This window comes from Amycolatopsis speibonae, from assembly GCF_042647925.1.
GTDB lineage: Bacteria > Actinomycetota > Actinomycetes > Mycobacteriales > Pseudonocardiaceae > Amycolatopsis > Amycolatopsis speibonae.
The window spans coordinates 1-54877 of record NZ_JBHRWK010000034.1 but is presented as its reverse complement, the minus strand read 5'-3'; the positions used below and the strand labels follow the sequence as shown (position 1 = coordinate 54877).

Below are 54877 nucleotides of genomic sequence, written 5' to 3'. Positions count from 1 at the left end.
GGCTGCGGGCGTTCCACTCCGAAGGCAAACTCGACATCAGTCAGCTCTAACGGGTTAATCTCCCGCGCGCCTGCCCTTCCGTGAAGGCCATCTTGAGGGACCCTGTCCCCGGAGATGGCCTTCACGGCGTTCGGCGAAGGGTTTTGTCGGTGCGGAAGACAAGCAGGCGCGCGTTTTTGGCGCTGGCGGGGACGACCGTCCTCTCCGCCTGCGGGTCGAACAGTGTCCAAACAGGAAGCCCGCCACCGTCGACGGCGTACTCCGCCGGGATGACCAGGCCGAAACCGAAACCGGTGGACCTCGCGCAGTGGTACCACCCGTATCCCGAACCCGGTGTCCAGGAAGCCGTCGCGCGCTACGCGGCCGCGTACCAGAAGTCCAAGGTCGCGGTGCAGTGGAATCCCGACGACTACGAGACAAAACTGAACGCCGCACTGCAGGCGGGCCCCGTCCCGGACGTCTTCGAAGGCCAGGTCACCGTCGACCGCGTCCGGCAGAACCTCCTCGTCCCGCTCGACGACGTCATCGGGCCCGTGCGCGGCGATTTCAACCAGTCCGTGCTCGCGGCGCAGACCGTCGACGGCAAGCTCTACGGCATCCCGCAGGCGCTCGACACCCAGGTCCTCTTCTACCGCAAGAGTTTCCTGCAGGAGGCCAAGGTACAGCCGCCGCAGACGCTCGACGAGCTAGTCGACGCGGCGAAGAAACTCTCCAGGGACGGCGTCAAAGGGCTGTTCGCCGGCAACGACGCGGGCGCGTCGGCACTCGCCGGGCCGCTGCTCTGGGCGGCCGGGCTCGACTACGTCAAGGACGGCAAAGCCGTCGGCTTCGACGATCCGCGTGCCGCCACGGCGTTCGCGAAACTCCACGAGCTCAACGGTTCGCTGCTGCTGGGCGCCTCGACGGACTGGGCGGACCCGATCCCGTTCATCGACGGGCTCGCCGCCATGCAGTGGACCTGGCTGTGGAACCTGCCGAAGATCCAGGACACCATGAAGGACGACTTCGGCGTCCTGGCCTTCCCCCGCCTCGACGCGGCGGGCGCGCCGTCCGTCCCGGTCAGCGGACTGAGCGCGATGGTGCGCTCCAAGAGCTTGAACCCCAGCGCCGCCAAGGACTTCGTCAAATGGCTGTGGCTGGAGCGCACCGACTTCCAGCAGGAGTTCGCCACCAAGTTCGGTTTCCACCTGCCCGCGCGGCTGAGCGTGCTCGACAAGGTCGACGCGGCGGGCGACGCCGCGAAGCTGGTCAAGGAGAACGGCCGCGCCGCCGGTCCACTGTGGACTCCGACGGCGAACGCCGCGCTCGTCGACGCGCTGGGCCGCATCGCCCGTGACGGCGCCGACCCGGTCGCCGAGACGAAGAAGGCTGTCGAGGCCGTCAAAGCCGAACTGGGTCGCCTGTCCGCGTGAGCCGCCGCGAGCGGACGTAAGCGACGACCAGCACGATCGACAGGATCACCGCGCCGCCGTCGGTGACCACCGAGGGCAGCACCCCCGGCCAGCCGTGTTCGGCGATCGCGGCCCGGTGCACTTCGAACGGCACGACGTAGACGCCGAACGCCTGGCCGACGTTGACCGCGAGCACCGGCCAGAAGAGCCGGCGCCAGCGGAACCAGACGAGCAGCCCGAGCGCGTTGCCGACGATGAAGACGTTCCCCACCAGCCGCAACGCGCCGAGATAGCCCGGCGCGCCGCCGGTGTCCGCCCCCTTGAGCCACATGCTCCGCTCGATCAGGTCCAGGTCGATGATCACGTAGTTCTGCAGCGTCGTCCCGATCACGAAGACGATCGAGCACAGCACCGTGACCAGGCGGATCTTCGGTGTCCAGAGCATCACTTCCCCCGTTCCCTATCAGTGATAGAGAGAAATCTATCACTGATAGAGTCGCCGGGTGGCACGCAAAGGCTCGCTGGACCTCGCCAAGATCACCGGGGCCGCCGTCGAACTGCTCGACGAAGCCGGTCTCGCCGAACTGAGCACCCGGCGCCTGGCGGCGAAGCTCGGCGTCAGCTCGCCGACGCTGTACTGGCACGTGAAGGACAAGGCGGAACTGCTCGATCTGGTCGCCGAAGCGATCTGCGCGGACGCGTTCGAGATCGACAGCGCCCTGCCGTGGCGCGAACAACTCGCGAGCGGACTCCGCCAGTTCAGGGCCTTGCTGCTGAGCCATCGGGACGCGGCCGCCCTGCTGCGCGAACGGCCGCCGACCGGGCCGCACCGGCTGGGCCACATCGAAACGACCGCGCGGATCCTGCTGGAGGCGGGCTTCTCCGAAGAGGACACCGCGGGTATCTCGCGACTGCTCACGGCGCACGTCCTCGCCTCGGTCGAGACTCTTCCCGCGCGGAAGCCGGACGAAGGGTTCCTCGAACGACTCGCGGCTTACCCCCACGTGAGCAGGCTCGGCCCGGCTTTCGCGGCGCAGAGCAGCGGTGACCTTTTCGAACTGGGCGTCGACGTGATCCTGGACGGGCTCGAAGCCCGCCTCCAGTCGCTGACCTGTCCGTGAAGGCCTCCTTGCCTACCCTGAAGGTAGGGAAGGAGGCCTTCACGACGTCGAGTCACCCACGGCACCGACGCCTCAAGGGAGCTCTACTCCCCGGAAACGCCCCAGATCGCCAGTTCGATGGCGACGTCGTCCTCGTAGAGCAGCGCGCAGTTCGCGCTCCAGCGCGGACGGCGTTCGTACGGCAACTGTCCCGCCTTGTCGAGTTCGTCGAAACCGGCGACGGACGGCTCCTCGGTGCCGAAAGCGGTGAGAAGCTCCTCGTCGGTCAAGGGCCGGATCGTGCCGAAGTCGTCCTCGCCCGTGGCGCTGATGAACTCGTGGACGTCGAGCACCGAATGGGTCCCCGACTCCTGGACGCTCTCCACTTCGTACAGCTCGTCGACCGAATCCGGGCGGCCGAGCTCGTCCTCTTCCCAGAGGTAGTCACCCTCCGCGAAGACGCGCGCCTTGATCGCGTCCAGCGCGGCTTCCGGGTCGCCGGCGAACCGGCCGCGGACAGACCAAGCCGAAGCACCCACCGGGGCCACCTCCTCGTTCGCCGAGCGACCAGCTTAACCAACGCGGCCGGTCGAGCATTCGGCCGAACGTGACAAATTTTCGCATTACCCTTTTCTGGTGTTCACCCCACGGCTAACGTCGTCCGGCATCGTCCTTCCGCGACACCCATCCGCGACGAGTAGGGGCACCGCCATGTCCGACATCTCCAGGCGCACCTTCGCCACGGCGGGCGCCGCCGGCGTCGGCCTGCTGCTGTGCACGCCGACCGCCAACGCGCTCGACCGGGCGCTCGCACTCACCACGGCCCGCGCGACGCGGACCGCGGGCACCACACTGGAATCCGCGGCCGCCCCGCTGAAGAGCGGTCCGGGCTACACGCGGCTGACCGCGGGCCCCGGCTGGCCGCTGGTGGTCCGGGGGGACCTCGCCGCGCCGAAGTCCGGCCGCGACGACCGGCGCCGCGCGATGGCCTCGTTCGCGCAGTTCACCGACCTGCACTTCACCGACGCCGAGAGCCCGGCGCGGTTCGAGTACCTGCACCCGTTGATCGGCTCGGCGCACCGGCCACAGGAGACGCTCGGCCCGGTCGCGACGACGGCGCTGGTGGAGCGGGTGAACAGCCTGAAGGCGGGCCCGTTCACCGGACGGGCGATCGACTTCATGGTCACCACCGGCGACAACACCGACAACCACGAGCTGATCGAGCTCGAGTGGTTCCTCAAGGTGCTCAACGGCGGCACGGTGAACCCGACCTCGGGCGACCCGGACGTGCACGAAGGCGTCCAGACGTCCGGGTCCCCGCACTACTGGAACCCCGGCAAGACGCTGGACGACGCGTACACGAAGAAGGGCTTCCCGCAGCTGCCCGGCCTGCTCGGCGCCGCGTCGAGCACGTTCACCTCACCCGGTCTCGACGTCCCGTGGTTCTGCACCTTCGGCAACCATGACGACAGCATCGTCGGCACGGTGCCGGATCTGCCGGGGATGGACGCCTGGTACACCGGCCGCTTCAAGGTGATCGGCAAGGACGAGACGACGTCGCGGAAACTCGCCAAGGCGATCGGCTCCGGCTCCGGTGTCCCCGTCACGGAGCTGTTCGGCGGCTCGGGCACGATCCGCGAGATCACCCCGGACGAGCGACGGCGGCCGTTCAGCACCGCGGAGTTCGTCCGGCACCACCTCGACACCGCCAACACCGGCCCCGGCCCGGTCGGCCACGGGTTCAGCGGGAACAACGCCGACGGGCGGAACGTGTACTACACCTTCCGGATCGCGCCGGGCGTCGTCGGCATCAGCCTCGACACCACCACGATGGCCGGGCTGGCCGACGGGTCGATCGGGCTCGGGCAGTTCACCTGGGTGGAGAACACGCTCAAGCGGAACAGTTCGGTGTACTACGACTTCTTCGGGCGCAAGGTCACGCAGAACGTGACGGACGAGCTGTTCGTCCTGTTCAGCCACCACACCAGCGACACCATGGGCAACCTCCTCCCGGACGCGCGGCACCCGCTGGAGCCGCGGCTCAACGGCGACACGTTCGTCTCGCTGCTGAACCGGTTCCCGAACGTGCTGGCGTGGGTCAACGGGCACACACACCACAACAAGATCACCCCGCACCCCGGCAAGACGGCGAAGCAGGGCTTCTGGGAGATCAACACCGCGTCGCACATCGACTTCCCGCAGCACGCGCGGATCATCGAGGTCGCCGACAACTCCGACGGAACGCTTTCGCTGTTCACGACCCTGATCGAGGCCGAAGCGCCGTACGAAGCGGCGTACTCGGACACCTCGACGCAAGCGCTTGCGTCGCTGTACCGGGAGTTCTCGTACAACGACATCCACGCTTCGCTGGGCGCCGTCGGCACCGCTCAAGACCAGAACACGGAACTGCTGCTGACCCATCCACTCACCTGACGGACCCGCGTTACCTCAGGGGTAATCGACACGGGGCGCGGCGCCCGGCACGCTCGGTGCCATGACCGACGCAGCAGGCACCGCGCTCTTCCACCAGACCATGCCGTTCACCGAGCGGCTCGGCATCGAGGTCCTGGAGCATTCCGCCGCCGTCGTGCGCGCCCGGATCGCGTGGGACGAGACGCTCCGCACGCTCGGCGGAGCGCTGCACGGCGGCCTGCTGATGGCGCTGGCCGATTCCGCGGGCGCGGTCTGCGCGTTCCTCAACCTGCCCGAGGGCGGACAGGGCACGACGACCGTCGAATCGAAGACGAACTTCCTGCGCGCGGTCCGGTCGGGCCACGCGACGGCCACCTCGAAGCCGCTGCACGCCGGCCGCAAGATCATCGTGGTGGAAACGGAAATCCACGACGACGACGCCAAGCTGGTCGCGAAAGTGACACAGACTCAGGCCGTCTTGTAGACAACTGTTTACATACCTCGCGCGACCGGCGAAAATCCCTTCCCTCTGGGTGGATTCGAGCTGAGTGGATTCGAGGGATGGAGCCGGGATGCGCATACGAGGGCTGGTCACGCTGCTGACGATCGCGACTCTGACCGCCGTGACGGCACAGACGGCGGAAGCGGGCCCCGGCCGTGGAGACGACGAATCGATCGACTACCACGAATGGTCCGGTCACCACGGTTTCCGCGACGGCAGGCTGGAGGGGCTCGGCCTCGACCACGGCGCGCTGCGCATCGACCGCCCGATCGGCACCGTCGAACACACCGAACCCGTGCTCGGCACCACGAAGACCTACGAATACGGCCAATGGACGTCGAGGAGCCGCACGCAGGGCTTCGACGCCTCCCAGCTGGTCGCGTCGTGGAACGCCAAGACGCCCGCGAAGACCTGGATCAAGGTGGAGGCGAAGGGCCGCACCTCGTCGGGCACCGACACCGCCTGGTACGTCATGGGCCGGTGGGCCAGTGGGGACGCCGACATCAAACGCACCAGCGTCGACGGCCAGAGCGACGCCAACGCCGCTGTCGACGTCGACACGCTGGTCATGAAGGCGGGCGTCGCGCTCCGGTCGTACCAGCTGCGGGTCAGCCTGTACCGCGAGGCCGGTTCGCGTGCCACGCCGTCGGTGACGTCGGTCGGCGCGATGACGTCGCTGGTCCCGGACCGGTTCGAGGTCAAGGCGACGAAACCGGGCCACGCCACCGGGATAGAGCTCAAGGTGCCCGCCTACGCCCAGAACCTCCACAAAGGACACTTCCCGGAGTACGGGGGCGGCGGCGAGAACTGGTGCAGCCCGACGTCCACCGAAATGGTGGCCGAGTACTGGGGCAAACGGCCCAAGCCCGAGGACATGGCGTGGATCCCGGAGGGTTACGTCGATCCGACCGTCGCGTACGCCGCCCGATACACGTTCGACTACGCCTACGACGGGACAGGCAACTGGCCGTTCAACACCGCATACGCCGCTTCACTCGGACTGCGTGGGCACATCACCCGATTGCACTCCTTGAACGAAATCGAAAACTACATCGCGCGCGGTATCCCGGTGATCACGTCGCAGTCGTTCAAAGCCGAGGAACTCGACGGCGCGGGCTACGGCACCTCCGGGCACATCATGGTCGTCGTCGGCTTCACGAAGGACGGTGACGTGATCGCGAACGACCCGGCCGCCGGCAGCAACGACCGTGTCCGAAACGTCTACAAGCGACACCAGTTCGAGACGATCTGGCAGCGCACCAAGCGGTACAACACCACGGGCGGGGTCTCCAGCGGCCCGGGTGGGGTCGCGTACATCATCACGCCGCACTGAAACGATTCCGCACCCTAGCGGATCTCGCGGCCGGTATGGATTTCGTGGCAAGCTCGGAGTTTCGTCGACTCGGAGGTGGGCATGCCGTACGAGGTCCAGGGCGTCGTTTCCCGCGCCAAGGGTGAACCGGTCTCGCTGGAGTCAGTGACAGTGCCCGATCCCGGGCCCGGCGAGGCCGTCGTCTCGGTCAAGGCGTGCGGCGTCCGCCACACCGACCCGCACTACCGCGAGGGCGGGATCAACGACGGGTTCCCGTTCCTGCTCGGCCACGAGGCCACGGGTTTCGTGGAGGCCGTCGGCGACGGCGTCACGGACCTCGATCCGGGCGACTACGTGATCTTGAACTGGCCCGCACTCGACGCCGGGGCGTTCCCGGAAAAGAAGCTCGTCCACAGTGGACAGTGTACGAAGGTCGACCCGGCCGCCGAACCCGCCGTCGCCGGGCTGCTCGGCTGCGGGGTGATGGCCGGGCTCGGCGCGGCGCTGAACACCGGCGCGGTGAGCAGCGGCGATTCCGTCGCGGTCATCGGCTGTGGCGGTGTCGGCGACGCGGCCATCGCCGGGGCGAGCCTCGCCTGCGCGAAGACCATCGTCGCCATCGACACCGACGACCGGAAGCTGGCCTGGGCCAAGGACTTCGGCGCCACCCACACGCTGAACAGCAAGGGGTTGAGCGAAGACCAGGTCGTCGAGGCGATCCAGGAGTTCACCGATTCGTTCGGCGCGGACGTCGTGATCGACGCGGTCGGCAGGCCCCAAACATGGCGGCAGGCGTTCCTGCCCTCACGCGATTTCCCGATGCTGATCGACCTCTATCCGCAGGGCAGGCTCCCGCTCGACAAGTCCGTCACCGAGCGGATCGCCCTCGACGGCGTCGAGCAGGGCTTCGAGCGCATGCACCACGGGGACGTCCTCCGTAGCGTGGTGACATGGTGAAACTCTTCGCCGACGCCGATTTCCCCGCCGACCCGTATCCGGGAGCGCGGCCAGGTCACTCCTTCGTCCACTTCGACGGCGCCGGGCACAGCCTCGACACCGCGCCGGAAGGCTGGCGCGAACGCCAGGCCGTGCTCGCCTACGGCTCGAACGCGTGCCCGTCGAAGATCACCTGGCTACGCGACAACATGGGCCTGACGGGCCCTGTCGTCGTCTGCCACGCGCGCTGCACCGACCTCGCCGCGGTCTGGGCGTCCGGCCTGCGGTTCCGAGACGGGCAGCGGCCCGCCACGCTCGCCGCCGCCCCGGGTGTCGTCGAGGAGCACGCCGTCTGGTTCGCGACCCCCGCCCAGCTCGCCGTGCTCAACACCTGTGAGGGCAACGGGCAGCGCTACCGCCTGGTGCGGCTGACCGCCCCGGCCATCACCCTCGACGACGGCACCGTCCTCGACGACGTGGTGGCGTACGTCGGCGCCGCGGACATCCGCCTGCCGATCCTCGTGGACGGCAGGCACATCCGCGTCGCCGACCTCGAACAGCGCCGGGCCGCGGCACTGGAAGGGATCCCCGCCGAGACGCACGGCCTGGACTGCACGCTGGTCGACGCCGGGACGCTGGTCAAAGAAGCTTCCCTGGATTGAGGATCCCGGCCGGGTCGACGGCCTTTTTCGCCGCTCGCAACACTTCGACGCCGATCTCGCCGATCTCCGATGCCAGGTAGCGGGCGTGGTCGACGCCGACGGCGTGGTGATGCGAAATGGTGCCGATCCCGGTGATCGCCTCCGACGCCGCCGCCTTCGCCCGCTGCCACTGGCCGATCGGGTCGGCCTCGTCGCGGGCGGTGAGCACGGTGAAGTACAGCGACGCGCCCGTTTCGTAGGCATGGGAGACGTGACACATGATGATGGCCCGGCCGAGCGTGGCGGTGAGCGCGGCGCGGACGGCGTCTCGAAGATCGCTCAGTTCCGCCCAGTACGCGGCGGTCTCCAGGGTTTCGACGCAGACGCCGTTGTCCAGCAAGGCGTCCCGCTGCCGGGGCCCGGAGAACCGGCCGCGGCGCCAGGATTCGCCGAGCATGGCGCCGATGCGGACGGCGCCGAACGGCTCCAGCACCCGGGTGGTCTCCTGGCGGCGCCGGGCGACCTCGCGTTTCGACGCGCCTTCCCAGCCGACGATCAGCAGGCAAGGCGCGTGGATCCCGCGTGCCTTGAGATACCGGCGCAGTGCCTTGGTCTTCCAGCTGTCGTTGAGCGCCAGCGAAACCTCGCTCTCGTCTACATCGGACAGTCGCGTGACGTCGGCGAGCACGTGCCGCTGGGCGAGTTCGCGCACAGCCGCGGTGCCGTCCTCCCAGCCGTCGAGGACGTAGCCCTCGTAGCGGCGTACTTCCGGCACCGGGCGGACGCGGAGGGCGACCTCGGTGATCACGCCGAGCGCGCCCTCACTGCCGATGGCGAGGTGCCGCAGGTCCGGTCCGGCGGCCGACGCCGGTGCGACGCCGAGCTTCCACTCACCGCGCGGGGTCGCGAGCCGGACGCCCGAAACCATGTCCTCGAACCGGCCGTAGCCCGACGAGGCCTGCCCGGCGGACCGCGTCGCGGCGTACCCGCCGATCGTGGCGCGCTCGTAGGACTGGGGCACATGACCGAGGGTGAAGCCGTGCGCGGCGAGCAGCCGGTCGGCCTCCGGGCCGGTGACCCCCGCCTGCAGGACCGCGATCCGGGAGACGGGGTCGACGGAGACCAGGCCGTCGAGCCGGGTGAGGTCGAGCGCGATCACCGCGCTCTTGTCCCCGCGCAGCGCCGTGACCCCGCCGACCACCGACGTCCCGCCGCCGAACGGGACGACGCCGACGTCGTGCCGTGCGCAGATTTCCAGCACCGACTGGACTTCGTCGGGATTCTCCGGCAGGACGACGGCGTCCGGCACCGGAAAATCACCGAATCCCCGTCGCCGTACCAAGTCCAGATAGGACAGCCCGCTCGCCCTGGCGAGCCGTTCCCCCGGCGTCACCAGAACGTGCTCGGCGCCGACGAGCTCCTCCAGGTCTCGCTTCGGCTGCTCGCCCAGCACCGGTTCGGGCACGGACAGCGCCGAATCGGGTGCGAAAGGAGCCGCGGAGGCCAACGGGCCGATACGCTGGACGAGCCACCGCAGTGCCTTCGCCGGAAGGTGGGCCGCGTCACCGGCTTCAGGCGTCCAGGATCGTCTTAACCGGTGGTCAATAAGCTCCGTCACGACTACAGTGTTACACATGGACGTAAAACGTCACTCACCTGCGGAAACAGGCGTCTCGGCACTGGCGGATACCCGATCCCGCCAGGCCTCGACACGCGTGTCCGACGACGTTCTGCTGGACGCGGCGAAGAAGTGCGTGCTCGCCGTCGGCGTGAGGCGGACCACGCTCGCCGAGATAGCGCGGACGGCGAAGGTCAGCCGGATGACCGTCTATCGCCGGTTCCCGGACGTGCGCAGCGTGCTCGCGACCCTCATGACCCGCGAGTTCGGCGGACTGCTGCAAGGCGCCGCCGAACCGGACGTCGAACCGGCCCACTTCCGCGAGAAGCTCGTGCGGAGTTCGACGGCCGCGGTCGCCGCGCTCTCGGGTGACCCGCTGTTCCGCACGCTGCTGGACCTCGACCCCGAACTGGTCCTGCCCTACATCGTCGAGCGGCTCGGAAAGACCCAGCGCTTCGCCGAGGGCGTGATCCTGCACCTGCTGCAGGCGGGCCACGAGGACGGCTCGATCCGCAAGGGCGACCTGCCCTCGCAGGCGCGCACCCTGTTGCTGCTCATCCAGTCCTTCACCTTCTCCTACCGCCCCGCCACCGCGGACGTGAACGAGAAGAACCTGATGACGGAGTTCGCCCACGTGCTCGACGCGGCGTTGAGGCCGTGACGCCGGGCTCACTCAACGCTCTGCGGCGTGAGCGCGAGCTCGCGGCGCTGGCCGGCGGTGAGCGGGTCGACCTGCTGGTGGTCGGCGGCGGTGTCACCGGCGCGGGGATCGCGCTGGACGCGGCCGCGCGCGGGCTCTCGGTGGCCCTGATCGAGGCGTACGACCTGGCGTACGGGACGTCGCGCTGGTCCAGCAAACTCGTCCACGGCGGGCTCCGCTACCTGGCCAAGGGCGATCTGGCGCTGGCGCACGAGAGCGCCGTCGAACGCGGGATCCTGATGACCCGCACCGCCCCGCATCTCACCAGGGCGATCCCGCAGCTGTTCCCCCTGTACCGCGAGACCTCCCGCGGCCAGCAGGCGTTCATCATGACCGGCCTCGTCGCCGGTGACGGCCTCCGCCGCGCGGCCCGGACCCCGGCGTCGGTGCTGCCCCGGCCGAGGTCGATCCCGGCCGCGGAGGCGCTGGCGCTCGCTCCCGGCCTGTCCCCCCAAGGCCTGCGCGGCGCGCTGCTGGCCTACGACGGCGCGCTGACCGACGACGCGCGGCTCGTGGTGAACCTGGCGCGCACGGCGGCGTCACGCGGCGCGAAGATCCTGACGAGGGTCGAAGCGCTCCGGCTCGACACGGATTCGGTGCGGGCCAGGGACCGGCTCACCGGGCAGGAGATCGAAATCCGCGCCGGTCAGGTGATCAACGCGACGGGCGTCTGGGCGGGCGAGCTGGCGGAGGCGGTGCGGCTGCGGCCGTCCCGCGGTTCCCATCTGATCCTGGCCGCGGGCGCGGCGCCGATCGGCGCGACGTCGGTCAACGTGCCCGTCCCCGGCGAGAACAACCGGTTCGTCTTCCTGCTGCCGCAACCCGATGGCCGCGTGTTCGTCGGGGTCACCGACGAACCGACCGACGGCCCGGTCCCGCGCGTGCCGTCGGTGCCGGAGTCCGATGTGGACTTCCTGCTCGAAGTCGCGTCGAAGGCGTTCACCCGCCCGCTGACCCGCACCGACGTCGCGGGCTCGTTCGCCGGGCTGCGACCGCTGGTCGAGGGCGGCGGCGGGCGCAGCGCCGATCTTTCGCGCAAGCACGCGGTGGTGACCGGCGCCGACGGCGTGCTCACCGTCGTCGGCGGCAAGCTGACGACGTACCGGAAGATGGCCGAGGACGCCGTCGACGCGGCGCTGAAGCGGTCCGGGCTCCACGCCGGGCCGTCGACCACGTCCCGGCTCCCTTTGCTCGGCGCGACTCCGCGGCATCGTCTGTCCACTGTGGATGCTCCGGCCCGGCTGGTCGCCAAGTACGGCACCGAAGCGCCACGGGTCGCCGCACTCGGCGAAGTCGATCCGGAACTGGGCCTGCCGCTGTTCGCCCGCACCGAGATCAGCGCGGCCGAGGTCGTCTGGGCAGTGCGGCACGAGGGCGCGCTCGACGTCGAGGACGTTCTGGAGCGCCGCACCCGGCTCAGCTTGGTCGCCCCCGACGCCGAGGCAGCCCGCGCCCGGGTCCAGGAGCTCGTCGACAAGTCGCTCGCCGGACTCGCCTGAGAGCTTCCCGCAATTGGTCACCTACTTGCAGTGAGGCGCGCCCTAAACTTGACGAGTCGTTGGGTTTTTGCAACAGTATGTTCCATGAGCCCGGTCAGACGCGGCAAAGAGCTGCCGATCTACAACCGGCTTCCGGTGCTCCGGGCGGAGCGCGGACTGAGCAGGGCCGCCCTCGCGACGGCGGTCGAGGTCAACCCGCAGACCATCGGCGCGCTCGAACGAGGCGACCACTACCCGAGCCTCGACCTGGCGTTTCGCATCTGCACGGTGTTCGACCTCCCGGTCGAGGCCGTGTTCAGCCGCGAACCGTTCACGCCACTGTCCACTCAGGTCTACCGGGAGGGGGGAACATGAGCGAAGAGCGAGGCCGTCTCGCGACGTACTGGGAACGCCAGCAGGAGCGCTGGGAGGAGCTGGAACGCAAACGCGCCCTTCGGCTTCCGTCCTGGCGGACGAGGAAACGGCGGCGGACGTTGAGCGTGTTCGTGGTGGCGGGCGACCTGGTCCTGATCACCGGCGCCGCCTTCTTCCACGCGGGGCCCGCGGTGGCCTTCTTCGTGCTCTGGTTCGGCGGCAGCATCGTCGCGGGCGGCGCGCACTACCTGCTGCGGATCCTGACCGGCAAGATGAGCAACGGGTTCTCCATCCGGCTCGACGAACGCGAGCGGGAATGGCGGCATCGCGCCACGTTCATCAGCTATCAGGTACTGGTCGCGCTGATGCTGGTCGCGGTGTTCTACGGCCTGCTCGTCTCCGGCACCGAGGACGGCGGCGCGCGGGGCGCGATGATGGGCTGCGCCCTGCTGGTCACCGGCACCACGCTGTCCGGTGTCATCCTCGGCTGGTCGCTGCCGGACGACGATCCCGAAGACTTCGACGAGGAGGTCCCGGCATGACAGTCGTCAGGACCCGCTCGGACCGGCGGCGGCTCGCCGTCGCCGCGGTGATCGGCCATTCCGTGGTCATCGCCGGAGCCGCGCTGCTGCGCGAGCCGACGTTGTGGTTCGCCGTCGGCCTGCTGATCCCGGGGCTGTGCCTGTGTGTCGGCGCGGCGGCTGTGTTGCGCCGCGCAGTCGGCAGACCCGCCTCCGCGGCGAAGGACCTCGACGAGCGTGAAATGCTGCTACGCAACCGCGCGCACTACGCGGCGTTCCAAGGTATCTGCGTGTTGATGCTGGTGGATCTCGCATACGGGCTCTACGCGGCCGGGCAACCGGAACCCGGTTCCCTGCTTTCTTCGATGACAGCGGCGTTGTTCGTCCTCGGGACGTCGCTGCCGGCGCTTTGGCTCGCCTGGAAGCTGCCGGACGACGACCCGGAGGATTTCGACGAGGGGATTCCTGGATGACCAGGGAAAAGAAGCGCCACAGGGTTTCGATCGGGGTGATCGCCGTCGTCTTGGTGGCGGGAGGGGTGCTCGCCGGCGCGGCCAGAGCCGTCCTGGTCTACCGGGCCACTTCGGTGGTGAGCAACGTCAAGCTGGACGGACTGGTCCAGCACAACCGCACGTTTTCCGGCGTCCATCGGGGGATCACGGCGCTCGTGCGGTATCTGGAAGAGGGGAAGAGGAAATGATCGAGGGGAAGCTGGAGATCGACCGGATCTCCAAGAAGTACGGCGCGAAGGCCGCGTTGGACGAGGTGAGCTTCGAGGTCCAGCCCGGTGAGCTGTTCGGGTTCGTCGGCAGCAACGGCGCGGGCAAGACCACCACGATGCGGATCGTGCTCGGGGTGCTCGCGGCCGACTCCGGCCAGGTGCGGCTCGGCGGCGCGCCGATCACCCACGAGACCCGCACGCATATCGGGTACATGCCGGAGGAACGCGGACTGTACCCGAAGATGAAGGTACTGGAGCAGCTGGTCTACCTCGCCGAACTGCACGGGATGTCGGCCAACGACGCCCACCGCAGCGCCGAGAACTGGATCGCGCGCCTCGGGCTGACCGAACGCCGCAAGGACGAGGTGCAGAAGCTGAGCCTCGGCAACCAGCAGCGCGTGCAGCTCGCGGCCGCGCTCGTGCACGATCCGCGGGTGCTGGTGCTGGACGAGCCGTTCTCCGGCCTCGACCCGCTGGCCGTGGACGTGATGAGCGGCGTGCTGCGCGAGAAGGCCGCGACCGGGGTGCCGGTGGTGTTCTCCAGTCACCAGCTGGATCTGGTCGAGCGGCTGTGCGACCGGGTCGGCATCATCCGAAGTGGACGGATGGTCGCCTCCGGCGCCGTCGGTGAGCTGACCGCCGGCGCGGGCAACGGCCTCGTCGTCACCGCGCCCGGCGCCACGCCCGGCTGGGCCTCGGCCGTTCCCGGCGTCCGGTCGGTCGAACAGAACGGCCCGACGACGATCCTCGAACTCGAGCCGGGAGCCGACGACCAGGCCGTGCTCGCCGCGGCCCTGGCCACCGGCCCGGTCACCGAATTCACCAAACGCAGGCGTTCGCTGACCGAGCTGTTCCGCGACGCCGTCGCCGAGAAGCCCGCGGCACAGGGAGTTTCCGCATGAACACCGTTTCTTCGTGGCGCGCCGTCTGGCTCATCGCCAAACGCGAGCTGAACACCCGGCTGCGCACCCGGTCCTTCGTGATCGGCACCGCCGCGCTGCTGGTCATCCTGATGGGTTACGTCCTGCTGCAGTCGACGCTGATCAGCAACGAGGACAAGAGCAAGATCGGGCTCACCGGGCAGACCGCCGGGATCGCGCAACAGCTCCAGAAGGCGGGCGAGGCGATCGGCGAGAAGATCGAGACCGTCACCGTCGCCGACCCGGCACAAGGCCGGGCGGAAGTCGAGAACGGCGACCTCGACGCGCTGCTTTCCGGCAACGCCACCGAGCTGAAGGTGCTCGTCAAGTCCGAATTGGACACCAAGCTGCGCTCCCTGCTGAACGGCGTTTCCCAGCAGGAAGTGTTGAACGGCATCCTTTCCGAGTTCCAGAAGTCCCCGGAAGAGGTGATGCGGACGGTCGGGCAGACCCAGGTCGAGGTCGACTCGATCAAACCGCCGGATCCGGCGAAATCCCAGCGGATGGTGATCGGGCTGATCGTGGCGGTGCTGCTGTACATGAGCATCGTGACCTACGGGACGCTGGTCGCGCAGGGCGTGGTCGAGGAGAAGTCCAGCCGGGTCGTCGAGATCCTGCTGTCCACGGTCCGGCCGTGGCATCTGTTGCTGGGCAAGGTGATCGGGCTCGGCCTGGTCGGGCTGACCCAGCTGGTGATCATCGGCGGCGCCGGATTCGCCGTCGCTTCGGCGACCAACGTGCTGACCCTGTCAGGGGTCGCGACGGGCGCGCTGTTGTGGGGCGTGGTCTGGTACCTGCTCGGATTCCTGTTGTACGCCACCGTCTACGGCGCCATGGGCTCGCTGGTCTCCCGGCAGGAGGACACCCAGTCGGTGATCGGCCCGGTCAACATCGTGCTGATCCTCGGCTTCGTCGTCGGGTTCAACCTGCTGACGCAGGCACCCGAGGGCACGGGAACGAAGATCCTTTCGCTGGTACCGTTGCTTTCCCCGGTGCTGATGCCCGCGCGGATCGCGGCCGGGACCGTGGAGGTGTGGGAAATCGCGCTTTCGCTGGGCCTGACCGTCGGCGCCATCGCCCTGTTCACTTGGCTGGGCGCGCGGATCTACCAGAACAGCGTGCTGCGGGTCGGCAGCCGGATCAAGCTGTCCGAGGCCTTCAAGGGCTGATCGCTTTGCGCGTGAAGGCCCCCTTCCCTCGGCTGAGCCGTGGGAAGGGGGCCTTCACGCGCGATCAGGTGCCTTTGATGGCGCCGTAGCGTTCCAGGGCTACCTGGCGTTCGTGGGCGTGATCGACCATGGGCGCCGGGTAGTCCTTGACCCCCTGCGGTTTGTGCGCGGCTTTCCCTTGCACGGAGCGGAGTTCGGGGACGTAGCGGCGGACGTACTCGCCGGACGGGTCGAACTTCTCCCCCTGGGTGGTCGGGTTGAAGATCCGGAAGTACGGCGCGGCGTCGGTGCCGCTGCCCGCGACCCACTGCCAGTTCAGCTGGTTCGACGCGAGATCGCCGTCGACCAGGTGCCGCATGAAGTACCGGGCGCCCAGCCACCACGGCAGGTGCAGGTCCTTGACCAGGAAACTCGCCACGATCATCCGGACGCGGTTGTGCATCCAGCCCTCGGCGAGCAGCTGCCGCATCCCGGCGTCGACGATCGGGAACCCGGTGCGCCCCTCGCACCAGCGCTTGAAAGCCTCGTCGTCACTCTCGTGTTCCATGGCGTCGAAACGGGAATCGTAGTTCTTGCGCGCGGTTTCGGGGCGGTGCCACAGGACGTCGGCGTGGAACTCGCGCCAGGCGAACTCGCCGCGCAGCGACTTCGCGCCGGATCCCTCGTTCCCTGCCAGGTCGGCCAGCAGCGTGCGCGGGTGGACGCAACCCCAGCGCAGATACGGCGAAAGCCTTGTCGTACCGGGACGATCCGGGCGGTCGCGATCCTCGTCGTAGGTCGAAAGGCCGTCGTCCAGGAATTCGTGCCAACGGTCCAGCGCCGCCTTCTCACCGGGATCCGGCAGCTCCATGCCTTTGAGCGAAGGGGATTTCGGGAGCTTGACCGACCGCGGCGGCTCCACCCAGTCCACTATGGACTCTCCGGTGTCCGCGGGGCGCGGCCAGCCGTGGCGCACCCACGCACGGTAGAACGGGGTGAACACGCGATAGGGGTCGCCGTCCGGCTTCGTGACCCGGCCGGGGGTGATCGCGTACGAGGACCCCGTCTCGGCCCAGGCGATGTCGTGCTCCGCCAACGCCTTCTTGACCTCGTCGTCGCGGCGGCGACCGTACGGGCCGGTGTCGGAGCTGACGTGCACGGCCGCGGCGCCGATCTCGCGCGCGGCCTTGACGACCTCCTTGACGGGGTCGCCCTTGACGAGCATCAGCCGTCCGCCGAGCTGCTCGTCCAGCGCCTTCAGGCAGCCGTGCAGGAACGCGACGCGCGGGGCGCCGGAGGGTTTGAGGAGCGCGTCGTCGAGGACGTAGAGCGCGAGGACGTGCTTGCTGTGCTTCGAGGCTTCCAGCAGGGCGGCGTGGTCGCCTAGGCGAAGGTCGCGGCGGAACCACAGCACTACAGGGGCTTCTTTGGTCACCCCGGGAACCCTAAGCCGTGCCGCCGGGGTGCGCAGTCCCGGATGCTATGAAAGGTCCTTTCCTTGCAAAATTTGCAAGGAAAGGACCTTTCATAGCGCTTGCGAGAGGCGGGGTCAGCGCTCCGAGATCGGCGTGTAGTCCCGCTCGGCGGAGCCGGTGTAGATCTGCCGCGGGCGGCCGATCTTGGTGGCCGGGTCCTGGATCATCTCGCGCCAGTGCGCGATCCAGCCCGGCAGGCGGCCCAGCGCGAACAGCACGGTGAAGTACTTCGTCGGGAAGCCGAGCGCCCGGTAGATCAGGCCGGTGTAGAAGTCGACGTTCGGGTACAGCTTCCGCTCGATGAAGTAGTCGTCCGAGAGCGCGGTCTCTTCCAGCTTCTTCGCGATGTCGAGCAGCTGGTCGCCGCCCTTGAGCTTGGAGAGGATCTCGTCCGCGGTGTTCTTGATGATCTTCGCGCGCGGGTCGTAGTTCTTGTAGACCCGGTGCCCGAAGCCCATCAGGCGGACACCCTTTTCCTTGTTCTTCACGCGCTGGACGAAGTTCGCGACGTCGCCGCCCTCGGCCTGGATGCCCTCGAGCATGTCCAGGACCGCACTGTTGGCGCCACCGTGCAGCGGGCCGAACAGGGCGTTGATGCCGGCCGAGATCGAGGCGAACAGGTTCGCCTCGGAGGAGCCGACGAGGCGCACGGTCGAGGTCGAGCAGTTCTGCTCGTGGTCGGCGTGCAGGATGAACAGCAGGTCGAGCGCCTTGGCGACGTCCGGGTCGACCTCGTAGGGCTCGGCCGGGAAGCCGAAGGTCATCCGCAGGAAGTTCTCGACCAGGCCGAGCGAGTTGTCCGGGTACAGCAGCGGCTGGCCGACGGACTTCTTGTACGCGTACGCGGCCAGGGTCGGGACCTTGGCCAGCAGGCGGATGGTGGACAGCTCCACGTTCGGTTCGTCGAACGGGTTGAGCGAGTCCTGGTAGAAGGTCGACAGGGCCGATACCGCGCTGGAGAGCACCGGCATCGGGTGCGCGTCGCGCGGGAAGCCGCTGAAGAAGGCCTTGAGGTCTTCGTGCAGCAGGGTGTGGCGCTGGATCTTCTCGGTGAACTCCGACAGCTGCGCCTGGGTGGGCAGCTCGCCGTAGATCAGCAGGTACGAGACCTCGATGAAGGTCGACTTCCCGGCCAACTGCTCGATCGGGTACCCGCGGTAGCGCAGGATGCCGGCGTCACCGTCGATGTAGGTGATGGCCGACGACGCGGCACCGGTGTTCACGAACCCCGGGTCGTGGGTGATGTACCCGGTCGTCGCCAGCAGCTTCCCCAGCTCGATCCCAGGCGCACCCTCGACCGGGTGGATCACCTTGAACTCGTGCTCGCCATTGGGCAGGCGCAGCGTCGCGGTTTCGCCGGACTGCCCCGCAGCCGTCGTCGCGTCGGACATGTAAGTCCCTCTCACGTTCAGCACGGGCCGGCGGCGCCTGTAGGTCCCACAGGTACGCCCTCTTTCACGCGCGTGACCCACGGCCTCGCTGCACACCGCCCCGCTGGGGTATGAATTCCCCTCCACGCTAGTCGAGAATGGGGTCAACGCGCAGCGGGTGAGTTGCTCACAACAGCCCCTTTGGGACCAGGTTCACACGGCGGAAGCCATATCGCCCGCCGTCGGCGGTTCCGCCCCACTCCGTGAGACCGTGATCGACGCCGCTTTCGCCGCGAATTCGAGCGCCGTCCGCCAGCCGTCGGCGTCGAGAGTGGACACGTCGCGTACCTCGTTCGAGTACAGCCACGCCAGCAGGGCACCTTGCACGGTGTCACCGGCGCCGATCGTGTCGACGACGGCGACTCGGCGTGACGGGACCTGCGCGATTTCCCCCGCCCGTGTGATGACGGACAACCCCTGCGCGCCGCGGGTGAGCACGACGGCATCCACTCCGCGAGAGGTCCAGACCTTTGCGGCGTCGACCGGATCGGCGCCTTCGGTGAGCCATTCCGTGTCGTCGTCGGAGATCTTGAGCAGGCGGACGTGCGGCAGCCAGGACTCGAAGCGCGCCCGGTACGCCGCCGGATCGGTGATCAGCGCCGCGCGGATGTTCGGGTCGAGGACGGTCAGCACCCCGCGGGCGGATTCGCGGCGCAACACGGTTTCGTACGTGCTCGCGCCCGGCTCCAGGACCATGCCGAGGGTGCCGAGCGAGAGCGCCGTCACATCTTCCGGCAGCGGGCCGGGGTCGCCGACGAGCCTGTCCGCGGTGCCCTCGGTGTAGAAGGTGTACCGCGCGGAACCCTTTTCGTCGAGCGCGACCACGGCGAGCGTCGTCGGCTCGTTTCCCCGCTGCAGCAAGGCGGTGTCGACACCGGAGGCGTGCAGCCGGTCCACCAGCGCGACCCCGAAGCGGTCGTTCGAGACGCGCGAGAGGAAGCCCGTCGGGACGCCGAGCCGACCGGCGGCGAGCGCGACGTTGTAGGGACCACCACCCATCCGGGGCAGCAGCGCGCGCAACCCACCGTCCACAGTGGAATCCAACGGTTCACCAGGAACGAGGTCGACCAGCGCCTCTCCACCCACCACGATCACGGGCGCGATGCTAGCCGAGAGGGCGGCGAAACCACCATGATTGTCAGTTCAGGACATTTTTTGTCGCGATCCCTCCATCCATGCCCCCGCCACCACCCTCAGAGGGGACGCTGACGCGTCGCGATTCCACTCTGCAAAAGCTCGGACAAAGCGGTGAACGCTTCGGCGTCGGTCACCCCGGCGCGCTGACCGACCACACCGGTCTGGATTCCCTCGATGATCAGCCCCGCCATTTCCGCGATCAGCCGCGCGTGCACCTCACGGAAAACACCGTCGGTGACGCCGCGGTCGATGAACGACCGGATCCGCTGGGCCGCGGCGCGGCTGTTGAGCTGATACGCGTCGCGCGCCGGCGCGAATTCGGCGATGTCGGTCATGAAAGCGGCCGAGGCGCGGTTCAGGTACTCGGAGATCCCGGCGAGGTACTCCCCGAGGATCTTGCGGGCGTCGTCGATCCCGTCGATCCGCTCCTCCAGGAGCTCGGCGGCACCTTTGAAGAAGTGGGCGACGACCTTGACCGCGAGCTGCTCCTTACTGGGGGCGAGCGCGTAGAGCGTCGACTTCGAGCAGTGGAGCCTGGCGGCCAGATCGTCCAGTGTGAACTGCGAGAACCCCTCGGCGAGGAAGAGCGCTTCGAGTTCCGAGAGCAGTGCTCGCTGACGCGCGGTGGGCTGACGGCGCGGGGTCCTGCTCTCGGTCATCGGATCACTATCCCTTACCTGGACGGTGTCCCCTCAGCGCCATCTACTGTACGCTGAATCAGCCCACAGTACTGTTTTTAGTACAGTTCAGCTCGGAGGAGCCATGCCGGCGGAGCGTCTGCTGCCCAGCACCGAGGCCCAGGATCTGATCGATCTGGCCAAGGAGATCGCGCGCGAGGAACTCGCTCCGATCGCGAGCAAGTACGAAGAGACCGCGCACTTCCCGCGTGAGCAGTTCCGCCTGCTCGGGCAGGCCGGGCTGCTCGGGCTGCCGTACGCGGAGCGGTGGGGCGGCGGCGACCTGTCGTACGAGGTCTACCTGCAGGTCCTCGAAGAGATCGCGGCCGCGTGGATGTCGGTCGGCGTCGGGCTCTCCGTGCACACGATGTCCTGCTTCGCGCTGGCACACAGCGGTACCGACGAGCAGCGCGACCGCTGGCTGCCCGCGATGCTGGAAGGCGATCTGCTGGGCGCGTACGCGCTCTCGGAGACCCACGCCGGCTCCGACGCGGCGGCCCTCTCGACCCGCGCGCGGCTCGACGGCGACCAGTACGTCGTGAACGGTACGAAGGCATGGATCACCCACGCGGGTGAGGCGGACTTCTACACGACCATGGTCCGCACCAGCGACGACGGCGGTCAGGGCATCAGCTGCCTGCTCGTCGACGCGGCGACGCCGGGCCTCTCGGCCGCGCCGCCCGAGCGGAAAATGGGGCTCACCGGGTCGACCACCGCGCAGCTGATGTTCGAGGACGCCGCCGTCGACGCCGACCGGCGAATCGGCGAAGAGGGCCAGGGACTGAAGATCGCGCTGTCGTCGCTCAGCTCCGGGCGGCTGGGCATCGCCGCGTGCGCCGTCGGCCTCGCGCAGGCCGCGCTGGACGAGGCCCTCGAATACGCGAAGGGCCGCACGCAGTTCGGGCGGCCGATCATCGAGTTCCAGGGCCTGGAGTTCCTGCTGGCCGACATGGCCGCCACCGTCGAGACGTCGCGCGCGATGTACCTCGACGCCGCCCGCCGCCGTGACCGCGGACTGCCGTTCCAGCGGCAGGCGTCGATCGCGAAGCTCGTCGCGACCGACGGCGCGATGAAGGTGACCACCGACGCGGTGCAGGTCCTCGGCGGCGCCGGGTACACCAAGGACTTCCCGGTGGAGCGGTACATGCGGGAGGCGAAGGTGCCGCAGATCTTCGAGGGCACGAACCAGATCCAGCGCATGGTGATCGCACGGGAACTCCGGAAAGCCTGACTCTCCGCGCTGATACGATCACCTGTGGTCACTCAATTGCCGTGAGACACTGGTGGGAGACGTGAGGAGACGCTGTGACAGCCCTTCCCTATTCCATGACGGGGTCGCACGGTGAACCAGGGTGGGCCATCCCGGATCACCTGCTGTCGGTCGCGGAGTACGCGGCGCTCGGTGAGCCCGATTCCGGATTCACCGAGCTCGTGGAAGGCCGCCTTGTCATGTCGCCGAGCCCCAAGAGGAGACACAACAAGGCGCTGTACGCCTTGGCCAGGCAACTGGAATCGCAGCTGCCCGATCACCTCGAGTTCGTCCAGGACATCGACGTCGACCTCGGCCTGGTTCCGCCGGGCGAGCCGGGTTTCGCGAGGCGCCCGGATCTGATCATCGCCCTCCGCGAAGCGGGCGAACGGATCGACGAAGAGGACTCGATGTACCACGCGGACGACTTGGTCGTCGTGGTGGAAATCGTGTCGCCGGGCTCGAAACGCACCGACTACGTGACCAAACACGGCGAGTACGCCGACGCGGGGATTCCGCACTACTGGATCGTCGACCTCAGCGAGCCGGTCTCGCTGATCGCCTGCCACCAGGCGGGCGAGCTGGGATATCAGGACGCGCCCGCCGCGACCGAAGTCTTCCAAGTCACCGAGCCGTTCCCGGTGAAACTGGACCTCGGCCTACTGGTCTCGTGAGTGGCAAGGACGGTTAGAACCGTCTTTACCACTCACGAGGCTTTAGTACCCTCGCGGACCGAATTGCTGCGGCGGACCGCCCGGCGGCGGTTGCTGCGGCCAGCCAGCCTGCTGCTGCGGATGGGACTGCTGCGGCGGCGGCCCAGGCTGCCACTGAGCCTGTTGCGGCTGAGCATTTTGTGGCTGAAGCTGCTGCACCTGAGGCTGTAGTGCCTGAGGCTGCTGCGGCTGAGTGTGTTGCGGATAGGGCTGCGGCGGCTGAGTGTGTTGCGGATGGGGCTGCGGCGGGAACTGGCCGGCGTACGGCTGCTGGAATCCTTGCTGCTGTTGCGGAAAGCCCGGCTGAGCCGCGGCGGCGGCATGCGCCTTGCGTCGCTTCCCGCGAATCAGCATCGTCGCGCCCACGCCGGTCAGCACGACCCCGACCCCGGCCATCCAGAGCCCGTGCTTGCGGAACGTCTCGGCCCGGGATTCGGCAGCCGCCTTCATCTCGGCATACGTGTCCTCACCGGTACTGCGACCGTTCTTCGTGGTCTCGCAGATGTCCCCGGGGGACATGATCTTGCCGCCGCATTTGATGAGATTCGGATCCTCGCGCGAGAACAGCAACGTGACGACCAAGAACCCGATACCGACGACCAGGACGAAGACCCAGCGCTTCATGTGTTACACACCCTCCCCATGTGTAACACATGAGAGCACAGGGTCACTCGTCGTGGCAAGAGCGAAGTCAGCCTTCGCGGTATCGCCGCTCCTCTGTGACGCCCACCCCTGCCTCCTCGTCGAAGCGGTAGACCTCACGCCCGCGCACGAACACCCGCATCGCGCGGTTCATCACGTCCAGCGGGTCGCCCGACCAGAGGACGACGTCGGCGTCGAGCCCCGGCTTCAGCGAACCGACCTGGTCGTCGAGGTCCAGCATCGCGGCCGGGTTGACGGTCAGGGCCTTCAGCGCGGTCTCCGGGTCGAGGCCGTCCTTGACCGACAGCGCGGCCTGGTACACCAGGAAGTTGATGGGCACGACCGGGTGATCCGTGGTGATCGCGATCCGCACGCCCGCCCTGGCGAGGATGCCGGGCGCGCGCAGGGTGCGGTTGCGCAGCTCCACTTTGGACTTGGTGGTGAACAGCGGGCCGAGGATCACCGGCACGTCCCGCTCGGCGAGCAGGTCCGCGATCAGGTGCCCTTCGGTGCCGTGGTTGATCACCAGCTTGTAGCCGAACTCGTCCGCCAGCCGGATCGCGGTGACCATGTCGTCGGCGCGGTGGACGTGCTGGTCCCAGTACAGCTCGCCGTCGAGGACCTTGGCCAGGGTCTCCTTGGTCAGGTCGACGTCGAACGGCTTGCCCTCGGCGGCGGCGTGGTCGCGCTGGGCGGCGTAGTTGCGCGCGGCGGTGAACGCGTCGCGGATGGTCGACGCGACACCGAGCCTGGTCGACGGCGTCTGCTTCTTGTCGCCGTAAACCCGCTTCGGGTTCTCGCCGAGCGCGCTCTTCACACTGACGCCCTCGGCGAAGACCATGTCGAGCACGGTCCGGCCCCAGGTCTTGACGCCGATCGTCTGCCCGCCGATGGGGTTCCCCGAGCCGGGCTTGATGACGACGCTGGTGACGCCGCCCGCGAGCGCGTCGTCGAAGCCGGACTCGTACGGGTCGATCCCGTCGATCGCCCGGAACCGCGCGCCGTTGGGGTCGGTCATCTCGTTGGTGTCGTTGCCCGACCAGCCTTCGCCGTCCTCGTGGACGCCGAGGTGGGCGTGGACGTCGATGAAGCCGGGCAGCACCCAGCTGCCCGCGGCGTCGATCAGTTCCGCGTCGTCGGGGACGTCGACGTCGGCGGCCGTGCCGACCGCGACGATCTTTCCGTTCTCGATGAGGACCGTGCCGCCGTCGATCGGTTCGCCGTCGACCGGGACGACGTAACCACCGACGATGGCCTTGACCTGTGCTTTGTCAGACATACTTTGACACGCTAACGAACTATGCCGTCCGTCCGCACCCGGGGCTTTTCGAAGTGGACCAGTTCGTAGTGCTCCTCGGGCGTGCGGTGCGTCTCGACGTAGCCGAGTTTCCGGTACATCCGCAGCGGGCCGACGCTCCGCTCCCCGGTGAAGAGCCTGAACACGGTCACCGAGGACGGCATGGCCGCTTCGGCGGCGAGCAACAGTGAGCTGCCGAGCCCGTGGCCCTGCCTGTCCGGGGCCACGATGAGCCTGCCGACGAGACCGGCATCGCCGTCCACGACGATCCGGACGCCCGCCACCAGCCGTCCGGACTCCCTGACGCCCCAGGCGAAACACGCGGGATCGCCCAGGGCCTCCTTGGTCTGTTCGAAGGTCTCCAGCAGCGGCGGGAGGTCGAGGCTCTCGTGCGCCCTCGCCTCCGGGACGTACGCCGCGCGCTGCAGCGTGAGCACTTCGCCAGCGTCCACAGGCCCCAGTCGGAGCGGCGGCGACATCGACGGCGATGCCATCAGCGCACCCGGATTCCCCAGCTCCCGGTCCACGAGGAGGCGGGCTCCAGGTCGATCAGATCGGTTCCGGTGTTGAGCGCGTCGGCGGGGCAGGTCATCGGCTCGATCGCCACCGCCCGGCCGCGGCCGACCAGGTCGTCCGGTGTGAACACCTGCGCCCAGTGGAAGTCCGGCCCGGTCCAGACCACCAGTTCCTGCTCCCCGTTGGAGAGGACGTGGTGGTGGTTGCCGTCCTCGGCGACGCTCAGCCCGCCGAACGCCGTGTCGAGGTCGACGCCTTCGAGCAGCTTGCCGGGCCTGAAGTCGTACTCGGTCCCCTCGACGTCCTGTTCCTCGGCGTAGGGCATCTGCTCGTCGCCGAGGTACGGCCGGACCCGGCTCGCGGGCAGCGTCAGGGTCAGCTCGTCGGTGGGCACGTCACCGATGCGGAAGTAGGGGTGCGTGCCGAGCCCGACGCCGATCGGGCTCTCGCCCTCGTTGCGGATCTCGTGCGTCACGACCAGCTCGCGCGGCGAGATCTCGTAGGTGATCGTCGCGCGCAGCGGCACCGGCCAGCCGTCCTGCGCCGGGACGTCGACGGCCAGGGTGATCGACGACTCCGCGTGCTCCAGCAGCTCCCACTCCTCGTGCCTGGTCAGGCCGTGGATCGCGTTGCCGCGCGCCTCCTCGGTGATCGGGAGCTGCTGCTTCTCACCCTGGTGGACCCACTGGCCGCCCTTGGTGCGGTTCGGCCAGGGCAGCAGTACCTGCCCGGCGCCCTTCGGCGGCTTCTCGTCTTCGGCGAACGCCTCGACGTAGGGCACTCCGCCGACCTCGAACGCGCGTAACCCCGCACCGATCTCGGTGATGACGGCGCGCGCGTTGCCGCGGGTGATCTCGAACTGCTCTCCGGTGGGATTGGCCATGCCGACGAGGTTACCGGCGGCCTTCGAGAACGTAGGCTGGGAAGGCCACGCCCGGACGAAGGAGACCGCCGCGATGACCGTTCCCGGTTACCCCAGCACCGTCGGCCGCGTCCTGGAGCGGAGCGCGCGGCGCGTCCCGGGCAGGGTCGCGCTCACCTTCGCCGATCGCGTGTGGACGTACGCGGAGCTCGACAGCGCGGCGGGCCGGGTCGCGGCGAAGCTGCTCGACAGCGGGCTCGTCCACGGCGACCGCGTCGCGGCGTTCGGCAAGAACTCCGACGCGTACCTGTTGCTGTACCTCGGTTGCGCGCGGGCCGGGCTGGTGCACGTGCCGGTGAACTTCAACGCTCGCGGCGAAGAGCTCGAGTACCTGCTCACACAGTCCGAACCCGCGGTCGCGTTCGTCGACCCCGCGTTGGCCGAGCACGTGACGTCCGATCACGCGTCCACTTCGGACATCCTCGGCTGGGCACTCGACGAAACCGTCTTCCCACACGAGGAATCCGGGGTCGCCGACGACGATCTCGTCCAGCTGCTCTACACGTCCGGGACGACTTCCCGGCCGAAGGGCGCGATGCTCACCCACCGCGCGCTGGTGCACGAATACTCGTCCTGCATCGCCGCGCTCGACCTGAGCGACCGCGACGTGCCGCTGCACGCGCTGCCGCTGTACCACTCGGCGCAGATGCACGTGTTCCTCATGCCAGGGCTGGCCGTCGGGGCGACCAACCACCTCGTCGAGACACCCGATCCCGGCGACATCCTCACGCGGATCCCGCGCCAGGGCGTCACTTCCCTGTTCTTCCCGCCGACCGTCTGGGTGGGACTCGCGAACCACCCCGGCCTCGCGGACGCGGATCTGAGCGGCCTCACCAAGGCCTACTACGGCGCGTCGATCATGCCGGTGCCGGTGTTGAACAAGCTTCGCGGGCAGCTGCCGGGAGTCGGTTTCTACAACTGCTTCGGACAGTCGGAGATCGGTCCACTCGCGACAGTGCTGCGTCCCGAAGAGCACGACGCACGGCCGGATTCCGTCGGCCGCCCGGTCCTTTTCGTCGAGACGCGCGTGGTGGACGCCGAGATGAACGACCTCCCGCCGGGCGAACTCGGCGAAGTCGTGTACCGCTCTCCTCAGCTGTGCACCGGTTACTGGGGCAAGCCCGAGGAATCGGTGGAGGCGTTCGCGGGCGGCTGGTTCCACTCCGGCGATCTGGTGCGGCAGGACGAGGAGGGCTACCTGTTCGTCGTCGACCGGATCAAGGACGTCGTCAACACCGGCGGCGTGCTCGTCGCGTCGCGCGAGGTGGAAGACGCGCTCTACGCGCATCCCGCCGTCGCCGAGGTCGCCGTCGTCGGCCTGCCGCACGACCGCTGGATCGAAGCGATCGCCGCGGTGGTCGTGGTGAAGGAGTCCGTCGAGGAAGCGGAGCTGATCGCGTTCGCCAAGAAGGCGCTGGCGGCGCACAAGGTGCCGAAGTCGGTGCATTTCGTCGGCGAACTGCCGAAGAACGCGTCCGGGAAGCTGCTCAAACGCGAGCTGCGGCACCGGTTCGGCGGGTCCGCGTCGGCGATCGGCGTCTAGCGCGGCGAGGACTTCGTCGAGTTCCGCGTAGGGCGTGTCACGGTGCGGACGGCGCCAAGGCGCGATTCGCGTGATCAGGAACGGAACTCGCGTGATTGGACGGCGAACTCACGTGATTGGACGGCGCACTCGGTGTTCGGCCCCTGATCACGCGAGATGCGTCTCCAATCACGCGAGATGCATGTCTGATCACGTGAGTACGGTGTCGCGACGCGACACTTACTAGACCGGTCGTCATAGTTTGGGCTACAGTCGGCCGCATGGTCCGCCGCACCGACACCCGGCAGCGCATGCTCGACTCCGCCGCCGAGCTCTTCCACCAGCAGGGTTACCACGCCACCGGGCTCAACCAGCTCGTCGCCGCCGTCGGCGCGCCCAAGGGGTCGCTCTACTTCCACTTCCCCGGCGGCAAGGAGCAGCTGGCCGCCGAGGCCATCCGCCAGTCCGCCGATCGGCTCTGCGACCAGTTGCGCGCGATCGTCGCGAACTCGCCCGACGTCATCACCGGTATCGAGAACGTCGTCGACGCGCTGGCGACCTCACTGGAGGAGTCGGAGTTCCAGCGCGGCTGTCCACTCGCGACGGTCGCGCTCGACGCCTCGGGTGACAGCGAGGTGATCCGCCAGGCCTGCGCCGACGGCTACACCTCCTGGCACACCCTCATCTCCGAAGCACTGAACACCGAGAAAGCCGGCCAGCTGGCGACAGTCGTCCTCGCCGCCGTCGAGGGTGGCTTGCTGCTGGCCAAGACGTTGCACGACACCGCGCCGCTGCGCGCGATCGCCCCTCACCTTCGCACCACACTCGAACGGGAGCTGTCCTGATGCGCGTCCACCATCTCAACTGCGGAACCATGCGGCCGCTCGGCGGCAAACTCATCGACGGCAAGCCCGGCTTGTTCCGCCGCGCCGAACTGATCTGCCACTGCCTTCTCCTGGAGACCGACACCGGGCTCGTGCTCATCGAGACCGGCGTCGGCACGCCGACCGTCACCCGGCCGACGGAATGGCTCGGCGCCGGTTTCGTCCGGCTGGTCCACCCCGACAGCGACGACGACCTCAGCGCCACCACGCAGATCCGCAAGCTCGGCCTCGATCCCGCCGACGTGCGCGACATCGTGCTCACCCACCTCGACCTCGACCACGCGGGCGGGCTCGTCGACTTCCCCCAGGCACGGGTCCACGTCCACGCCCGCGAACTCCAGGCGCTCGAAAACCCGGTCGATCGCAAGGAGGCGAGCCGCTACCGGAAGGTCCAGTTCAGCCACGGCCCGAACTGGAAGCCCTACCGCGCCGACGGCGAGCCGTGGTTCGGTTTCGACGCCGTCCGCGAGCTCGAAGGGGTCCCGGACGTCCTGATCATCCCCCTCGCCGGACACACCCGCGGGCACGCCGGGATCGCTGTCGACACGGGTGACGGCTGGCTCCTCAACGCCGGTGACGCCGTCTTCCACGGCGGCGAGCTGGCGCGAAAGCCGCACATCCCCTTCGCACTCGGCTTCTTCGAGTCGTACATGCAGACGGAGAAAACGGCACGACTGGACAACCAGCGCCGGCTGCGCGAACTTGTCAGTGACAACGGTGACGAGGTGACGGTCTTCGCCGCGCACGACGCCACCGCATTCGAACGGCTCAGCCAGAGGAGCAGGCTATGAAGGTCCACCATCTGAACTGCGGCACGATGCGGGCGCCGGGAGGCAAGTTCCTCGACGGCCAGCCGGGTCTGCTGCGCCGCTCGGAGCTGGTGGCGCACTGCCTGCTGATCGAGACCGGCGACGGGCTCGTGCTGGTGGACACCGGTTTCGGCCGCAAGGGTGTCGCGAATCCCGGCACGTGGCTCGGCACGCCGTTCACGATCATGGTCGGCGCCAAACCGGTCGAGGTGGAGACAGCGGCCCACCAGATCGAAGCGCTCGGCCACAAGCTGGAGGACGTGCGGCACATCGTCTGCACGCACCTCGACGTCGACCACGCGGGCGGGCTCGCGGACTTCCCGAACGCCGTCGTGCATGTCCGCACGGCCGAGCACGACGCGGCGACGTCACCTTCGAACGCGAGCGAGAAGTTCCGGTTCCGCGCCAACCAGTTCGCCCACCGTCCACTGTGGAGCACGTACGACGAGGCCGGGGACGAATGGTTCGGCTTCCAGGCCGTCCGCGAACTCAAGGGCCTGCCGCCGGAGATCCTGCTGGTGCCGCTCGCGGGACACACCAAGGGCCACACCGGGGTGGCTGTCGACACCGGCGACGGCTGGCTGCTGCACGCGGGCGACGCGTACTTCTTCCACGGTCAAATGGATCCGGTGAAGCCGCACTGCCCGCCGGGGATGACCGTGTTCCAGAACATGGTGCAGACGCTGCGCAAACCGCGACTGGAGAACGTCGAGCGGCTGCGTGAGCTGAGCCGGGAACACGCCGACGACGTCACCGTGTTCTCGGCCCACAGCCCGGTGGAGTACCAGGCACTCAAGAGGGACTGAAGAGGTCAGCCGACCGGCGGTTCGACGGGCTGCCGGTCCTCCTCGCTGTGCGTGGCCCGCATGACGAGCCAGTTGACACACCACAGCACGACACCGACGCCGAGCAGGACCGCGGCGACCTTGTAGTCGCGGGCGGGCCGCCCGGACAACGGGGTCACCAGGTAGACGCAGAAGATCGCGGCCAGCACCGGGATGATCGTCGGTGCGCGGAAATGCTTGTGCGCCGACTTGTCCTTACGCAGCACCAAGACAGCGACGTTGACGATGGCGAAGACCGCCAGCAGCAGCAACGCCGTCGTGCCGCCGAGCACGCTGATGTCCACAAAGGACACGAGGCCGATGGCGATGATACTGGTGAACACGATGGCCACCCACGGGCTGCGACGGAACGGGTGCACCGTGCCCAGCTGCTTCGGGATGATCCGCTGGTTCGCCAAACCGTAGAGCAGGCGGCTGGCCATCAGCATGTTGATCAGCGCCGAGTTGATGACCGCGAAGAGACCGATCGCGGAGAAGACCTCGCGCGGGAATCCGGGCGCCCCGACGTCGAGGACCTTCAGCAGCGCGCTGCTCTTGGCGGCCTCCAGGTCGTCGGCGGGCACCAGCAGCGAAGAGGTCACGGAGACCAGGATGTAGATGGTCGCGGCGATGACCATGCCCCACAGCATCGCCTTCGGGAAGATCCGGATCGGGTCCTTGCACTCCTCGGCCATGTTCACCGAGTCCTCGAAGCCGACCATCGCGAAGAACGCCAGCGACGTCGCCGAGGTGATCGCCACCAGCATCGTCTGGTTCTCGGTGTCGAACTCGACCAGCCGCGAGGCGTCCCCGTTGCCGTTGAGCACCGCCCACACGCCGACCCCGATGATGATCAGCAGGCCGCCGATCTCGATGCAGGTCAGCACCACGTTGGTCTTCACCGATTCGGAGACCCCGCGGAAGTTGATCAGCGCGAGCCCGATCACGAACAGGATCGCCACCAGCGGCATCGGCGCGGTGATGAACTCGGCGAGATAGGTGTCCCCGAAGGCCTTCGCCGCGGACGAGGCCGACGTGATCCCCGAGCACATCACCGCGAACACCACCATGAAGGTGAGGAAGCGGATCTTGAACGCCTTGTGCGTGTACAGCGCGGCCCCCGCCGCCTGCGGGTACTTGCCGACCAGTTCCAGGTAGCTGAACGCGGTCATGATCGCGACCACGAACGCGATCAGGAACGGCAGCCACAGCGCGCCGCCCACCCGGCCCGCCACCTGCCCGGTGAGCGCGTAGACGCCCGTCCCGATGATGTCCCCCACCACGAAGAACAGCAGGAGCTTGGAACCCATGACCCGTTTGAGGCTCGGCTGACCGGCCGGACCGGTCTGTTCTGTTGTCGTCGTGTCCGCCATGCGGCAAGAGTGTGCCGCATCACGTCTGTGGCCGACAGTCCGTTTTGGTCAGTTCTTCGTCACGGGTTGACGGGACGCGAATCTGGGTATTTCGGTCAGTTCGCGTCGACCGCGGTCTTCACCAGCGGGACCATCATCTCCTGCGTCATCTTGATCGGCCCGGTGTAGTTGACCAGCGTCGGGACGTTGTTCACGACTTCGGCGGCCGCCAGCGTCGCGGTCTTGTTCTGGTCGGTGTAGTAGATGGCGCCCTCGCCGAGCCCGGCGACGTCCTTCGCGTTCGACTTCGCCTTCTTCAGCGCCGCGATCATCTCGGCGGACTTGATCTTGTTGCCCTCGAAACGGGTCACGGCGAGCGCGCCGAGCTCCTTGCCGTTCGCGGAGTAGACGCAGCTCCTGGCCTTGCCGCCGTTGGCGGCGTTGTCCTGGACCGGGCCCGGCGCCGAAGTCACGCCCTGGATGTTGATCGCCTTCGAGACGGCCTCAGCGGGCACCAGCGCGCACGGCTCCTTCGCACCGGCGCCACCGGTGGGAGCGGCCGAGGAACTCGGCGCGGCGGAGGAAGCGGGCGCCTGGCTCGACGGCTTGGCGGCGTTGTCCGTCTTCTCCCCGGACGAGCAGGCGGAAAGGGTCGCGATGACAGCGGCGAACAGGATGATCGCCCGTGAAATACGCATGGACCCGACGATAGTCCGAATGGCTCAGTCGACCGGGGCCCGGTACCGCCGGAACGACGGGATCAGCAGCGCCGCGCCGATGACCAGCACGATGACCAGGACCCCGCCGCCCGAGGCCGCGGCGGCCGTGCCGACACCGGCGGCGGCCCAGCCGTGGGTGAGGTCGGCGATCCGCGGGCCGCCCGCGACGACGACGGTGAACACGCCCTGCAGCCGTCCGCGCATCTCGTCGGTGGTGGCGACCTGCAGGATCGACATCCGGTAGATCGCGCTGACCATGTCGGCGGCTCCGGCGAGCGCCATGAAGAAGACGGCGAGCCAGAGCGAGTTCGCGAGCCCGAACCCGGCGACGGCGGCGCCCCAGACACAGACCGAGACGATCACGCCGACGCCCTGTTTTTTGATCCTGGTCAGCCAGCCGGAGAAGAGGCCGATCAGCATCGCGCCCGCCGGGAGCGCGGCGTACAGCCAGCCCAGTGCCGGGCCGCCGCCGGGCGGGTCGCCGAAGGTGCGCTCCGCCATCTCCGGGATCAACGCGCGCGGCATGCCGGCGACCATCGCGATGATGTCGACGAGGAAGGACGCCAGCAGGATCTTCTGCGTCGCCAGGTACTTGAAGCCGTCGATGATGTCGCGGATCCCGGCCCGGCGCGTGATCTCGCCGAGCGGCGGGATCGGGGGCAGCTTCCAGACGGCGATGAGGGTCAAGGTCAACGCGACGACATCGATCAGGTAGAGCGTCGAAAGGCCGATGACCGGGATCAGCGAACCGGCGAGCAACGGGCCGAAGACCGCGCCGAAGGTGGACATCGTGCTGCTCAGCGCGGTCGCGGACGCGATCAGGCTGTCCGGCACCAGCCGGGCGACGACGGCGCTGCGGGTCGGCATGTTGACCGCGAAGAACGCCTGGTTGACCGCGAGCAGGGCCAGGACGAGCCAGACGGAGCCGATGTTCAGGAACGCCTGGAGCCACAGGACCGCCGAGGTGACCGTGACGCCGACGTTGGTGACGAGCAGGAGTTTGCGGCGGTCGACGGCGTCCGCGATGGCGCCGCCCCAGAGGCCGAAGACGAGCAGCGGGATCAGGGCGACCAGGCCGGTCAGGCCGACGTACGCCGACGAACCGGTGAGGTCGAAGACCTGTTTGGGGACCGCGACGGCGGTGAGCTGGCTGCCGACGGCGGTGACCGCGGTGGACAGCCAGAGGCGGCGGAACGCGGGGATCTTGAGTGGCCGGGTGTCCACGACGATCGAGCCGAACAGTTTGCGGACACCCTTGCGCTGCTCAACCCCCACGTCGTCACTCACAACCCGACAGCTTAGCCGCGCTAACTAACCACCCGCGCGCGATTTAAGTCACCCAGTGGCCGGTCTCCCGGGAGCGCGCCAGCGCGACGGGGAGACTTCACCGCCGCGCGCCCTCTTTCGGGCCGAAGGCCCACGAAAACGCGATGAAGGGGCGCCCTCCGCACCCAACTCGAGCTGGATACGGCCCGGGCGCCCCTTCGGCGCGCTTTTCGTCAGCGCGCTGGCCAAAATTACGGCGCTACGCGCTCGATCTGCCAGCCGTCGTCGGTGCGGACGTAGCGGAGCCGGTCGTGCATGCGGTCCTCGCGTCCCTGCCAGAACTCGACGATGTCGGGCCGGATGCGCCAGCCGCCCCAGTGCGGCGGGAACGGGATGTTCTCGACGTCGGCGAAGCGACGCTCGATGCCGTGAAGCGCGGTCTCGAGGGCGCGGCGGCCGGCGACGACGCGGGACTGCGGCGAGGCCCAGGCTCCGAGCTGCGAGCCTCGCGGCCGGGAGGCCCAGTACTCGGCGGTCTCGGTGACGTTGACCTTCTCCACCTCGCCGCGCACGTGGACCTGACGCTGCAGGGCGTACCAGGGGAAGGTGATCGACGCGTAGCGCGTCGCGGTGAGGTCGTGGCTCTTGGTCGAGGTGTAGTTCGTGTAGAACACGACGCCGCGTTCGTCGAGGCCCTTGCACAGGACGGTCCGGGAGGACGGCCTGCCCTCCGGGTCCGCCGTGGCGAGCACCATCGCGTTCGGTTCGGCGACCCCGGCGGAGACGGCCTGGTTCAGCCAGTCCTGTAGCTGGGTGGTCCAGGTCTCCGCCAGCGCGGACTCGTCGAAGGCGGCCCCTTCGTAGGCCACCCGCATTCCGGGCAGGCGTACGACGGCGTCGTCACCACCGACAGCGCCATCCTTGATCTCCGGCATCATCCGCCAAACCTCCGTACCCGGTCGGGGCATCTGTGACTTCGGCTTTGCCGCCGACGGTATTGCCTAGAAGGCGGCGGCGAAACCCACTGAACGGTGACACCCGCCACCCCTGCCCGATCATCTGTGTGTAACCGCTGGACCGCAAGCCGTTACCTCCCGGTTACCTTCCGGTCCCTGATCGATACAGGCCGGACCTCCGCGATCGGACGCCGGACGGCGCTTTGTTCCGGATCGTCCCGGCGGCCCGCGGAATCGCGCTCGTCGTCGAAATGCCGGGCCCGCTCGCCTTTGCCCGGCACGGGAATTGCCTGGACAGACCCTGTCGGCACAGATCGACAAGGAATCGTCGGCCGACGATCCGGACTTCGCGTTCCCTTTTCTTTGCCATCCATTCCCGCGCTCGTCGGCAATTCTTTCCACCATTCACGTCCGGCGTAGCGCGGCGCCCGGCGCAGCCCTCGGCTAATTCTGTCGTTTGACAGAAATTACCGGACGGGGAAACCTCCGCGACACATCTCCGCAAGATGTGCCAGAAGGCCGGCTCCGGGACGGCAATTCGTCCCGAAACCGGCCTTCGCTTCTCCTGTTTCGCTGTCAGTTCGTGACAGTGAACTCCGCGCGGACAATCCAGCCCCAGCAGTCGTACGACGCCGTGTACCGGCCCGGCACCGTCCCGACAGGACCGTCGCCCCGCAACGCGACACCGATGCCGCCGGTGCCACCGTCCCCCACCACCCGCAAGGGAATCGGCGCGGCGAGGCCGCCCGCGTCGAGGGTCGTCGCGAGCTCGCCCGCCCCGGACGGGCGCAGGCAGTAGATGTCCGCGGTGACCGTCCCACCTGCGACAACGGTGTTCGGGCTCAAGACCAGACTGGACGGTCTGGTCGCGTTCGCCTGTCCCGCTCCGGCCAAGGTGGACACGAGCGCCGCCCCCGCGACGCACAACGCGGCCGAACGAAATTTCATCCTCTGCTCCCTCCCCGAAGACGGGCGACGTTTTCACCCGCCACCCGATGGACGTACACCCGGCCACCCGGGGTTGCCCACCGGGCGAGAGTCCACCCCTTGGGGCGAACGGCTGGATTTAGCAGAATGTGACAGCAAATCAGGCAAGAGCTGACGATCACACTAGGTAGACCTTGCGCCACTCGATAGGATCGCCGCCGAGAGCAACGGGGTGATCACCTCTATCCAGTGTGTTCAGAGGTTTGGATGGGACGGCCGGGTGTGCGGCTGATCCGTCCGCTATTGCCGGCCGGGCTTCCGTGAGGGAGTTCGACACCGGTCGATCACTCCTGCGCTCGAACCACCGGAACTTTCCACGCCCGAGTTACTCCCCTTCCCCAGGAGTGCGTTGTGATTTCCCGTTCCCGCCGTCTCATGACGGCGTTGTTGTGCGCCCTTTCGCTCGCCGGCGTGACCGCCCTTTCGGCTTGTTCCGACAGCACGGCCGCCTCCGGCACCAAGGTCACCATCGGTTACAGCGCCTGGCCGGGCTGGTTCCCGTGGGCGGTGGCGCAGGAGAAGGGGCTCTTCGAAAAGAACGGCGTGACCGTCGACCTGAAGTGGTTCGACAGCTACACCGAGAGCATCAACGCACTCTCTTCGGGCGCGATCGACGCGAACAGCCAGACCCTCAACGACACCCTCGCCTCCGTCAGCGGTGGCGCGAAGCTGTCGGTGGTCCTGGTCAACGACAACTCGACCGGCAACGACAAGATCATCGCCCGCGAGGGGATCACCGGCATCGCCGACCTCAAGGGCAAGAAGGTCGCCGTCGAGCAGGGCACCGTCGACCACTACCTCCTGCTGCTGGCGCTGCAGGAAGCGAAACTGACCGAAAAGGACATCCAGCTGGTCCCGCTGCTGACCGACGCCGCCGCGGCCGCGTTCGTCGGCGGGCAGGTCGACGCCGTCGCCGCGTTCGCCCCGTTCACCACGACGGCGCTGCAGCGCCCCGGCAGCCGCGCGATCGGGACGTCCGCCGAGTTCCCCGGCGCCATCCCCGACCACCTCGTCGTCTCCGAGCAGATGTCGAAGGAGCGCAAGAAGGAGGTCCAGGCGCTGGTGGACACCTGGTTCCAGACGATCGACTGGATCAAGCAGAACCGGGACGAGGCCGTGCGGATCATGGCCAAACGCGGCGCCGTGACGATCGACGAGTACAAGACCTACGACGCGGGCACCACGATCTTCACCAAGCAGCAGAACCTCGACGCGTTCACCCCAGGTGTCACCCCCGCCCACCTGAACTTCCAGGCGGGCAAGATCGCCGACTTCATCATCTCCAACGGACTCGCCCAGAACCGTCCCAACTTCGACGGGCTCTTCGACGACCAGTACGTCAAGGCGGTGAAGTGAGCACCACGGACGCGGCGAAGCAGGCCTCTCAGCGGACGGACGCCGCTGACGAGGCCGAAGCGCGGCGTCTCGACGACGAGCAACGGCTCGCCGAAGCGCAGGAAGACCGTCGCCGGGGCGGCGCGCGGCCGGACTGGTCGCCGCTGCCCCGCCGGGCTGGCCTCAAGCCGAACGCCTCCCCGCTGTTCTCGCTCCGGACACCGATCTCCGCGCGCTGGCGGTGGACGCTGGCGGTGGCCTCGTTCGCGATCCCGCTGCTGATCTGGGTGACGCTGAACGCGCTGGGCACCATCAAGCCGACGTTCCTGCCGACGCCGGTCGCGGTGTTCGACGCGCTGCTGAAGATGATCGAGTCCGGTGAACTGTTCAGCGACCTCTGGGCCACCACCCAGCGCGTGCTGCTCGGCTTCGGGCTGGCGGTGATCGTCTCGGTGCCGCTCGGCATCGTGATGGGGACGTTCAACGCGGGACTGGCGCTGTTCGAACCGGTCATCGCGATGCTGCGCTACCTGCCGGCGAGCGCGTTCATCCCGCTGCTGATGATCTGGCTCGGCCTCGGCGAACCGTCGAAGGTCGCGGTCCTGTTCCTCGGCACGGTCTTCTTCAACACGCTGATGACCGCCGACGCCGTCCGCGGGGTGCCGCGTTCGCTGATCGACGTGTCCTACACGCTCGGCGCGCGGCGCGGTGAGGTCCTGCGCAAGGTGATCGTCCCGCACGCGCTGCCCGGCATGATCGACGCGACCCGCGTCAACGCCGCGGCCGCGTGGAACTTCGTGGTGGTCGCCGAACTGATCAACGCCACCGCCGGGCTCGGCCTGCGGATCATGCGGGCGCAGCGGTTCACCCAGACCGACCGGATCTTCGCGCTGCTGATCGTGATCGGCCTGCTCGGACTGGTCATCGACATCGCGCTGCGGCTCCTGCGGGCCAGGGTCGGGAAGTGGGCCGCATGACGCTCCAGCTGAAGGCCGTCGCCAAGGACTACACCGTCCGAGGCAAGACCACCCGGGCACTCGACGGGATCGACCTCGACATCGCGCGCGGCGACTTCGTCTGCGTGGTCGGCGCGAGCGGGTCCGGCAAGTCGACGCTGCTCTCGCTGATCGCCGGGCTGGCCGAACCGTCCGATGGGCTCATCACCCTCGACGGCGACGCCGTGACCGGCCCCGGCCCGGATCGCGGGCTGGTGTTCCAGCACGGCGCGCTGTACCCGTGGCGCACGGTCGAGAGCAATGTCGCGTTCGGACTCGAACTGCTGAGCATCGACAAGGCCGAACGCGCGCGCCGGGTCGACTGGTATCTCGAAGAGACCGGGCTCGCCCACCTGCGGAAGTCGTTGCCCAAGCAGCTTTCCGGCGGGCAGAAGCAGCGGGTCGCGATCGCGCGGGCACTGGCGGGCGAACCCGACGTCCTGCTGTTGGACGAACCTTTCGGCGCGCTGGACGTCCAGACCAAAGAGGACATGCAGGTCCTGATCCGCCGGATCTGGACCGACACCGGCACCACCGTGCTGATGGTGACCCACGACGTCGAAGAGGCCGTGTTCCTCGCAAGGCGCGTCGTGGTGCTGGCCTCTGATCCGGGCCGGGTGGCCGCCGACATAGTGGTCGACCTGCCCGAAGACCGCGAGCTCGCGGTCAAACGCGCGCCGGAGTTCGTCGCGCTGCGCGCGTCCATCGAAGACCTCGTCCGGGAACAGCACCGCGGACATCTCGGGCGGAGCCGAGAAGAAAGGTGATCATGAGGCACGGGAAGACCCGGCCGGAACGCACCTCGCGTTCCGGATTGCTCGGCAGACTCGGCATCCGGGGCAAGCTCAACCTGCTCCTGATGCTGCCGCTGACCGCCGTGGTCCTGGTGTCGGTGCCTTACGTCGCCGGTGAAGTCGACGACGCCCGGTCCGCCCGCACCACCGCCGACGTCGCGTCTCAGGCCCGTGCCCTCGGCACACTGGCCTGGGAACTGCAGCGGGAAAGGCTGCTGACGGCGCACTACATCGCGTCGTCGTCGGCGAGCAGTTCGGCGATGCTGAAGCAGCAGGGTGTCGTCGCGGACACGGTGAACCGGGTGCGCGCACAGCTGCCCGCCGACGCGCCGGAAGAGCTCGCGGCGGCGCTGGTGCGGATCGGCTCGCTGAACGAGATCCGGGAGAACGCGCTCCGGCGCGGTGCCTCGCTGGACAGCGTGGCGCGGACGTACCACGCGGTGATCGACTCGGTCATCAACTCGCTCCGCCTCGTCCCGCAGCAGACGAGTGACGCGGAAGGCACCCGGCAGCTGACCGCGCTCGACGCGCTGCTGCGCGCGAACGAGGAGAACTCGTTGCGCGGTATGGCGTTGATCATCGTGCTGGTCACCCCCGAGTCCGGTGAGCCGGTGCTGGACGACGCGAAACAGCAGTCTTCGCTGTTCCTCGAACGGTTCGTGCAGCAGGCCGACGTCACCCAGGCCACGCAGGTCGTCGCGGTCGAACAGGGCGAGACGGGCCGCCGGGTCGACGCGCTGGAAGTCAGGATCTCGGAAGCCCGCGGCCCCCAGGCCGTGCAGAACCTGCTGCCGGACATCCTCGGCGCCGTCGACGCCCAGTCGAATCAGCGGCGGCTCGCCCAGGACGCGGTCACCACCGGCATCACCGACACCGCGACCGCGCGTGCGGACGCCGCGCAGAACCTGGCGTGGACGATCGGTATCGGCGCCGGTGTGCTGTTCCTGCTGGTCGGTGGTCTCGCGATCGCGGTCAGCCGGTCGATCGCGGATCCGCTGCGGAAGCTGACCACGGCGGCGACGTCGGTCGCGGACCTCGCGAGTACCGAACTGGTCCGGGTCACCGACACCGAGCAGGCCGAAGAGCTCGCGCCGCGGCTCGCCACCATCGACGTGTCCTCCCAGGACGAACTCGGCAAGCTGGCCGAGGCGTTCAACCGGGTGCAGGCCACCGCGGCCGAGCTGGTGGAACGGCAGGCCGTCACGCGGCGCAACGTCGGCCTCATGTTCGCCAACGTCGCGAAGCGGACGCAGAACCTGGTGGGCAGGCAGCTGGCGCTGGTCGACGAACTGGAGCGCAACGAGCAGGACGTCGCGCTGCTGGCGAGCCTCTACCGGCTCGACCACCTCTCCACCCGGCTGCGCCGGAACGCGGACAACCTCCTCGTCGTTTCGGGAAACCGGGACGAGGCAAGGATTTCCGGGCCGATCGAGCTTTCGACGGCGCTGCGTTCGGCACTCGCGGAGATCGAGGACTACCAGCGGGTCCGGCTCGGTTCGATGGGCGACGTCCTGCTGTCGTCGCCGTTCGGTTCGGATCTGGTGCTGATCTTCGCCGAGCTGCTGGAGAACGCGACGTCGTTCTCCCCGCCGGAGTCCTTTGTGGACGTCGGCACGAAGATCCTGCCCGACGGCTCCTGCCTGATCGTGATCAGGGACCAGGGCATCGGCATGACCGGCGAACGGCTCGCCGAGGAGAACCGGCGGCTGGTCGAACGCGAACGGCTCGAACTGGCGCCGACCAGTGTGCTCGGGCTGTTCGTGGTCGGGCGGCTCGCGCGGCGGTACGGGCTCAAGGTCGAGCTGACCGAGACCGAGCCGGGGGCGGGGATCACCGCGCGGATCGCCGTCCCGCCGAATCTGCTGACCTACCGGGCGCCCGTGCCGAAGTCCGTCCCGGCGCCGCCGGCGTGGCCGACGGTGGAACCGGGCGACGAGCCCGATCCGCCTCGGCCGCAGCTCCAGTCCCGGCCCCAGCCGCGGGAAAAGGAGCCCGCGGGCGAGCCGCCGATGCTGGCGATCGCCGGGATGATGCCGCGCGACGGCGGGCCTCCCAAGGACTTCCGGTGGTTCCGCAAGACCGACCGGGCGATTCCGGAGCCGATGCCGATGCCTGAACCCACGCCACTTCCCGCGCCCCGTCCCGTCTCCCTGCCCGAGCCGGTGACCGCGTTCGAAGCTCCCAAGCCGACCCTGACCGCCGATTCCGGGGAGACCCGCGGCGGGCTGCGGCGGCGGGTCAAGGGCGCGCAGCTTCCAGGCGCCCCCGACGCACCGTCGCGGCAGAAGTCCAGGCATGATCCAGAAGCGGCCAAAGCGGCCTTCGACGGGTTCGAAGCCGGACTCGCGAAGGCCACCACCGGACCCGGAGAAGCTCCGGTACCGCAGCAAGCACCACAGCCCCCGGTGAGCCCGCCGGCGGGCAACCCGATTCCGATGCCCATGCCGACCCCGACACCGGTGCCCGCCGCCTCCCGCGGCGGTCTCACCCGGCGGGTCCCCGGTGCCCAGCTGGCGCCGGGGCTGGCGAAAGGACCGGCCGCGCGACACCAGACCGCGCGGGCGGCACTGAACACCACCAAGCCCAAGGGCATGCGTGACCCCGAGGCCGAGCGTGCCGCGTTCGATGCCTTCAGTGACGGGTTGGAGAAAGCCGTCAACCCGGAGATGGAACAGAGAGAGAAGAGCAAGAGATGACGACCGGAGTCAGCGTCGAAGCCCGGAACTTCAACTGGTTGGTGACGCGCTTCGCACAGAACACGGCGAGCGCGATGGGCGCGATCGCCGTCTCGGCCGACGGTCTGCTGATCGCGATGTCGTCCGAGCTGGAACGCGCCAACGCCGATCGGCTGGCCGCGATCTGCTCGGCGATGCTCGGCCTGGCGCACGGTGTCTCCGAGAGCCACCCGCTCGGGTCACCCGACAAGATCATCATCGAGCTGGAACAGGGCTACCTGCTGGTCTGCACGATCAGCATCGGCTGTTCGCTCGGTGTGCTCGCCACCAAGCAGGCCAGCCTCGGCACGATCGCCTACGAGATGGCGATGTTCGCCAACCGGGCCACCGAAGTACTCACCCCCGCGCTGATCGAGGAACTGAAGAAGAGCGTCGGCAGCTGAACTGACGAGGGGACAAGGGAATGAGCGACGATCAGGTACCTCAGCCGAGAGGTGCCGAACAGGGCATCTCACCGCTGCGCCCGTATCTGCTCACCGCCGGCCGCGCACAGCCGGTGGACGGAACGCTCGAAATCGAGGCACAGGTGCTCACGAGCAGGCTCGGCGCGGCGTCGCAGGCGAGGCTGACCTTCGAACGACGGGAGATCGTTTCCCTTTGCCGGGAAACGAAATCCGTCGCCGAAGTGGCGGCGATGCTCGGCCTGCACATCGGCGTGGCCAGGGTGCTCGTGGCGGATCTCGCCGCGCTCGGCTACGTCGTGCTGCGCCGCCCCGCCGGAGCCTTCACCCAGGACCTCGGCATGATCGAAAGGGTCATTCGTGGACTCGAAGCAATTCGCTGAACCGGTGGCGGCCAAGCCGCCGACACCGGTCAAGATCGTCATCGCCGGCGGGTTCGGGGTCGGCAAGACGACCACCGTCGGCGCGATCTCGGAGATCAAACCGCTGACCACCGAGGCCGCCATGACCTCGGCCGGCGCGGCCGTCGACGGGCCAGGCGGGGAGGTACCGTCGAAGACGACCACCACGGTGGCGCTGGACTTCGGCTGCCTCACCATCGACAACGAGGTGAAGCTGTACCTCTTCGGCACGCCGGGCCAGGACCGGTTCGGGTTCATGTGGCACGACCTGGTACTCGGCGCGCTGGGCGCGCTCGTCATCGTCGACACCCGGCGGCTCGACGACTGCTATCCGGCCGTCGACTACTTCGAGAAGGCCGGTTTGCCTTTCGTGGTCGGGGTGAACGTGTTCGACGGCTCCCTCAAGCACGACCTCGAAGACGTGCGCTGGGCACTCGCGGTGAGCGAGGACGTCCCGCTGATCACGTTCGACGCGCGGCAGCGCCTTTCGGTGCGGGACGCGCTGCTGGCGGTGCTGCACAACACCTACCGGCGGGCTTCCGCCGCTTCCTGAGGCGGCTCCAAGTGTCATGAAAGGGTCGTTCCTGACGTTTTTCGTCAGGAACGACCCTTTCATGACATCCGGCGGAGGTCAGGCGGGCCGGGTGATCGCGGCCAGCATCAGCGCGCGGAGTTCGGCGGCGACGTCGGCCACCGGCAGCGGTGGGGTGTGCGCCTGCCACTCGCGCAGGAGTCCGGTCGCCGCGCCGACGAGCGCGATCGCCGTGAGGTGGTAGTCGCGCTCCGGCGCCACGCCGTGCGCGGCGGCGTGCCGGGCCTCGGCTTCGATGAACGCGGCCCACCGGTCGACCCATTCCTGGTGCTGCGCCTCCAAAGCGGCGCTGACGCCGACCGCCTCGACGTAATTCAGCCGCGGCATCCGGGGATCCGAGGTCACCGTGCCGACGAAGACATCCAGCAGCGTCCCGATCCGGGTGACCGCGTCGGCGTCCTCCAGCCGTTCGAGGACGCCGGTGACGTGCTCCAGCGCGAGGGCGTTGATGCGCTCGTGCAGGGTCAGCAGCACCTTCTCCTTGCTCTCGAACTCTTCGTAGAAGTTCCGCGTCGAGACGCCGGCGCGGGTACACAACTCGGTGATCTTCGCCTGCCGGTAACCCGTCGAGGTGAACAGCTCCAGTGCCGCCAGAAGCAGGCGTTCACGCCGTTCGGCGCGCCGCTGCTCGGGTGCGACCCCGCCGTACGTGCGGGCCACTCGACCTCCCCCGATTCGGTACTAGGGATTGCCAGATGCTATCAACACCGCCTACATTGCGAAAATCTCAATTACCAAACTGGAGGCAACGGTGCTTCGGACAGTTCTGGTCTCAGCCCTCGCAGCCACCCTGATCGGCGCGCCCGCCGCGCAAGCCGCGCCGAGCGCGCCCGGGGACCTGGTCGACTACAAGCCGGTCGTCGCCACCGCCCCGGCGAAGGCCTGGAAACTCAACTACCGCTCCACCTCGGCCACCGGAAAGCCGAACACGGTGTCGGGCATCCTGCTGGTCCCGCCCACGCCGTGGACGAAGGGACCGCGTCCACTGGTCAGCTACGCCGTCGGCACGCATGGCCTCGGCGACCGCTGCGCGCCGTCGACCCGGCTGACGAACGGGTCCGAGAACGAAGTCCTCCTGATGAGCCAAGCGCTTTCGCGCGGCTGGGCGGTCGTCGTCACCGACTACGAAGGCCTCGGCACCCCGGGCACGCACACCTACGCCGTCGGTCAGTCCGAAGGCCGGGCCGTCCTCGACGCCGCCCGCGCCGCCTCCCGTGTTCCCGAAGCCGGGTTGTCGAAGACCGGTCCGGTGGGCGTTTTCGGCTACTCACAAGGAGGTCAGGCCGCGGCGTTCGCCGGCGAACTGCAGCCGTCCTACGCGCCCGACGTCAACCTGGTCGGTGTCGCGGAAGGCGGCGTCCCGGCCGATCTGAACGCGGTCCTGAAGTTCAACGACGGCGGACCGGCGTTCGGCCTGGTGCTCGGCGCCGCTGTCGGCTATGCGACCGCGTACCCGGAGCTGCCGTTCAACGACGTGCTCAACGCGAAGGGCGAGAAGGCCGTCGCGAAGGTCAAGGAAGCGTGCGTCGTCGAACTCGGCGCGGCAGCGCCTTTCGCGCGGCTCAACGACTTCACGACCGTGCCGAACGTTTCGTCCGACCCGCGCTGGCAGGCCCGCCTCGGCGAGAACCTGGCGGGCAAGACCAAACCGGGCGCGCCGGTCTACCTGTACCACGCGTCGCTGGACGAACTGATCCCGCTGTCGGTCGGCAAGGGCCTGCGCGACCGCTACCGCGCCCTCGGCGCCGACGTCACCTGGCAGGAGTTGCCGCTGCTGGAGCACATCGGCGGCGTCTCGGCGGGCGGCCCGGTCGCGATGACCTGGCTGGGCACCAAGTTCTGACGGGGAGTCGGTCCGTGAAGGCCTCCTTGCCTACCTTCAGGGTAGGGAAGGAGGCCTTCACGGACTTTCGAACACCTTGAGTGCGGTCACGGCGTCCGGCGCCAACGACGTCGTGAGTGTCCCACCGGCCGCCAGCGAAGTCCGCGACCACCACTCCCCGGACGCTTCCGGAACCGAAGGGCCACCGACGACCAGATCGGTCGCCAGCACCCGCCGCCCGGCCAGATGAGCGAGACTTGAGTCCAAAGTAGAGTCGCCGATCTCCAGCGTCTGCCGCAGCACGGGGACTTCACCCCGCGTCACATGCTGCGTGGTCACCAAAGACCCAGGCTGCTCGCCTGCCCGTCCGAGGACGAGCACCTCGCGCGTGTGCAGGTAAGCATCCTCCGCCAAGGAAGCCCGAAGCACGGCGGAGTGCCGGGCCCGAGCGGTCACGACGGTCGGCTCCGGCAGGTACTCCAGCGACCCGCCCGCCTCCACGACAACGTCCACTTCGGACACACTGCCTTCGCCGTGCAGGCCGGGGAGCGCGATGGTCGCCGCGACCCCGGAAAGCCGCAGCGAAGCACCGGCGCCGACGCGGATGGTCAGCTTCAGCTCGTCACCGCCCAGGGGCGAGGTCGCCGAGTTGACCAGGTGCACGACCGCCGTCACACCGGTGCCCCGTTTGGGAAGGAGCGTGAGCGGCGCCATCGAGCGCAGCTCACGCAGTACGGTCCGGCCGCCCTCGAAACGGGCGGTCAGCCGCGCGTGCGCCTTCACCCCGCGGTGACCGGGAGCAGCGAGCGGACCCAGTCCGCGACAGCGGGCGCGTTCGGGGTGTCCACAAGGGACTGCGTGATCACCGGCAGCTCGCCCCGCATCCGGTGCGCGTCCGAGGTCATCACGTCCATGTCCGCGCCGACCAGATGCGCGATGTCGATCTTGTTGATCACCAGCAGATCCGCCGTCGTCACCCCCGGCCCGCCCTTGCGCGGCACCTTGTCGCCACCGGCGACGTCGACCACGAAGACCTGACTGTCGGCGAGGCCCCGGCTGAACACCGCGGTGAGGTTGTCGCCGCCGCTTTCGATGATCACCAGGTCCAGCCCCGGGAAACGCTCCTCCAGCAGCTCGACGGCGTCGAGGTTCGCGGTGATGTCGTCGCGGATGGCGGTGTGCGGGCACGCGCCTGTCTGCACGGCCTCGATCCGCTCCGGGTCGAGCACCCCGGCCTTGCGCAGGAAGTCCGCGTCCTCGGTGGTGTAGATGTCGTTGGTGACGACGGCGAGGTTCACCTCGTCGCCGAGCGCCCGGCACAGCGCCGCGGTGAGCGCGGTCTTCCCGCTGCCCACCGGGCCGCCGATGCCGATCCGGTACGCGCGGCCCGCGGTCGGCGCCGGATCGTAGTGATCGGGTTCGGCGGCCGTCGGGTCGAAGTTGACCGGGTGGACGTGCCCGTGGCCATGTCCTTTGCTGTCACTGCCGTGCTCAACTGGCAAAGAGACGCACCTCTTCCTTGTGGTGCCGGGCGTGTGCCTCGGCGAACAGATCGAGCGCCGGAGAGCCCGGCGCCGGGAGTTCCGCCGGGTCGTCCCCCGCGACCGCGGCCGCGTGCAGGGAGACTTCCCGGACCTCTGAAGAAAGCCTGGCCACGACGGCGTTGACGGCGAACGGGTCGAGCCCGAGCAGCCGCACCGCCGCGCTCGCCGGACCGCTGATCGCCAGGTATGCGACAGCCATCGCCGCATCGAAGGGCACCCCGATCAGCGCGCCGACGATCACCGGATGGTGCGGACGCGGAGTTTCCTTCAGCAGCTGGGAAAGTACGGGCGACGGCCACGCCGCCTTGCCCGCCCTCGCCGTCCCGCGCCCTTGCGCGCGGGACGCCTCCCGCTGCGCGAGCGACGGTGTCCTGGCGTCGAGTTCGAGATCGAGCCGCCGCCAATGTCCACTTCGGACTCCCCGGGCGGCAGCGTGTGCCGACGCCGCGGCGAACACGGCGGCCAGCGAACCCGTCGTGCGCAGACGCCCGGAGAGGAACCCGGGCAGGTCACGTTCGTGCGTGATCAGCTTGCGGGTGACGGCCTCTTCGAGCCCGCCGGAATGGACGTGCCCACCCCCGGGGAACCGGGAGTCGGCGAGGATGAGCGCGGCTGGGTTAATCAAAAGAGGAAGTACCTTTGCGCCATGGGCAGTTCCGTCACCGGCTGCGGTTCGATCAGCTCGCCGTCGACGTGCACGGCGAAACTGTCCGGCTCCACGCGGATGTCCGGCGTGGCGTCGTTGAGCACCATGTCGGCCTTGCCGCGGGAGCGGGTGTTCGAGATCGGCACGAGCTTCCGCGCGATGCCGAACCGTTCCGCCACCCCGTTTTCCAGGGCTTCCGATGCCACGAAGTGGAAGCTGCTCGCGGCGGCGACCGCCGGGGTGGCGCCGAACATCGGCCGCGCCAGTACCGGTTGCGGCGTCGGGATGGACGCGTTCGCGTCGCCCATCGCCGCCCAGGCCGGAAATCCGCCCTTGAGCACGACATGCGGCCGGACCCCGAAGAACTTCGGTTCCCACAGCACGAGATCCGCGAGTTTCCCGATTTCCACCGAGCCGATCTCGCGCTCCATCCCGTGCGCGATCGCGGGGTTGATGGTGTATTTGGCGACATAGCGACGAGCCCGCAGATTGTCGGCGGCGCCGTCGCCGGGCAACGCGCCGCGCCGCCGCTTCATCACGTGCGCGGTCTGCCAGGTCCGGATGATGACCTCGCCGATCCGGCCCATCGCCTGCGAATCCGAGCTCATCATGGAAATCGCGCCGAGGTCGTGCAGGACGTCCTCGGCGGCGATGGTCGTCGGCCGGATCCGGCTTTCGGCGAACGCCAGGTCTTCGGGCACGGACGGGTTCAGGTGGTGGCAGACGACGAGCATGTCGAGATGCTCGTCGAGGGTGTTCGCGGTGTGCGGCCGCGTCGGGTTGGTCGACGACGGCAGGATGTTGGGCAGCCCGGCGACCTGGATGATGTCCGGCGCGTGCCCGCCGCCCGCGCCTTCGGTGTGGTACGCGTTGATCGAGCGGCCCCGGATGGCGTCCACAGTGGACTCCAGGAAGCCCGCCTCGTTCAGCGTGTCGGTGTGGATCGCCACCTGGACACCGGATTCGTCGGCCACGGTGAGGCAGGCGTCGATCGCGGCCGGGGTGCTGCCCCAGTCCTCGTGCAGTTTGAACCCGCCCGCGCCGGCGGCGAGCTGCTCGCGCAGCGCCTCGTGGCGGACGGTGTTCCCCTTGCCCAGCAACAGCACGTTGACCGGCTGGCCGTCCATCGCCTGCAGCATCCGGCCGAGGTTCCACGCGCCGGGCGTGACGGTGGTGGCCTTGCTGCCCTCGACCGGGCCGGTGCCACCGCCCACGAGGGTGGTGAGCCCGGACGCCAGCGCGGTGTCGGTCAGCTGCGGGCAGATGAAGTGGACGTGACAGTCGATCCCGCCCGCGGTCAGGATCTTTCCGTTGCCGGACAGCACTTCCGTCGACGGTCCGACGACCAGCGCCGGGTCGACCCCGTCCATCGTGTCCGGGTTGCCCGCCTTGCCGATGCCGACGATCCGGCCGTCGCGGACGCCGACGTCGGCCTTGACGATCCCCCAGTGGTCCAGGATCACCGCGCCGGTGATGATCAGGTCCGGTGCGCCTTCGGCCCGCGTCGCCATTCCCTGGCCCATGGATTCGCGGATCACCTTGCCGCCGCCGAACAGCACCTCGTCACCGCTGCCGGACGGCCCCATGCTGCGGTCCTCGGTGACCTCGATGAGCAGATCGGTGTCCGCGAGACGGATCCTGTCGCCGGTCGTCGGGCCGAACAGTTCTGCGTAGCGTTCACGATCGATCGACGACATCAGGACTCCTTGCGCAATCCGGGGACCGTGCGGTTCCCGGCCAGCGGGACGAGGTCGACTTCGCGTTCCACGCCCGGTTCGAAGCGCACCGAGGTTCCCGCGGGCACGTCGAGCCGATGCCCTCTCGCGGCCTCGCGGTCGAATTCGAGTCCGGGATTGACGGCCGCGAAATGGTAGTGCGAGCCGACCTGGACGGGCCGGTCGCCGAGGTTCCGCACGAGCAGCCGGACGCGCGGCCTGCCGGGGTTCAGTTCGACCGGTCCGTCTCCGGTGATGATCTCTCCTGGTCGCACTCGCGGCCTTCCTAGACGATCGGGTCGTGCACGGTGACGAGCTTCGTGCCGTCCGGGAAAGTGGCTTCGACCTGCACGGAATCGACCATCTCCGGGATGCCGTCCAGCACCTGCGCCCGCGAGAGGACCGTGCGCCCGCTCGCGACGAGTTCGCTCACCGTCCGGCCGTCGCGCGCGCCTTCGAGGACGTGATCGGTGATCAGCGCGACCGACTCGGGGTAGTTCAGCAGGACCCCGCGGTCCAGGCGTTTGCGAGCTACGTCCGCCGCGACGTGGATGAGCAGTTTGTCCCGCTCCTGGGGGCTCAAGTGCATGAGAAAGGTCTATCACCGGAATCCGTCCGGCGCCGGTTCCCGAAACACAGGATTTACCTCGGCGACCGGTACACGCAAAGTGAACGTCGCCGTAACTCTTCGCGTACGAAGGCCGTTTTCACTGAATCGTTCTCGTAATCGTGACCGAAAGCACCACATCTTTCGATTGCCCCTGGCCCCGACGTGGAGCAAAGTTTGTCCATCCGTGCGATGAGGCGCGCCTTCGCCGCGTATGTCCCGTCCACGCATGAACACAAAGCCGGGGAATGCGCATCGAAAGGTTTCACCACAGTGAGTGCCTCCACGATCAGCACCAATCAGCCGTCCGACCAGGTCGACGACGGTTTTCGACCGGGACTGGAAGGCGTCGTCGCCTTCCGGACCGAAATCGCCGAGCCCGACCGTGACGGTGGCGCGCTGCGCTATCGCGGTGTCGACATCGAGGACCTCGCCGGCAAGGTGACCTTCGGTGACGTCTGGGGCCTTCTCGTCGACAGCCGGTTCGGCCACGGGCTACCGCCCGCCGAACCGTTCCCACTGCCGGTGCACACCGGCGACGTCCGGGTCGACGTCCAGGCCGCGCTGGCCATGCTGGCCCCCATCTGGGGTTACCGGCCGCTGCTCGACATCAGCGACGAAGAGGCCCGTGACCAGCTGGCCCGCGCGTCGGTGATGGCGCTTTCCTACGTCGCGCAGTCCGCGCGCGGCATCGGGCAGCCCGCCGTCCCCCAGACCCGGGTCGACGAGGCGCGGTCGATCACCGAGCGGTTCATGGTCCGCTGGCGCGGCGAGCCCGACCCGGCCCACGTCAAGGCCATCGACGCCTACTGGGTCTCGGCCGCCGAGCACGGTCTCAACGCTTCGACCTTCACCGCCCGGGTCATCGCCTCGACCGGCGCCGACGTCGCCGCGGCGATGTCCGGTGCGATCGGCGCCATGTCCGGCCCGCTGCACGGCGGCGCGCCGGCTCGGGTGCTGCCGATGATCGAAGAGGTCGAGAAGACCGGCGACGCGGTGAGCCTGGTCAAGGGCATCCTGGACCGCAAGGAACGGATGATGGGCTTCGGGCACCGCGTGTACCGCGCGGAGGACCCGCGGGCGCGCGTCCTGCGCCGCACCTGCCAGGAGCTCGGCGCGGCCCGCTACGAGGCGGCCGCCGAGCTGGAGCAGGTGGCGCTGAAGGAGCTGCGCGAGCGGCGTCCGGACCACCCGATCGAGACCAATGTCGAGTTCTGGGCGGCCGTGATCCTGGACTTCGCCCAGGTGCCGCCGCACATGATGCCCGCGATGTTCAGCTCGGCGCGCACCGCCGGCTGGGCGGCGCACATCCTGGAGCAGAAGAAGACCGGGCGTCTCGTGCGTCCCTCGGCCAAGTACGTCGGGCCGGAGCCGCGTAAGCCGGAAGACGTCGAAGGCTGGGACCTGGTCACCAAGCAGGCCTAGCGCGTGAGATGAAGGGGCCTTTCATAGCAAATTTTGCTATGAAAGGCCCCTTCATTGCAGCTGCGGGACCGAAGAATCGTGGGCCGCGGTCGCCGAGAGCATGGCCGTCAGCTGGTCGACCAGCCAGCTGTCGAGAACCTCGCGCGGCACCGAGCGTTCCTGCAGCCAGCTCAGCAGGGCGCCCTCGACGACGGCGGTCCAGCAGCGCAAGGTCAGCAGCAGCATCGGCGACGGCTCCGGCACCACCAGCGCGCCGAGGATGAGCTCGACGGCACGGTTGCGGACCTCGTCGATCGCCGCGTCCGTCTCCGAGGTCGCGATCACCGAACCGCTGCGCAACAGCGCGACGTACCCAGCGCGGTAGTGGTCGGCGACGTCGATCAGCCCGCGGACGGCGGCCCGCAGCCGCGTTTCGGGCGGGCCTTCCTCCAGACCGGCAAGACCGTCGATGAGCCCTTCGGTGACCGTCTTCAACGCCTCGACCTGCAGTTCCCGCAGGCTCGAAAAGTACCGATAGAACAGCGGCCGCGAAACCTCGGCGCGGGCGATGATGTCGTCGACCGTGACGAGTTCGGGCGCGCGCGAGCCGAACAGGTCCAGCGCGGCGCGGATCAGGTCCTCGCGGCGCGCCTGGGGCGACATCCGGCGAGGCCGTCTGGCGGAGGTCACGGGGTGAGGTCCAGCTTCGCCGCGGCCCGCAGCAGGCCGGGGGTGAGCCGCGAGAGCACGAGCGCGGCCTTGGCCTCCGGTGTGGACGGCTGGATCGCCTTGTCCTTCTCGACCGCTCGCAGGATGTCGCGGGCGACCCCCTCCGGGCCGAAGCCGCGTTTCGCGTACAGCTTGCTGCTCGACTTCTGGCGCCGCTTCTGCTCGACGTCGTCGACGCCGACGAACCGGGTGGTGCTGGTGATGTTGGTGTTCACGATGCCGGGGCAGATCGCGGTCACGCCGATGTTCTCGGCGGCGAGCTCCGCGCGCAGGCACACGCTCAGGGTCAGCACGGCGGATTTCGTGGTGGCGTAGGCGGAAAGGATCTTCGACGGCAGGTACGCGGCGGCCGAGGCGACGTTGACGATCTGGCCGCCTTCGGCCCGCTCGCGCATCTGCTCGGCGAAGACGCGGCAGCCGTGGATGACGCCCCACAGGTTCACGTCGATGAGCCGTTCCCAGTCCTTGACCGTCGTGTCGAGGAACGGGCCGGACAGGCCGATCCCCGCGTTGTTGATGACGATGTCCGGGACGCCGAACTCTTCCTTGACCTGCTGGGCGAACTTCTCGACAGCTTCGGCGTCGGAGGAGTCCACTGTGTACTCGCCGACGGTGACACCCTTGTCCCGCAGGAGTTTCGCGGTGTCCGCGGCGGCCGAGCCGTTGATGTCGGTGATGACGAGGTCGGCACCCCTGTCCGCGAACGCGAGCGCCGTCGCGCGGCCGATCCCGCTGCCGGCACCGGTGATCAGGACGAGCTTGTGCGCGAATCCGCCCTCGCGGGCCTGCTTGAGCGCACGGCTCTCGCCACCGCCTTCGACGTGGTCGATCAGCTCGGCGGTGGCGCGGGCGATCACTTGAGGCTTCTCGCGGACCACCCAGTGCGTGCCGACGATCCGGCGGACACGGAGATCCGGCGCCCAGCGCTCGATCTCGGTCTGCAGCGGCGTGGTGACGAACTTGTCGCCGGTGGGCGCGAGCACCTGGACCGGGATTTCGGCACTGCGCGGCTTCGGCCGGGAGAGGCGGGTGAACATGTTGGCGCGGTAGAGGTTGAGCCCGTAAAGTCCGTCCGAAGTGGACGGTGCGGCGGCAGCCGGGTCCATCCGGCCGATCAGCGCGCCCATCGCCCCGGTGCGCCACAACAGCTGTGGGATCAGGGGGAGCTGGAAGCCGAGGATGTAGGTCGAGTGCGCCCACTGGACGAGCGCGTTCTTGAGCCGTTTCGGGCTCGGGCGCACCTGCGCGCGGAACCAGGCTCCCGCGTGGTCGAGACTCGGCCCGGAGATCGACGTGAACGACGCGAGCCGTCCGCGCAGCCTGTCCCCGGTGACCGAATGCCAGGTCTGGATGGAGCCCCAGTCATGCGCGAGGAGGTGGACCTTGCCCTCGGGCTGGACCTCGTCGACGACCGCGGCGAGGTCGTCGGACAGCTGGTCCAGCTTGTAGGACGCACGTCCCGAAAGCTTGTCCGAGCGGCCCGCGCCGCGGACGTCGTAGACGACGACCCGGTAGCGGCTCTCCAGCAGGGCGGCGACGCCGTCCCACATGGAGCCGTTGTCCGGGTAACCGTGGACGAGCACCACCGTGGGCGCGTCGTCGACACCGGTCACCCGGACCGAGAGGCGGACACCGTCGCTGGCCGTCACCCACGTATGAGACATAATGTCATGTTAGACAACCTGTCAATAAGGCCGCTTTTTCAGCAACGCGCGGCCGGCCGTCCACCCGGTGTCGATCACGAGGACGAAAGTCCAGATCCGGCCGAGGTTCAACAGCCAGTGACCACTCGAGTTCCAGTACCAGTCGGCGTCGTGCGCTCCGCCGAACAGAGCTTCGACGGGCCAGCTGTAACCGGCCATCGCCAGCGCCCCCTGCGCGAGGACGTACACCGCGACGTGGATCGCCCGGTTCCGGAGCGGGTTCGCGCGCTTGTTCGCCTCCGTCGTCACCGATTCGGCCCCTTGTGGACTCTCCTCGATCATGCCGGAAGCCGGGTTTTCCTTTTGTGACGCCGTTTTTCGTGGTTCCACGGGAAACTCCGCAACTCCGACACGCCGTACGGCACCACGAACCACGAACGATCCGAAGATCAAGAGCGCCGCCGCGCCGAAGCAGGCGACGCGCCAACCGGCGTCCGAGCCGTAGAGCTGCCCTGCCAGGAACGCCCCGATCGTCGCTCCGAGTAACGCCGCGCTCTCGTAGATCCCCATCGCCCGGCCGAGGCTCAACCCGGCCGCCTCCGCGACCACCGCCTGCTCCACCGGGATGGCCGCCGCGAACGCCGCCGCGGACAGGACCCACATGACCGCGAGCACCGCCGGACTCGGCGCGAAGGACAGGCCGGCGGCGAAGATCGCGCTCGCCAGCATCGCCAGCGAGAGCACCCGCGTCCGGCCGGCCCTGCGGACGAAGCCGTGGAGGTAGTCCGGCAGCAGGCTGTACACGATGAACCCGGGGATGAAGACGGCGGCGATCTCACCCAGTTGCAGCTGATGCCCGCGTTGGAGGTGCATCAGGAGCAACAGGGCGACCCCGGCCTCGGCCATCGCGGTCAACGCGACGAGCGCGAGCATCGGGCGCATCCGTTTGCCCAGTTGGAGAACCCGTGGCGCGCCTTCCTCGCGTACCGGCGCGGACCTCGCGCTCGGCAAGACCACCGCGGCCACCGCGCAGGCCGCGGCGCCGAGCCAGAACACGCCCCGGTAGTCGATCCAGGCGATCGCGGTCAGCGCGACCACGAACGCGATCCACGTGCCGCCGCCCTCGGCCGCGAACAGCTTGCCGAACGCGCCGTCGTCGCTCGCGAGCCCCTCCCCCACCCTGGCCCGCAACGCGACCCAGAAGAGCGCACCGCCCGCGCCGCCGAGAACCGCGGCCAGATACGCGACCCCGATGCCCGGCGTCACCGCGTAGACCACAAAGGACAGTCCATAGAGGACCGCACCGGCCCCCGCGATCCTTCCCCGGTCGAACCGGTCCGCGAGCGAGCCCGCGATCGGCCGGACCACGAACGACACCAACGTCTCCAACGCCGTCAGCGCCCCGACCTCGGCGGCCGACGCGCCGAGCTGGCTCCCCACCCACAGCGGCAGGAGGAAATCGAGGACCTCCGCCGGCCCCTTGGTCAGCGCGGCGGCGAGCCGGTTCTCCTCCGCACGCCGGTCTCGCACGACTTCGTCCACCCCGGCACCCCCTTTTTCGGATACGAACGTATTCTAAAGAGGGCGTGTGGACAAGGAGTCGACGGGTGACACGAGGCGCCGCCAGGATCGGGTCGTGAGTGCCTTGTGTCGTTCTAACGACACTTACCACTCACGAGGCCTGGACCTGCTCGGTTCCGGTCCTTCACGCGCAGCCTTCGTGACTGCGGGGGCGGGTGTGGCGATCCGCAAGTCCGCGAAGGGAGCTTTCCCCGCGTCCGATGCGGCGAAAGTCCCCTTCAGCCCCGCCCACCAAGCCGACCCGACCAGCGGAGAGGAAGATGCGGCCGTGCCGAAGATCGTGGACCGCGCCGAACGCCGCCGGGAGATCGCCGGCGCCCTCCTGCGCATCGTCGCGCGCGACGGCGTCGAGGCTGTGAGCGTGCGTTCGGTCGCCGCGGAAGCAGGCGTCTCCGGTGGCGCGGTGCAGAAGTACTTCTCCACCAAGGAGGACCTGTTCCGCTTCGCCCTCGACATGACGAGCGAGTTCCTGGAGCAGCGCTGGAACACCCTCGATCAGTCCGGGAACCTCCTGGACCTGCTGCTGCGACTGCTCGTCGAAGCGATGCCGCTCGACGAGCAGCGTCGCGCGGAGGTGATCGTCATCAACGCCTTCACCGCCCGCGCCGCCGTCCGGCCGCCGTGGGCCGAGTTCATCCGCACCGGCTACGACGAGCTGGCGCAGATCACGACGCAGTACGATGCTGTTGGTTTATTCGGGGTGGTGGCGTCTACGCTGGTCAGGGTCTTGTGATGATCGCGGATCTGTGGAGTGTGGCTGCTGATGTCGTTGAAGCCGGTG

Annotated in this window: 58 protein-coding genes (1 of these 58 cut by a window edge); 32 read left to right on the top strand and 26 right to left on the bottom strand. The window is 68.6% G+C overall.

What is annotated here, in order from left to right:
• Both ACFOSH_RS22865 and ACFOSH_RS22860 read left to right on the top strand, forming a co-directional pair.
• A protein-coding gene (locus tag ACFOSH_RS22865) for a long-chain fatty acid--CoA ligase (protein ID WP_378241072.1) crosses the window boundary here: on the top strand, positions 1–50 show its end. 1588 nt of this gene lie to the left of the window's left edge; only the last 50 of its 1638 coding nucleotides appear in the window; its start codon lies off the left edge, out of view; it ends in the stop codon at positions 48–50.
• A 99-nt stretch (positions 51–149) separates the two neighbouring features.
• On the top strand, positions 150–1412 hold the full coding sequence (locus ACFOSH_RS22860; protein WP_378241071.1) for a sugar ABC transporter substrate-binding protein: 1263 nt from the start codon (positions 150–152) through the stop codon (positions 1410–1412).
• On the opposite strand, the gene ACFOSH_RS22855 is transcribed toward ACFOSH_RS22860, so the two are convergent.
• Positions 1381–1836, bottom strand: a complete 456-nt coding sequence (locus ACFOSH_RS22855) for a hypothetical protein (protein ID WP_378241070.1) — start codon at positions 1834–1836, stop codon at positions 1381–1383. The two genes, ACFOSH_RS22860 and ACFOSH_RS22855, sit on opposite strands and share 32 nt — an antisense overlap.
• A 58-nt stretch (positions 1837–1894) precedes the next feature.
• Here ACFOSH_RS22855 and ACFOSH_RS22850 point away from each other — a divergent pair, with 58 nt between their 5' ends.
• A complete protein-coding gene (locus ACFOSH_RS22850) occupies positions 1895–2512 on the top strand; it encodes a TetR/AcrR family transcriptional regulator C-terminal domain-containing protein (protein ID WP_378241069.1) in 618 nt (205 codons plus the stop codon).
• Positions 2513–2595: 83 nt separating this feature from the next.
• Here the strand turns inward: ACFOSH_RS22850 and ACFOSH_RS22845 are convergent, their stop codons facing one another.
• Positions 2596–3030 (bottom strand): hypothetical protein, encoded by a 435-nt coding sequence (locus ACFOSH_RS22845; protein ID WP_378241068.1) that lies wholly within the window; start codon positions 3028–3030, stop codon positions 2596–2598.
• Positions 3031–3202: 172 nt separating this feature from the next.
• On the opposite strand from ACFOSH_RS22845, the gene ACFOSH_RS22840 reads away from it, so the two are divergent.
• The 5 genes from ACFOSH_RS22840 (at position 3203) to ACFOSH_RS22820 (ending at position 8315) form a co-directional block, all read left to right on the top strand.
• Positions 3203–4924 (top strand): TIGR03767 family metallophosphoesterase, encoded by a 1722-nt coding sequence (locus tag ACFOSH_RS22840; RefSeq protein ID WP_378241067.1) that lies wholly within the window; start codon positions 3203–3205, stop codon positions 4922–4924.
• Between the two features lie 61 nt (positions 4925–4985).
• Entirely contained in the window at positions 4986–5387 is a 402-nt protein-coding gene (locus tag ACFOSH_RS22835) for a PaaI family thioesterase (RefSeq protein ID WP_378241066.1), read from the top strand.
• An 88-nt stretch (positions 5388–5475) separates the two neighbouring features.
• Positions 5476–6738, top strand: a complete 1263-nt coding sequence (locus ACFOSH_RS22830) for a C39 family peptidase (protein WP_378241065.1) — start codon at positions 5476–5478, stop codon at positions 6736–6738.
• Positions 6739–6819: 81 nt separating this feature from the next.
• Positions 6820–7674 (top strand): zinc-binding dehydrogenase, encoded by an 855-nt coding sequence (locus ACFOSH_RS22825; RefSeq protein WP_378241064.1) that lies wholly within the window; start codon positions 6820–6822, stop codon positions 7672–7674.
• Positions 7668–8315: a gamma-glutamylcyclotransferase gene (locus ACFOSH_RS22820; RefSeq protein ID WP_378241063.1), complete on the top strand. Its 648-nt coding sequence runs from the start codon at positions 7668–7670 to the stop codon at positions 8313–8315. The genes ACFOSH_RS22825 and ACFOSH_RS22820 overlap by 7 nt, the downstream gene beginning before the upstream one ends.
• Here the strand turns inward: ACFOSH_RS22820 and ACFOSH_RS22815 are convergent.
• Entirely contained in the window at positions 8293–9912 is a 1620-nt protein-coding gene (locus tag ACFOSH_RS22815) for an FAD-binding oxidoreductase (RefSeq protein WP_378241062.1), read from the bottom strand. The genes ACFOSH_RS22820 and ACFOSH_RS22815 overlap by 23 nt on opposite strands.
• A gap of 97 nt (positions 9913–10009) precedes the next feature.
• Here ACFOSH_RS22815 and ACFOSH_RS22810 point away from each other — a divergent pair, with 97 nt between their 5' ends.
• The 8 genes from ACFOSH_RS22810 (at position 10010) to ACFOSH_RS22775 (ending at position 15796) form a co-directional block, all read left to right on the top strand.
• Positions 10010–10573, top strand: a complete 564-nt coding sequence (locus ACFOSH_RS22810) for a TetR/AcrR family transcriptional regulator (protein ID WP_378241089.1) — start codon at positions 10010–10012, stop codon at positions 10571–10573.
• Entirely contained in the window at positions 10570–12111 is a 1542-nt protein-coding gene (locus tag ACFOSH_RS22805) for a glycerol-3-phosphate dehydrogenase/oxidase (protein ID WP_378241061.1), read from the top strand. The genes ACFOSH_RS22810 and ACFOSH_RS22805 overlap by 4 nt, the downstream gene beginning before the upstream one ends.
• A gap of 84 nt (positions 12112–12195) precedes the next feature.
• Positions 12196–12465, top strand: coding sequence for a helix-turn-helix transcriptional regulator (locus tag ACFOSH_RS22800; RefSeq protein WP_378241060.1), 270 nt, complete (start codon positions 12196–12198; stop codon positions 12463–12465).
• Positions 12462–13007 (top strand): hypothetical protein, encoded by a 546-nt coding sequence (locus ACFOSH_RS22795; RefSeq protein ID WP_378241059.1) that lies wholly within the window; start codon positions 12462–12464, stop codon positions 13005–13007. Before ACFOSH_RS22800 ends, ACFOSH_RS22795 begins: the two co-directional genes overlap by 4 nt.
• Positions 13004–13459, top strand: a complete 456-nt coding sequence (locus ACFOSH_RS22790) for a hypothetical protein (RefSeq protein ID WP_378241058.1) — start codon at positions 13004–13006, stop codon at positions 13457–13459. The genes ACFOSH_RS22795 and ACFOSH_RS22790 overlap by 4 nt, the downstream gene beginning before the upstream one ends.
• Positions 13456–13686: a hypothetical protein gene (locus ACFOSH_RS22785; RefSeq protein ID WP_378241057.1), complete on the top strand. Its 231-nt coding sequence runs from the start codon at positions 13456–13458 to the stop codon at positions 13684–13686. Before ACFOSH_RS22790 ends, ACFOSH_RS22785 begins: the two co-directional genes overlap by 4 nt.
• Positions 13683–14609: an ABC transporter ATP-binding protein gene (locus tag ACFOSH_RS22780; protein ID WP_378241056.1), complete on the top strand. Its 927-nt coding sequence runs from the start codon at positions 13683–13685 to the stop codon at positions 14607–14609. The genes ACFOSH_RS22785 and ACFOSH_RS22780 overlap by 4 nt, the downstream gene beginning before the upstream one ends.
• On the top strand, positions 14606–15796 hold the full coding sequence (locus tag ACFOSH_RS22775; RefSeq protein WP_378241055.1) for an ABC transporter permease: 1191 nt from the start codon (positions 14606–14608) through the stop codon (positions 15794–15796). The genes ACFOSH_RS22780 and ACFOSH_RS22775 overlap by 4 nt, the downstream gene beginning before the upstream one ends.
• Before the next feature lie 64 nt (positions 15797–15860).
• Here the strand turns inward: ACFOSH_RS22775 and ACFOSH_RS22770 are convergent, their stop codons facing one another.
• From ACFOSH_RS22770 to ACFOSH_RS22755, 4 genes are all read right to left on the bottom strand, one after another.
• Entirely contained in the window at positions 15861–17210 is a 1350-nt protein-coding gene (locus ACFOSH_RS22770) for a cryptochrome/photolyase family protein (protein ID WP_378241054.1), read from the bottom strand.
• A gap of 114 nt (positions 17211–17324) precedes the next feature.
• The gene (locus tag ACFOSH_RS22765; RefSeq protein WP_378241053.1) at positions 17325–18641 is read right to left on the bottom strand and encodes a citrate synthase; all 1317 of its coding nucleotides are present in this window, start codon (positions 18639–18641) and stop codon (positions 17325–17327) included.
• Between the two features lie 192 nt (positions 18642–18833).
• Positions 18834–19775, bottom strand: a complete 942-nt coding sequence (locus tag ACFOSH_RS22760; protein WP_378241052.1) for a carbohydrate kinase family protein — start codon at positions 19773–19775, stop codon at positions 18834–18836.
• A 98-nt stretch (positions 19776–19873) separates the two neighbouring features.
• Positions 19874–20476 carry a TetR/AcrR family transcriptional regulator gene (locus ACFOSH_RS22755; RefSeq protein ID WP_378241051.1) on the bottom strand — a complete coding sequence of 201 codons (603 nt, stop codon included), beginning with the start codon at positions 20474–20476 and terminating at the stop codon, positions 19874–19876.
• A 103-nt stretch (positions 20477–20579) separates the two neighbouring features.
• Between ACFOSH_RS22755 and ACFOSH_RS22750 the strand changes: the two genes are divergently transcribed.
• Both ACFOSH_RS22750 and ACFOSH_RS22745 read left to right on the top strand, forming a co-directional pair.
• Positions 20580–21725, top strand: a complete 1146-nt coding sequence (locus ACFOSH_RS22750) for an acyl-CoA dehydrogenase family protein (protein ID WP_378241050.1) — start codon at positions 20580–20582, stop codon at positions 21723–21725.
• Between the two features lie 74 nt (positions 21726–21799).
• Positions 21800–22417: a Uma2 family endonuclease gene (locus tag ACFOSH_RS22745; protein WP_378241049.1), complete on the top strand. Its 618-nt coding sequence runs from the start codon at positions 21800–21802 to the stop codon at positions 22415–22417.
• 42 nt (positions 22418–22459) lie between these two features.
• Here the strand turns inward: ACFOSH_RS22745 and ACFOSH_RS22740 are convergent, their stop codons facing one another.
• The 4 genes from ACFOSH_RS22740 to ACFOSH_RS22725 all read right to left on the bottom strand — a co-directional run bounded on the left by ACFOSH_RS22740 (position 22460) and on the right by ACFOSH_RS22725 (position 25794).
• The gene (locus ACFOSH_RS22740) at positions 22460–23080 is read right to left on the bottom strand and encodes a hypothetical protein (protein WP_378241048.1); all 621 of its coding nucleotides are present in this window, start codon (positions 23078–23080) and stop codon (positions 22460–22462) included.
• Positions 23081–23147: 67 nt separating this feature from the next.
• Positions 23148–24377: an amidohydrolase gene (locus ACFOSH_RS22735; RefSeq protein ID WP_378241047.1), complete on the bottom strand. Its 1230-nt coding sequence runs from the start codon at positions 24375–24377 to the stop codon at positions 23148–23150.
• Positions 24378–24388: 11 nt separating this feature from the next.
• Complete coding sequence (locus ACFOSH_RS22730; protein ID WP_378241088.1) at positions 24389–24874, bottom strand: GNAT family N-acetyltransferase; 486 nt, start codon at positions 24872–24874, stop codon at positions 24389–24391.
• A gap of 14 nt (positions 24875–24888) precedes the next feature.
• The gene (locus ACFOSH_RS22725) at positions 24889–25794 is read right to left on the bottom strand and encodes an aldose 1-epimerase family protein (RefSeq protein WP_378241046.1); all 906 of its coding nucleotides are present in this window, start codon (positions 25792–25794) and stop codon (positions 24889–24891) included.
• 73 nt (positions 25795–25867) lie between these two features.
• Between ACFOSH_RS22725 and ACFOSH_RS22720 the strand changes: the two genes are divergently transcribed.
• The 4 genes from ACFOSH_RS22720 to ACFOSH_RS22705 all read left to right on the top strand — a co-directional run bounded on the left by ACFOSH_RS22720 (position 25868) and on the right by ACFOSH_RS22705 (position 29854).
• The gene (locus ACFOSH_RS22720) at positions 25868–27376 is read left to right on the top strand and encodes a fatty acyl-CoA synthetase (protein WP_378241087.1); all 1509 of its coding nucleotides are present in this window, start codon (positions 25868–25870) and stop codon (positions 27374–27376) included.
• 260 nt (positions 27377–27636) lie between these two features.
• Positions 27637–28200 (top strand): TetR/AcrR family transcriptional regulator, encoded by a 564-nt coding sequence (locus ACFOSH_RS22715; protein ID WP_378241045.1) that lies wholly within the window; start codon positions 27637–27639, stop codon positions 28198–28200.
• Positions 28200–29030: an MBL fold metallo-hydrolase gene (locus tag ACFOSH_RS22710; RefSeq protein ID WP_378241044.1), complete on the top strand. Its 831-nt coding sequence runs from the start codon at positions 28200–28202 to the stop codon at positions 29028–29030. Before ACFOSH_RS22715 ends, ACFOSH_RS22710 begins: the two co-directional genes overlap by 1 nt.
• Positions 29027–29854: an MBL fold metallo-hydrolase gene (locus tag ACFOSH_RS22705; protein WP_378241043.1), complete on the top strand. Its 828-nt coding sequence runs from the start codon at positions 29027–29029 to the stop codon at positions 29852–29854. Before ACFOSH_RS22710 ends, ACFOSH_RS22705 begins: the two co-directional genes overlap by 4 nt.
• 5 nt (positions 29855–29859) lie before the next feature.
• On the opposite strand, the gene ACFOSH_RS22700 is transcribed toward ACFOSH_RS22705, so the two are convergent.
• The 5 genes from ACFOSH_RS22700 to ACFOSH_RS22680 form a co-directional block, all read right to left on the bottom strand.
• Complete coding sequence (locus tag ACFOSH_RS22700) at positions 29860–31245, bottom strand: APC family permease (protein ID WP_378241042.1); 1386 nt, start codon at positions 31243–31245, stop codon at positions 29860–29862.
• Between the two features lie 95 nt (positions 31246–31340).
• A complete protein-coding gene (locus ACFOSH_RS22695) occupies positions 31341–31922 on the bottom strand; it encodes a DUF3558 domain-containing protein (protein WP_378241041.1) in 582 nt (193 codons plus the stop codon).
• Positions 31923–31946: 24 nt separating this feature from the next.
• A complete protein-coding gene (locus ACFOSH_RS22690) occupies positions 31947–33230 on the bottom strand; it encodes an MFS transporter (RefSeq protein ID WP_378241040.1) in 1284 nt (427 codons plus the stop codon).
• A gap of 230 nt (positions 33231–33460) precedes the next feature.
• Positions 33461–34147 carry a pyridoxamine 5'-phosphate oxidase gene (gene pdxH, locus ACFOSH_RS22685; protein WP_378241039.1) on the bottom strand — a complete coding sequence of 229 codons (687 nt, stop codon included), beginning with the start codon at positions 34145–34147 and terminating at the stop codon, positions 33461–33463.
• A 594-nt stretch (positions 34148–34741) separates the two neighbouring features.
• Positions 34742–35113, bottom strand: a complete 372-nt coding sequence (locus ACFOSH_RS22680) for a hypothetical protein (protein ID WP_378241038.1) — start codon at positions 35111–35113, stop codon at positions 34742–34744.
• Between the two features lie 390 nt (positions 35114–35503).
• Between ACFOSH_RS22680 and ACFOSH_RS22675 the strand changes: the two genes are divergently transcribed.
• The 7 genes from ACFOSH_RS22675 to ACFOSH_RS22645 are packed head-to-tail and all read left to right on the top strand — an operon-like array spanning position 35504 to position 42366.
• Positions 35504–36508: an ABC transporter substrate-binding protein gene (locus ACFOSH_RS22675; protein WP_378241037.1), complete on the top strand. Its 1005-nt coding sequence runs from the start codon at positions 35504–35506 to the stop codon at positions 36506–36508.
• Positions 36505–37464 (top strand): ABC transporter permease, encoded by a 960-nt coding sequence (locus ACFOSH_RS22670; protein ID WP_378241036.1) that lies wholly within the window; start codon positions 36505–36507, stop codon positions 37462–37464. The genes ACFOSH_RS22675 and ACFOSH_RS22670 overlap by 4 nt, the downstream gene beginning before the upstream one ends.
• Positions 37461–38249, top strand: coding sequence for an ABC transporter ATP-binding protein (locus ACFOSH_RS22665; RefSeq protein WP_378241035.1), 789 nt, complete (start codon positions 37461–37463; stop codon positions 38247–38249). The genes ACFOSH_RS22670 and ACFOSH_RS22665 overlap by 4 nt, the downstream gene beginning before the upstream one ends.
• Before the next feature lie 2 nt (positions 38250–38251).
• Complete coding sequence (locus ACFOSH_RS22660) at positions 38252–40972, top strand: sensor histidine kinase (RefSeq protein WP_378241034.1); 2721 nt, start codon at positions 38252–38254, stop codon at positions 40970–40972.
• Positions 40969–41394, top strand: coding sequence for a roadblock/LC7 domain-containing protein (locus ACFOSH_RS22655; protein ID WP_005156032.1), 426 nt, complete (start codon positions 40969–40971; stop codon positions 41392–41394). The genes ACFOSH_RS22660 and ACFOSH_RS22655 overlap by 4 nt, the downstream gene beginning before the upstream one ends.
• A 20-nt stretch (positions 41395–41414) precedes the next feature.
• Positions 41415–41795, top strand: coding sequence for a DUF742 domain-containing protein (locus ACFOSH_RS22650; RefSeq protein ID WP_005156033.1), 381 nt, complete (start codon positions 41415–41417; stop codon positions 41793–41795).
• Positions 41773–42366 carry a GTP-binding protein gene (locus ACFOSH_RS22645; protein ID WP_378241033.1) on the top strand — a complete coding sequence of 198 codons (594 nt, stop codon included), beginning with the start codon at positions 41773–41775 and terminating at the stop codon, positions 42364–42366. Before ACFOSH_RS22650 ends, ACFOSH_RS22645 begins: the two co-directional genes overlap by 23 nt.
• A gap of 78 nt (positions 42367–42444) precedes the next feature.
• Here ACFOSH_RS22645 and ACFOSH_RS22640 read toward each other — a convergent pair whose 3' ends face one another.
• The gene (locus tag ACFOSH_RS22640; protein WP_378241032.1) at positions 42445–43065 is read right to left on the bottom strand and encodes a TetR/AcrR family transcriptional regulator; all 621 of its coding nucleotides are present in this window, start codon (positions 43063–43065) and stop codon (positions 42445–42447) included.
• A gap of 91 nt (positions 43066–43156) precedes the next feature.
• Here ACFOSH_RS22640 and ACFOSH_RS22635 point away from each other — a divergent pair, with 91 nt between their 5' ends.
• Entirely contained in the window at positions 43157–44248 is a 1092-nt protein-coding gene (locus ACFOSH_RS22635; protein WP_378241031.1) for a lipase family protein, read from the top strand.
• Positions 44249–44305: 57 nt separating this feature from the next.
• On the opposite strand, the gene ACFOSH_RS22630 is transcribed toward ACFOSH_RS22635, so the two are convergent.
• From ACFOSH_RS22630 to ACFOSH_RS22605, 6 genes are read right to left on the bottom strand one after another with little or no spacing between them, the layout of a single operon-like run.
• A complete protein-coding gene (locus ACFOSH_RS22630) occupies positions 44306–45010 on the bottom strand; it encodes an urease accessory protein UreD (RefSeq protein ID WP_378241030.1) in 705 nt (234 codons plus the stop codon).
• Entirely contained in the window at positions 45007–45729 is a 723-nt protein-coding gene (gene ureG, locus ACFOSH_RS22625) for an urease accessory protein UreG (RefSeq protein WP_378241029.1), read from the bottom strand. The genes ACFOSH_RS22630 and ureG overlap by 4 nt, the downstream gene beginning before the upstream one ends.
• Positions 45719–46393, bottom strand: coding sequence for an urease accessory protein UreF (locus tag ACFOSH_RS22620; RefSeq protein WP_378241086.1), 675 nt, complete (start codon positions 46391–46393; stop codon positions 45719–45721). The genes ureG and ACFOSH_RS22620 overlap by 11 nt, the downstream gene beginning before the upstream one ends.
• Positions 46393–48114 (bottom strand): urease subunit alpha, encoded by a 1722-nt coding sequence (locus ACFOSH_RS22615; RefSeq protein ID WP_378241028.1) that lies wholly within the window; start codon positions 48112–48114, stop codon positions 46393–46395. Before ACFOSH_RS22615 ends, ACFOSH_RS22620 begins: the two co-directional genes overlap by 1 nt.
• Positions 48114–48407: an urease subunit beta gene (locus ACFOSH_RS22610; protein WP_378241027.1), complete on the bottom strand. Its 294-nt coding sequence runs from the start codon at positions 48405–48407 to the stop codon at positions 48114–48116. The genes ACFOSH_RS22615 and ACFOSH_RS22610 overlap by 1 nt, the downstream gene beginning before the upstream one ends.
• 11 nt (positions 48408–48418) lie before the next feature.
• Positions 48419–48721, bottom strand: a complete 303-nt coding sequence (locus ACFOSH_RS22605; protein ID WP_378241026.1) for an urease subunit gamma — start codon at positions 48719–48721, stop codon at positions 48419–48421.
• Positions 48722–49012: 291 nt separating this feature from the next.
• Here ACFOSH_RS22605 and ACFOSH_RS22600 point away from each other — a divergent pair, with 291 nt between their 5' ends.
• Entirely contained in the window at positions 49013–50164 is a 1152-nt protein-coding gene (locus tag ACFOSH_RS22600; protein ID WP_378241025.1) for a citrate synthase 2, read from the top strand.
• Between the two features lie 51 nt (positions 50165–50215).
• Here ACFOSH_RS22600 and ACFOSH_RS22595 read toward each other — a convergent pair whose 3' ends face one another.
• The 3 genes from ACFOSH_RS22595 to ACFOSH_RS22585 are packed head-to-tail and all read right to left on the bottom strand — an operon-like array spanning position 50216 to position 54057.
• Positions 50216–50806, bottom strand: a complete 591-nt coding sequence (locus ACFOSH_RS22595; RefSeq protein WP_378241024.1) for a TetR/AcrR family transcriptional regulator — start codon at positions 50804–50806, stop codon at positions 50216–50218.
• A gap of 23 nt (positions 50807–50829) precedes the next feature.
• On the bottom strand, positions 50830–52521 hold the full coding sequence (locus tag ACFOSH_RS22590; RefSeq protein WP_378241085.1) for an SDR family oxidoreductase: 1692 nt from the start codon (positions 52519–52521) through the stop codon (positions 50830–50832).
• Between the two features lie 36 nt (positions 52522–52557).
• Entirely contained in the window at positions 52558–54057 is a 1500-nt protein-coding gene (locus tag ACFOSH_RS22585) for an MFS transporter (RefSeq protein ID WP_378241023.1), read from the bottom strand.
• A 307-nt stretch (positions 54058–54364) separates the two neighbouring features.
• Here ACFOSH_RS22585 and ACFOSH_RS22580 point away from each other — a divergent pair, with 307 nt between their 5' ends.
• Positions 54365–54829 carry a TetR/AcrR family transcriptional regulator gene (locus ACFOSH_RS22580; RefSeq protein WP_378241022.1) on the top strand — a complete coding sequence of 155 codons (465 nt, stop codon included), beginning with the start codon at positions 54365–54367 and terminating at the stop codon, positions 54827–54829.
• Positions 54830–54877: the final 48 nt, after the last annotated feature.

What these genes read in the sequence shown, in the direction of transcription:
- ACFOSH_RS22855 (WP_378241070.1), bottom strand. Translation starts at nt 1,836, where the DNA reads ATGCTCTGGACACCGAAGATCCGCCTGGTCACGGTGCTGTGCTCGATC.
- ACFOSH_RS22840 (WP_378241067.1), top strand. Translation starts at nt 3,203, where the DNA reads ATGTCCGACATCTCCAGGCGCACCTTCGCCACGGCGGGCGCCGCCGGC.
- ACFOSH_RS22835 (WP_378241066.1), top strand. Translation starts at nt 4,986, where the DNA reads ATGACCGACGCAGCAGGCACCGCGCTCTTCCACCAGACCATGCCGTTC.
- ACFOSH_RS22830 (WP_378241065.1), top strand. Translation starts at nt 5,476, where the DNA reads ATGCGCATACGAGGGCTGGTCACGCTGCTGACGATCGCGACTCTGACC.
- ACFOSH_RS22825 (WP_378241064.1), top strand. Translation starts at nt 6,820, where the DNA reads ATGCCGTACGAGGTCCAGGGCGTCGTTTCCCGCGCCAAGGGTGAACCG.
- ACFOSH_RS22820 (WP_378241063.1), top strand. Translation starts at nt 7,668, where the DNA reads ATGGTGAAACTCTTCGCCGACGCCGATTTCCCCGCCGACCCGTATCCG.
- ACFOSH_RS22800 (WP_378241060.1), top strand. Translation starts at nt 12,196, where the DNA reads ATGAGCCCGGTCAGACGCGGCAAAGAGCTGCCGATCTACAACCGGCTT.
- ACFOSH_RS22795 (WP_378241059.1), top strand. Translation starts at nt 12,462, where the DNA reads ATGAGCGAAGAGCGAGGCCGTCTCGCGACGTACTGGGAACGCCAGCAG.
- ACFOSH_RS22790 (WP_378241058.1), top strand. Translation starts at nt 13,004, where the DNA reads ATGACAGTCGTCAGGACCCGCTCGGACCGGCGGCGGCTCGCCGTCGCC.
- ACFOSH_RS22785 (WP_378241057.1), top strand. Translation starts at nt 13,456, where the DNA reads ATGACCAGGGAAAAGAAGCGCCACAGGGTTTCGATCGGGGTGATCGCC.
- ACFOSH_RS22780 (WP_378241056.1), top strand. Translation starts at nt 13,683, where the DNA reads ATGATCGAGGGGAAGCTGGAGATCGACCGGATCTCCAAGAAGTACGGC.
- ACFOSH_RS22775 (WP_378241055.1), top strand. Translation starts at nt 14,606, where the DNA reads ATGAACACCGTTTCTTCGTGGCGCGCCGTCTGGCTCATCGCCAAACGC.
- ACFOSH_RS22765 (WP_378241053.1), bottom strand. Translation starts at nt 18,641, where the DNA reads ATGTCCGACGCGACGACGGCTGCGGGGCAGTCCGGCGAAACCGCGACG.
- ACFOSH_RS22755 (WP_378241051.1), bottom strand. Translation starts at nt 20,476, where the DNA reads ATGACCGAGAGCAGGACCCCGCGCCGTCAGCCCACCGCGCGTCAGCGA.
- ACFOSH_RS22750 (WP_378241050.1), top strand. Translation starts at nt 20,580, where the DNA reads ATGCCGGCGGAGCGTCTGCTGCCCAGCACCGAGGCCCAGGATCTGATC.
- ACFOSH_RS22740 (WP_378241048.1), bottom strand. Translation starts at nt 23,080, where the DNA reads ATGAAGCGCTGGGTCTTCGTCCTGGTCGTCGGTATCGGGTTCTTGGTC.
- ACFOSH_RS22735 (WP_378241047.1), bottom strand. Translation starts at nt 24,377, where the DNA reads ATGTCTGACAAAGCACAGGTCAAGGCCATCGTCGGTGGTTACGTCGTC.
- ACFOSH_RS22730 (WP_378241088.1), bottom strand. Translation starts at nt 24,874, where the DNA reads ATGTCGCCGCCGCTCCGACTGGGGCCTGTGGACGCTGGCGAAGTGCTC.
- ACFOSH_RS22725 (WP_378241046.1), bottom strand. Translation starts at nt 25,794, where the DNA reads ATGGCCAATCCCACCGGAGAGCAGTTCGAGATCACCCGCGGCAACGCG.
- ACFOSH_RS22720 (WP_378241087.1), top strand. Translation starts at nt 25,868, where the DNA reads ATGACCGTTCCCGGTTACCCCAGCACCGTCGGCCGCGTCCTGGAGCGG.
- ACFOSH_RS22715 (WP_378241045.1), top strand. Translation starts at nt 27,637, where the DNA reads ATGGTCCGCCGCACCGACACCCGGCAGCGCATGCTCGACTCCGCCGCC.
- ACFOSH_RS22710 (WP_378241044.1), top strand. Translation starts at nt 28,200, where the DNA reads ATGCGCGTCCACCATCTCAACTGCGGAACCATGCGGCCGCTCGGCGGC.
- ACFOSH_RS22705 (WP_378241043.1), top strand. Translation starts at nt 29,027, where the DNA reads ATGAAGGTCCACCATCTGAACTGCGGCACGATGCGGGCGCCGGGAGGC.
- ACFOSH_RS22700 (WP_378241042.1), bottom strand. Translation starts at nt 31,245, where the DNA reads ATGGCGGACACGACGACAACAGAACAGACCGGTCCGGCCGGTCAGCCG.
- ACFOSH_RS22695 (WP_378241041.1), bottom strand. Translation starts at nt 31,922, where the DNA reads ATGCGTATTTCACGGGCGATCATCCTGTTCGCCGCTGTCATCGCGACC.
- pdxH (WP_378241039.1), bottom strand. Translation starts at nt 34,147, where the DNA reads ATGATGCCGGAGATCAAGGATGGCGCTGTCGGTGGTGACGACGCCGTC.
- ACFOSH_RS22680 (WP_378241038.1), bottom strand. Translation starts at nt 35,113, where the DNA reads ATGAAATTTCGTTCGGCCGCGTTGTGCGTCGCGGGGGCGGCGCTCGTG.
- ACFOSH_RS22665 (WP_378241035.1), top strand. Translation starts at nt 37,461, where the DNA reads ATGACGCTCCAGCTGAAGGCCGTCGCCAAGGACTACACCGTCCGAGGC.
- ACFOSH_RS22660 (WP_378241034.1), top strand. Translation starts at nt 38,252, where the DNA reads ATGAGGCACGGGAAGACCCGGCCGGAACGCACCTCGCGTTCCGGATTG.
- ACFOSH_RS22655 (WP_005156032.1), top strand. Translation starts at nt 40,969, where the DNA reads ATGACGACCGGAGTCAGCGTCGAAGCCCGGAACTTCAACTGGTTGGTG.
- ACFOSH_RS22650 (WP_005156033.1), top strand. Translation starts at nt 41,415, where the DNA reads ATGAGCGACGATCAGGTACCTCAGCCGAGAGGTGCCGAACAGGGCATC.
- ACFOSH_RS22615 (WP_378241028.1), bottom strand. Translation starts at nt 48,114, where the DNA reads ATGTCGTCGATCGATCGTGAACGCTACGCAGAACTGTTCGGCCCGACG.
- ACFOSH_RS22605 (WP_378241026.1), bottom strand. Translation starts at nt 48,721, where the DNA reads ATGCACTTGAGCCCCCAGGAGCGGGACAAACTGCTCATCCACGTCGCG.
- ACFOSH_RS22595 (WP_378241024.1), bottom strand. Translation starts at nt 50,806, where the DNA reads ATGTCGCCCCAGGCGCGCCGCGAGGACCTGATCCGCGCCGCGCTGGAC.